At 71.4% G+C, this 56,306-nt stretch carries 51 protein-coding genes (1 of these 51 running past the window's edge); 28 read left to right on the top strand and 23 right to left on the bottom strand.

The window, feature by feature from the left end:
• On the top strand, window positions 1-80 hold the final stretch of the coding sequence (locus ACF1GV_RS04300) for a DUF4191 domain-containing protein (protein WP_391677686.1). It extends 619 nt beyond the left edge of the window; only the last 80 of its 699 coding nucleotides appear in the window; its start codon lies off the left edge, out of view; it ends in the stop codon at window positions 78-80.
• 118 nt (window positions 81-198) lie between these two features.
• Here the strand turns inward: ACF1GV_RS04300 and ACF1GV_RS04295 are convergent, their stop codons facing one another.
• Window positions 199-666 (bottom strand): RDD family protein, encoded by a 468-nt coding sequence (locus ACF1GV_RS04295; RefSeq protein WP_391677684.1) that lies wholly within the window; start codon window positions 664-666, stop codon window positions 199-201.
• Between the two features lie 210 nt (window positions 667-876).
• Between ACF1GV_RS04295 and glnA the strand changes: the two genes are divergently transcribed.
• Window positions 877-2,286, top strand: a complete 1,410-nt coding sequence (glnA, locus tag ACF1GV_RS04290) for a type I glutamate--ammonia ligase (protein ID WP_363268350.1) — start codon at window positions 877-879, stop codon at window positions 2,284-2,286.
• Window positions 2,287-2,401: 115 nt separating this feature from the next.
• On the opposite strand, the gene ACF1GV_RS04285 is transcribed toward glnA, so the two are convergent.
• Window positions 2,402-2,764 (bottom strand): tyrosine-type recombinase/integrase, encoded by a 363-nt coding sequence (locus ACF1GV_RS04285; protein WP_391677681.1) that lies wholly within the window; start codon window positions 2,762-2,764, stop codon window positions 2,402-2,404.
• Window positions 2,731-3,276 carry a hypothetical protein gene (locus ACF1GV_RS04280; RefSeq protein WP_391677680.1) on the bottom strand — a complete coding sequence of 182 codons (546 nt, stop codon included), beginning with the start codon at window positions 3,274-3,276 and terminating at the stop codon, window positions 2,731-2,733. The genes ACF1GV_RS04285 and ACF1GV_RS04280 overlap by 34 nt, the downstream gene beginning before the upstream one ends.
• Before the next feature lie 57 nt (window positions 3,277-3,333).
• Between ACF1GV_RS04280 and ACF1GV_RS04275 the strand changes: the two genes are divergently transcribed.
• The 4 genes from ACF1GV_RS04275 to ACF1GV_RS04260 all read left to right on the top strand — a co-directional run bounded on the left by ACF1GV_RS04275 (window position 3,334) and on the right by ACF1GV_RS04260 (window position 6,114).
• A complete protein-coding gene (locus ACF1GV_RS04275; RefSeq protein WP_391677678.1) occupies window positions 3,334-3,810 on the top strand; it encodes a hypothetical protein in 477 nt (158 codons plus the stop codon).
• A gap of 377 nt (window positions 3,811-4,187) precedes the next feature.
• Complete coding sequence (locus ACF1GV_RS04270) at window positions 4,188-4,445, top strand: hypothetical protein (protein ID WP_391677675.1); 258 nt, start codon at window positions 4,188-4,190, stop codon at window positions 4,443-4,445.
• 161 nt (window positions 4,446-4,606) lie between these two features.
• Entirely contained in the window at window positions 4,607-5,527 is a 921-nt protein-coding gene (htpX, locus tag ACF1GV_RS04265) for a zinc metalloprotease HtpX (protein ID WP_391677673.1), read from the top strand.
• A gap of 2 nt (window positions 5,528-5,529) precedes the next feature.
• Window positions 5,530-6,114 (top strand): hypothetical protein, encoded by a 585-nt coding sequence (locus tag ACF1GV_RS04260; protein WP_391677671.1) that lies wholly within the window; start codon window positions 5,530-5,532, stop codon window positions 6,112-6,114.
• Window positions 6,115-6,169: 55 nt separating this feature from the next.
• On the opposite strand, the gene ACF1GV_RS04255 is transcribed toward ACF1GV_RS04260, so the two are convergent.
• Entirely contained in the window at window positions 6,170-6,445 is a 276-nt protein-coding gene (locus ACF1GV_RS04255) for a hypothetical protein (protein WP_391677669.1), read from the bottom strand.
• Between the two features lie 83 nt (window positions 6,446-6,528).
• Here ACF1GV_RS04255 and ACF1GV_RS04250 point away from each other — a divergent pair, with 83 nt between their 5' ends.
• The gene (locus tag ACF1GV_RS04250) at window positions 6,529-8,166 is read left to right on the top strand and encodes an alpha/beta fold hydrolase (protein ID WP_391677666.1); all 1,638 of its coding nucleotides are present in this window, start codon (window positions 6,529-6,531) and stop codon (window positions 8,164-8,166) included.
• 105 nt (window positions 8,167-8,271) lie between these two features.
• Window positions 8,272-9,459 (top strand): winged helix DNA-binding domain-containing protein, encoded by a 1,188-nt coding sequence (locus tag ACF1GV_RS04245; protein WP_391677665.1) that lies wholly within the window; start codon window positions 8,272-8,274, stop codon window positions 9,457-9,459.
• A gap of 137 nt (window positions 9,460-9,596) precedes the next feature.
• Here ACF1GV_RS04245 and ACF1GV_RS04240 read toward each other — a convergent pair whose 3' ends face one another.
• The gene (locus ACF1GV_RS04240) at window positions 9,597-9,923 is read right to left on the bottom strand and encodes a hypothetical protein (protein WP_391677664.1); all 327 of its coding nucleotides are present in this window, start codon (window positions 9,921-9,923) and stop codon (window positions 9,597-9,599) included.
• Window positions 9,924-10,166: 243 nt separating this feature from the next.
• Here ACF1GV_RS04240 and ACF1GV_RS04235 point away from each other — a divergent pair, with 243 nt between their 5' ends.
• Together ACF1GV_RS04235 and ACF1GV_RS04230 are read left to right on the top strand one after the other, a co-directional pair.
• Complete coding sequence (locus ACF1GV_RS04235) at window positions 10,167-10,526, top strand: arsenate reductase family protein (RefSeq protein WP_391677661.1); 360 nt, start codon at window positions 10,167-10,169, stop codon at window positions 10,524-10,526.
• A 121-nt stretch (window positions 10,527-10,647) separates the two neighbouring features.
• Complete coding sequence (locus ACF1GV_RS04230) at window positions 10,648-11,358, top strand: hypothetical protein (protein ID WP_391677660.1); 711 nt, start codon at window positions 10,648-10,650, stop codon at window positions 11,356-11,358.
• Window positions 11,359-11,382: 24 nt separating this feature from the next.
• On the opposite strand, the gene ACF1GV_RS04225 is transcribed toward ACF1GV_RS04230, so the two are convergent.
• Complete coding sequence (locus ACF1GV_RS04225) at window positions 11,383-12,243, bottom strand: alpha/beta fold hydrolase (protein ID WP_391677658.1); 861 nt, start codon at window positions 12,241-12,243, stop codon at window positions 11,383-11,385.
• Window positions 12,244-12,312: 69 nt separating this feature from the next.
• Between ACF1GV_RS04225 and ACF1GV_RS04220 the strand changes: the two genes are divergently transcribed.
• From ACF1GV_RS04220 to ACF1GV_RS04190, 7 genes are all read left to right on the top strand, one after another.
• Window positions 12,313-12,759 carry a MarR family winged helix-turn-helix transcriptional regulator gene (locus ACF1GV_RS04220; RefSeq protein WP_391677655.1) on the top strand — a complete coding sequence of 149 codons (447 nt, stop codon included), beginning with the start codon at window positions 12,313-12,315 and terminating at the stop codon, window positions 12,757-12,759.
• Between the two features lie 306 nt (window positions 12,760-13,065).
• Complete coding sequence (gene glnII / locus ACF1GV_RS04215; protein WP_391677653.1) at window positions 13,066-14,097, top strand: glutamine synthetase; 1,032 nt, start codon at window positions 13,066-13,068, stop codon at window positions 14,095-14,097.
• A gap of 129 nt (window positions 14,098-14,226) precedes the next feature.
• Window positions 14,227-14,349, top strand: coding sequence for a hypothetical protein (locus ACF1GV_RS04210; RefSeq protein WP_391677651.1), 123 nt, complete (start codon window positions 14,227-14,229; stop codon window positions 14,347-14,349).
• Window positions 14,350-14,475: 126 nt separating this feature from the next.
• The gene (locus tag ACF1GV_RS04205; protein WP_391677649.1) at window positions 14,476-15,054 is read left to right on the top strand and encodes a winged helix-turn-helix domain-containing protein; all 579 of its coding nucleotides are present in this window, start codon (window positions 14,476-14,478) and stop codon (window positions 15,052-15,054) included.
• Window positions 15,055-15,115: 61 nt separating this feature from the next.
• Complete coding sequence (locus ACF1GV_RS04200; RefSeq protein ID WP_391677648.1) at window positions 15,116-16,141, top strand: NAD-dependent epimerase/dehydratase family protein; 1,026 nt, start codon at window positions 15,116-15,118, stop codon at window positions 16,139-16,141.
• A gap of 42 nt (window positions 16,142-16,183) precedes the next feature.
• Window positions 16,184-16,783 (top strand): LuxR C-terminal-related transcriptional regulator, encoded by a 600-nt coding sequence (locus ACF1GV_RS04195; protein ID WP_391678484.1) that lies wholly within the window; start codon window positions 16,184-16,186, stop codon window positions 16,781-16,783.
• A gap of 130 nt (window positions 16,784-16,913) precedes the next feature.
• Window positions 16,914-18,452: a DUF1996 domain-containing protein gene (locus ACF1GV_RS04190; RefSeq protein ID WP_391677646.1), complete on the top strand. Its 1,539-nt coding sequence runs from the start codon at window positions 16,914-16,916 to the stop codon at window positions 18,450-18,452.
• A gap of 75 nt (window positions 18,453-18,527) precedes the next feature.
• Here the strand turns inward: ACF1GV_RS04190 and ACF1GV_RS04185 are convergent, their stop codons facing one another.
• Window positions 18,528-18,935: a hypothetical protein gene (locus ACF1GV_RS04185; protein WP_391677644.1), complete on the bottom strand. Its 408-nt coding sequence runs from the start codon at window positions 18,933-18,935 to the stop codon at window positions 18,528-18,530.
• Window positions 18,936-19,044: 109 nt separating this feature from the next.
• Between ACF1GV_RS04185 and ACF1GV_RS04180 the strand changes: the two genes are divergently transcribed.
• The 5 genes from ACF1GV_RS04180 to ACF1GV_RS04160 all read left to right on the top strand — a co-directional run bounded on the left by ACF1GV_RS04180 (window position 19,045) and on the right by ACF1GV_RS04160 (window position 24,319).
• On the top strand, window positions 19,045-19,545 hold the full coding sequence (locus ACF1GV_RS04180) for a tetratricopeptide repeat protein (RefSeq protein ID WP_391677642.1): 501 nt from the start codon (window positions 19,045-19,047) through the stop codon (window positions 19,543-19,545).
• 50 nt (window positions 19,546-19,595) lie between these two features.
• On the top strand, window positions 19,596-21,515 hold the full coding sequence (locus tag ACF1GV_RS04175) for a hypothetical protein (protein WP_391677640.1): 1,920 nt from the start codon (window positions 19,596-19,598) through the stop codon (window positions 21,513-21,515).
• A 106-nt stretch (window positions 21,516-21,621) separates the two neighbouring features.
• Window positions 21,622-22,530: a metal-dependent hydrolase gene (locus ACF1GV_RS04170; protein WP_391677637.1), complete on the top strand. Its 909-nt coding sequence runs from the start codon at window positions 21,622-21,624 to the stop codon at window positions 22,528-22,530.
• Window positions 22,530-23,573 (top strand): PDR/VanB family oxidoreductase, encoded by a 1,044-nt coding sequence (locus tag ACF1GV_RS04165; RefSeq protein ID WP_391677634.1) that lies wholly within the window; start codon window positions 22,530-22,532, stop codon window positions 23,571-23,573. Before ACF1GV_RS04170 ends, ACF1GV_RS04165 begins: the two co-directional genes overlap by 1 nt.
• Before the next feature lie 56 nt (window positions 23,574-23,629).
• The gene (locus ACF1GV_RS04160; RefSeq protein WP_391677631.1) at window positions 23,630-24,319 is read left to right on the top strand and encodes a TetR/AcrR family transcriptional regulator; all 690 of its coding nucleotides are present in this window, start codon (window positions 23,630-23,632) and stop codon (window positions 24,317-24,319) included.
• Between the two features lie 30 nt (window positions 24,320-24,349).
• Here the strand turns inward: ACF1GV_RS04160 and ACF1GV_RS04155 are convergent, their stop codons facing one another.
• Both ACF1GV_RS04155 and pulA read right to left on the bottom strand, forming a co-directional pair.
• The gene (locus ACF1GV_RS04155) at window positions 24,350-24,706 is read right to left on the bottom strand and encodes a 5-carboxymethyl-2-hydroxymuconate Delta-isomerase (RefSeq protein ID WP_391677629.1); all 357 of its coding nucleotides are present in this window, start codon (window positions 24,704-24,706) and stop codon (window positions 24,350-24,352) included.
• A 62-nt stretch (window positions 24,707-24,768) separates the two neighbouring features.
• Window positions 24,769-30,171 (bottom strand): pullulanase-type alpha-1,6-glucosidase, encoded by a 5,403-nt coding sequence (gene pulA / locus ACF1GV_RS04150; protein ID WP_391677626.1) that lies wholly within the window; start codon window positions 30,169-30,171, stop codon window positions 24,769-24,771.
• Window positions 30,172-30,787: 616 nt separating this feature from the next.
• On the opposite strand from pulA, the gene ACF1GV_RS04145 reads away from it, so the two are divergent.
• Window positions 30,788-31,894 (top strand): hypothetical protein, encoded by a 1,107-nt coding sequence (locus ACF1GV_RS04145; protein ID WP_391677625.1) that lies wholly within the window; start codon window positions 30,788-30,790, stop codon window positions 31,892-31,894.
• On the opposite strand, the gene ACF1GV_RS04140 is transcribed toward ACF1GV_RS04145, so the two are convergent.
• The 6 genes from ACF1GV_RS04140 to ACF1GV_RS04115 form a co-directional block, all read right to left on the bottom strand.
• Entirely contained in the window at window positions 31,872-33,317 is a 1,446-nt protein-coding gene (locus ACF1GV_RS04140; protein WP_391677624.1) for a hypothetical protein, read from the bottom strand. The two genes, ACF1GV_RS04145 and ACF1GV_RS04140, sit on opposite strands and share 23 nt — an antisense overlap.
• Before the next feature lie 115 nt (window positions 33,318-33,432).
• Complete coding sequence (locus ACF1GV_RS04135; protein WP_391677622.1) at window positions 33,433-34,803, bottom strand: alpha-amylase family protein; 1,371 nt, start codon at window positions 34,801-34,803, stop codon at window positions 33,433-33,435.
• 177 nt (window positions 34,804-34,980) lie between these two features.
• Complete coding sequence (locus ACF1GV_RS04130; RefSeq protein WP_391677621.1) at window positions 34,981-36,678, bottom strand: glycoside hydrolase family 13 protein; 1,698 nt, start codon at window positions 36,676-36,678, stop codon at window positions 34,981-34,983.
• Between the two features lie 119 nt (window positions 36,679-36,797).
• Window positions 36,798-37,706: an ABC transporter permease subunit gene (locus ACF1GV_RS04125; protein WP_363268381.1), complete on the bottom strand. Its 909-nt coding sequence runs from the start codon at window positions 37,704-37,706 to the stop codon at window positions 36,798-36,800.
• 16 nt (window positions 37,707-37,722) lie between these two features.
• Complete coding sequence (locus tag ACF1GV_RS04120) at window positions 37,723-38,673, bottom strand: carbohydrate ABC transporter permease (protein WP_391677618.1); 951 nt, start codon at window positions 38,671-38,673, stop codon at window positions 37,723-37,725.
• A 104-nt stretch (window positions 38,674-38,777) separates the two neighbouring features.
• Window positions 38,778-40,049, bottom strand: a complete 1,272-nt coding sequence (locus ACF1GV_RS04115) for an extracellular solute-binding protein (RefSeq protein WP_391677615.1) — start codon at window positions 40,047-40,049, stop codon at window positions 38,778-38,780.
• Window positions 40,050-40,405: 356 nt separating this feature from the next.
• Between ACF1GV_RS04115 and ACF1GV_RS04110 the strand changes: the two genes are divergently transcribed.
• Entirely contained in the window at window positions 40,406-41,440 is a 1,035-nt protein-coding gene (locus ACF1GV_RS04110) for a LacI family DNA-binding transcriptional regulator (protein WP_391677612.1), read from the top strand.
• A gap of 103 nt (window positions 41,441-41,543) precedes the next feature.
• Window positions 41,544-42,401, top strand: coding sequence for a phosphatase PAP2 family protein (locus tag ACF1GV_RS04105; RefSeq protein ID WP_391677611.1), 858 nt, complete (start codon window positions 41,544-41,546; stop codon window positions 42,399-42,401).
• Window positions 42,402-42,408: 7 nt separating this feature from the next.
• On the opposite strand, the gene ACF1GV_RS04100 is transcribed toward ACF1GV_RS04105, so the two are convergent.
• The 8 genes from ACF1GV_RS04100 to ACF1GV_RS04065 form a co-directional block, all read right to left on the bottom strand.
• A complete protein-coding gene (locus ACF1GV_RS04100) occupies window positions 42,409-45,405 on the bottom strand; it encodes a bifunctional [glutamine synthetase] adenylyltransferase/[glutamine synthetase]-adenylyl-L-tyrosine phosphorylase (protein ID WP_391677609.1) in 2,997 nt (998 codons plus the stop codon).
• A gap of 335 nt (window positions 45,406-45,740) precedes the next feature.
• The gene (locus tag ACF1GV_RS04095; protein WP_391677607.1) at window positions 45,741-46,409 is read right to left on the bottom strand and encodes a GntR family transcriptional regulator; all 669 of its coding nucleotides are present in this window, start codon (window positions 46,407-46,409) and stop codon (window positions 45,741-45,743) included.
• Between the two features lie 76 nt (window positions 46,410-46,485).
• On the bottom strand, window positions 46,486-47,490 hold the full coding sequence (locus ACF1GV_RS04090) for a proline racemase family protein (RefSeq protein ID WP_391677605.1): 1,005 nt from the start codon (window positions 47,488-47,490) through the stop codon (window positions 46,486-46,488).
• A 32-nt stretch (window positions 47,491-47,522) separates the two neighbouring features.
• Entirely contained in the window at window positions 47,523-48,428 is a 906-nt protein-coding gene (locus ACF1GV_RS04085; RefSeq protein ID WP_391677602.1) for a dihydrodipicolinate synthase family protein, read from the bottom strand.
• The gene (locus ACF1GV_RS04080) at window positions 48,425-49,843 is read right to left on the bottom strand and encodes an NAD(P)/FAD-dependent oxidoreductase (RefSeq protein WP_391677599.1); all 1,419 of its coding nucleotides are present in this window, start codon (window positions 49,841-49,843) and stop codon (window positions 48,425-48,427) included. Before ACF1GV_RS04080 ends, ACF1GV_RS04085 begins: the two co-directional genes overlap by 4 nt.
• Window positions 49,827-50,147, bottom strand: coding sequence for a (2Fe-2S)-binding protein (locus tag ACF1GV_RS04075; protein WP_391677597.1), 321 nt, complete (start codon window positions 50,145-50,147; stop codon window positions 49,827-49,829). The genes ACF1GV_RS04080 and ACF1GV_RS04075 overlap by 17 nt, the downstream gene beginning before the upstream one ends.
• A complete protein-coding gene (locus ACF1GV_RS04070) occupies window positions 50,144-51,337 on the bottom strand; it encodes an NAD(P)/FAD-dependent oxidoreductase (protein ID WP_391677594.1) in 1,194 nt (397 codons plus the stop codon). Before ACF1GV_RS04070 ends, ACF1GV_RS04075 begins: the two co-directional genes overlap by 4 nt.
• Window positions 51,338-51,393: 56 nt before the next feature.
• Window positions 51,394-53,778 (bottom strand): collagenase, encoded by a 2,385-nt coding sequence (locus ACF1GV_RS04065; RefSeq protein WP_391677593.1) that lies wholly within the window; start codon window positions 53,776-53,778, stop codon window positions 51,394-51,396.
• Between the two features lie 220 nt (window positions 53,779-53,998).
• On the opposite strand from ACF1GV_RS04065, the gene ACF1GV_RS04060 reads away from it, so the two are divergent.
• The 3 genes from ACF1GV_RS04060 to ACF1GV_RS04050 all read left to right on the top strand — a co-directional run bounded on the left by ACF1GV_RS04060 (window position 53,999) and on the right by ACF1GV_RS04050 (window position 56,140).
• Complete coding sequence (locus ACF1GV_RS04060) at window positions 53,999-54,469, top strand: carboxymuconolactone decarboxylase family protein (protein WP_391677591.1); 471 nt, start codon at window positions 53,999-54,001, stop codon at window positions 54,467-54,469.
• A gap of 128 nt (window positions 54,470-54,597) precedes the next feature.
• Window positions 54,598-55,068, top strand: a complete 471-nt coding sequence (locus tag ACF1GV_RS04055) for a VOC family protein (protein ID WP_391677589.1) — start codon at window positions 54,598-54,600, stop codon at window positions 55,066-55,068.
• A 184-nt stretch (window positions 55,069-55,252) separates the two neighbouring features.
• Window positions 55,253-56,140: an alkaline phosphatase family protein gene (locus ACF1GV_RS04050; protein WP_391677587.1), complete on the top strand. Its 888-nt coding sequence runs from the start codon at window positions 55,253-55,255 to the stop codon at window positions 56,138-56,140.
• The last annotated feature ends 166 nt before the right edge of the window (window positions 56,141-56,306 follow it).

The following is a 56,306-nucleotide window of genomic DNA, read 5'->3' as shown; positions in this document are numbered from 1 at the left end:
ACCTGATGAGCAACATGCCGCTGCCCAAGGGCCCGATGCCGAAGGGCATGAAGCTCCCGAAGGGTGGCAAGGGCCGCTGAGCCCCTGGATACGACGGAAGGGGGCGCCCGGGATCACCGGGCGCCCCCTTCCGTCGTATCGCCTGAGTGGGCGTATCGCCTCTGGTCGTGTCGCCTGTGGTCGTATCGCCCCTGTGGGCTAGATCCGCACCTCGACCGTCTTGGCCAGCCGGTCGTGCAGGCCGCGGCCGTCGCGGTCCCAGACCAGGGCCGGGATCGCCAGGCACAGCAGCACCGACCGCACCAGGGCGCGCAGCGGGTTGACCGTGCCGGTCTCCAGCGCGACGACGCGGATGCCGAACAGGCGCTTGCCGGGGGTGAAGCCGATCGTGCCGACGGTCAGGACGCTCAGGGCGAAGAAGACCAGCAGAGCCCAGTTGCTGGTGGCCGGCGAGTAGCCGTCGGTGATGAGACCGTATGCGATCAGCACACTCAGGGCCCAGTCCACGGCGAGGGCGCCGAGCCGCCGGCCGGGCCGGGCGATCGAGTTCGGTCCGCTCTCCGGTAGACCGAGCTGTTCGCCCCGGTAACCGAAGTCGGCACCCGCGTCCTCCATGGCCGCGCGGGGCCCGGACAGCCACGATCCGATTGCTTGCCTGTTGTCCACCCGTACACGGTACTGCGCCCGTATATGACCGGAGCACGGCGGGGTGTGTCGGGGCTAGCCTGGTACCGGAGCCGGTTAACTTCGGCGAAACAAATGGGTCACGCCCGAGAAATCACCCATCCCTAGGGTCGAGTGCAGCGTGTGCCACCGCACTGGCCGCACGACCGATCAACCACCCCCGGCGAGGCGGTCGGGAGTAGGAGGAGCTGGATGTTCCAGAACGCCGACGAGGCCAAGAAGTTCATCGCGGACGAGGACGTCAAGTTCATCGACGTCCGCTTCTGCGACCTGCCGGGCGTCATGCAGCACTTCTCGCTGCCCGTCGAGGCGTTCGACCCCGACGAGGAGCTGGCGTTCGACGGGTCGTCGATCCGCGGCTTCCAGGCCATCCACGAGTCCGACATGGCGCTGCGCGCCGACCTGTCGACCGCGCGGGTGGACCCCTTCCGCCGCGACAAGACCCTCAACATCAACTTCTTCATCCACGACCCGATCACGGGCGAGCAGTACTCCCGTGACCCGCGCAACGTGGCGAAGAAGGCCGAGGCGTACCTGGCGTCGACCGGTATCGCCGACACGGCGTACTTCGGTCCCGAGGCCGAGTTCTACGTCTTCGACAGCGTGCGCTTCAAGACGTCGGAGAACGAGTCCTTCTACCACATCGACTCCGAGGCCGGCGCCTGGAACACCGGTGCGCTCGAGGACAACCGCGGCTACAAGGTCCGCTACAAGGGCGGTTACTTCCCGGTCCCGCCGGTCGACCACTTCGCCGACCTGCGCGCCGAGATCTCCCTGGAGCTGGCCAAGGCCGGCCTGCAGGTCGAGCGCCAGCACCACGAGGTGGGCACCGCCGGCCAGGCGGAGATCAACTACAAGTTCAACACGCTGCTCGCGGCCGCGGACGACCTGCAGCTGTTCAAGTACATCGTGAAGAACGTCGCCTGGCGCAACGGCAAGACGGCGACCTTCATGCCTAAGCCGATCTTCGGTGACAACGGCTCGGGCATGCACGTGCACCAGTCCCTGTGGAGCAACGGCGACCCGCTGTTCTACGACGAGGCCGGTTACGCGGGCCTGTCGGACACCGCCCGCTACTACATCGGCGGCATCCTCAAGCACGCCCCGTCGCTGCTGGCCTTCACCAACCCGACGGTGAACTCCTACCACCGCCTGGTGCCGGGCTTCGAGGCTCCGATCAACCTGGTGTACTCGCAGCGCAACCGCTCCGCGGCCATGCGCATCCCGATCACGGGCTCCAACCCGAAGGCCAAGCGCGTCGAGTTCCGTGCGCCCGACTCCTCCGGCAACCCGTACCTGGCCTTCTCGGCCCTGCTCCTCGCGGGTCTGGACGGCATCAAGAACAAGATCGAGCCGGCCGAGCCGATCGACAAGGACCTCTACGAGCTGGCTCCCGAGGAGCACGCGAACGTGGCCCAGGTCCCGACCTCCCTCCCGGCCGTCCTCGACTCGCTCGAGGCCGACCACGAGTTCCTCCTCCAGGGCGACGTGTTCACGCCGGACCTGATCGAGACGTGGATCGACTTCAAGCGCACGAGCGAGATCGCCCCGCTCCAGCTCCGCCCGCACCCGCACGAGTTCGAGCTCTACTTCGACGTGTGATATCGCCCCAGGTCAGAGCGGGTAACCGCTCCCCTGGGCCGTCTCTGGGCCGTCGGCCGTGCTCTTCCTGCGTGGAAGGGCACGGCCGACGGTCTGTTTGTGGGCCCGCCGTCGCTTAGGGCAGCACGTCGCCGTCACCGGGGCCGCCGACCGTGTCGGGTGCGCCGAATGCGGCGTCGATGGCCCTACGAGCCCGGTCCTGGCTGTTCGGCATGAGGTGCGTGTACGTGCGGAGCGTGAATCCCGGGTCGGAGTGACCGAGGTACTCGGCCAGGGCCTTGATGTTCTCTCCTGAGTCCAGCAGCACCGACGCGTAGTAATGCCGCAAGGCGTGCATGCCGTGCTCACGCGATGGCGTGAACCGCTCCCCCGGCACCCGTTCCCGGATGACCCCGGCAGTGATCAGGGCACGCTTCCACAGGTACATGTTGAAGTAGTTCCTGTTCAGCGCCTTGCGCTCCCCTGAGTAGAACAGCAATTTCGCCGTTGCGGGCGGGCCGTCCGGGTTTTCCACGGCAAAGTGACGTCGATCGGGGGCCGGCGGGTGATGTGAGCGGCGAGCGCTTCCGACACCACGTTGGGCAGGGGCACGTCTCGCAGCTTGCCGCCCTTGGGTGGGGCGAACACCATATGCGGGCCGACCAGCTTTACCTGCCGGACGACGTGCACCACTCCACCGATGAAGTCGACTTCGTCGACGGCAAGCCCGAAAATCTCGCCGTCGTCCACTGCGGCCCCGAACACAGTGGAGACGTTCGCGAAGACGGTCCGCTGATACGAGGCTGCGATGCCGGAGTCTGCGAGGGCCCGCGTCCAGGTGCGGATGGGGGCCGGTTGGAACGCACTCAGAGAGCGAGAGCCGATGTAGGGGAAGGCATGAAGTCGGAACCTCAGCTCCATGTTCACGATGGTGGAAGGATCTGCAGTCTGGGAAGCCAGCCACTGCGTAGCGAACTCCTTGAACGTCACCTTGCCGGCCGACGGATCCATGTACTGAACACGCCCGAGTCGGATTGCTTGATCAGCGCGGTGGTTACGGTCAACCTCATGATCAGTCAGATATTGACGATACTCGGCGTGGTCATCGGTGCTCTCACGTCGTACCTGTCGACATCGGCAGCCGAGCGGGCCCGTCACCGTCGCGCGCTGGCCACCCGCTGGGACGAGCGCAAGCTTGATACCTACATCGAGTACGCCACGTGCGTCAAAGAGATAGCCGACCTGGCGAAGCGTGCCTACCAAGCACCGGATGGCTCCGACGACCGAGAGCAGTTCCTCTCCGCAATGAACAAGGCCGAGCAGAAGCGTTCTGCTCTCTTCGAGGCGCTGACTCTGCTTGCGTCGCCAGCCACAACTGACGCGGCTACGGCGGTGAACCCAGTCGTGTGGAGGATGCTGGAAGCGGCGCGCCGCAGGGAGTCGGACCCCCGCGAGATCAACCTCGTACTCGTAGAGGAGCTGAACAACTACCACAGACAGGCACGTTTGGACCTGGACATATCGATAGACCATCGAGCGCCGTGATGAGCCACCGTGGGAGCCTCACGCTCGGGTTCTCCCTGTGTCTCCAAGCGGGAGGCTGTGCACGGAAAATCGCAGGCCGCGACCGGTGAACTGGGCCGCTGCAGTGTGCGGCCCCCCGGGCCGTCTCTGGGCCGTCCAAGGGTGGTCGACAACCACCGACAACGACCGACGACCACGGCGTTCCTGCTGCTCAGAGCGGCTCCGCGATCAGGACTCCAAGGGGCTCCGCACCATCACTTCTTCGACGTGTGATCGGCCCCCGCCGAGCGATCGGCGGGTGAGAGCGTCCCGCGCCCCCGTCTCCCCCTCCCGGGAGGCGGGGGCGCCGTTGTCTGTACGATGCGGACAAGGACATGACACACGGGGGGTGTTTTCCCATGCCCGAACTCGACGATTTCGACCGGGAGTTCGACCACCGCTGGGCGCGTGCGGCCGAGCACAAGGAGCCCTCGGCCCGCGCCCGCATGCTGGCCGCGCGCTGGAAGGACAACCCACCGGAGCCGGTCCCCTTCCGCGCCGACCCGGACCCGGTACGCCCCCGCCGCTCGTCATGGTCGTCGACGGCGATCGTCTTCACCTGCGTCGTCGCGGTGATCGTCCTCCTGGGGTGGGCACAGCTGAGAGGGACGTACTGAGGCGCGGTGCCGACGAGCGCCGCGGGCCGGGTCGGGGGGCCGCTCGCCTCCAGCCGGACCAGGGACCTTTTGCCTGCGCTGGAGCCGATCGGGATCCCTTCATGGGTGGGCGGGGTGCACACTGGCAGGGGGGCGAGTGCCTTACTGCGGGGTGATGCGAGATGCAGAGCCGCTTTGCCGGTGATCGGCGGCTGACCGTGCGGATGTCGGTCACGCTGTTCCTGCTCGGGCTGCTGTACGTGGGGTTCGTGGCGGCGCTGATCGTGCTGCTGAGGTCGTGGGTGCTGGTCGTCGTCCTGGTCGGGACGATGTTCGTGGCGCAGTTCTGGTTCTCCGACAAGATCGCCATGTTCGCGATGCGCGGGCGGGTGGTGGAGCGGGAGGAGTATCCCGAGCTGCACGCGGTCGTCGACCGGCTGTGCGCGATCGCCGACATGTCCAAGCCGGTGATCGCCGTGTCCGAGATGGACATGCCGAACGCGTTCGCCACCGGCCGCAATCCCGACCATGCCGTGGTCTGCGTGACCACGGGGCTGCTGCGGCGGCTGGAGCCGGCCGAGCTTGAAGGTGTGCTGGCCCACGAGCTGTCGCACGTGGCGCACAAGGACGTCGCCGTGATCACGATCGCGTCCTTCCTCGGCGTCCTGGCCGGTCTGATCGTGCGGTTCGCCTTCTACTCGCAGATCTTCAGCAGCGGCCGCCGGGACCAGAACACCGCCGCCGTCTTCGCCGCCGTGATCGGCGTCGCCGCGGCCGTGTACGCGATCAGCTTCCTGCTCATCCGGGCCCTGTCCCGCTACCGGGAGCTGGCCGCCGACCGCGCGGCCGCGCTGCTGACCGGCCGGCCCTCGGCGCTGGCGTCCGCGCTGACGAAGGTCTCCGGTGACATCGCCCGCATCCCGACGAAGGACCTGCGCACCGCCCAGGCCTTCAACGCCTTCTACTTCACCCCGGCGACCGGCTCCGAGCCCGGCATCGAGCGGTACTTCTCCACCCACCCCACGCTCCAGCAGCGGCTGGAGCTGCTGGGCCGGATCTCCGTCGAGCTGGGTGAGGCGCAGGCGCCCGGGAAGACGGGCTGAGCATGGGGCTGCTGGACATCCTGCTCGGCCGTACGAAACCGGTCGCGCCCGATCTGGACCAGCTCTTCGCGCTGCCGTCGGCGGCGGTGACGCTCGAGGCGGCGGCCGGTTTCAGGCCGACCGGCCGGGGCGCGGTGTGTTTCGCGACCGTCGAAGGCTCGGCGTTCGAGCAGACGCACCGGGAGGTGCAGGCGCTGCTGGACGCCGACGCCGACCGCAGCGGGCCGCCCGTGCGGCTGACGCAGGACGCGTACGGCTACTCCTGGCTGGTCTCCCACCGCTCCCCCGACGAGCTGCCCCAGCTCGTCAACGATCTGCACGCGGTGAACAGCTCCATGGAGGTCAACGGCTTCGGCCCGCAGCTGCTGTGCTCGCTGGCCGGCTTCCGCGACGACCGCGACCGCCGGCTGGCACTGGTCTACCTGTACAAGCGGGGCACCTTCTACCCCTTCGCGCCGCTGGCCGGTCCGGCCGAGCGGCGCGACAACGCGCTGGAGCTGCAGATCAAGGCGGCCCTCGCGAACGATCTGCGGATCGAGCAGGATCTGGGGCGCTGGTTCCCGGTGTGGGGCGCCCCCGGCCTGTGACACACGGGGGCGCCCCGGCACGGGACGTGGACGAATCGCTTACTCGGCGAATCGCTTACTTGGCGCGTTCCTGGCGGCGGGCCTCGAAGGGGCGTTCGCGGCGGTAGCGGCGCTCCCACTTGGCCTGCTGGTCCCGGCGGGCCCGGTACGCCCGGTAGGTGGCGGGCGCGGAGCCCGGGGACGCCGGGGGCGTCCCGTTCGACGCCGAGGTCGTGCCCCGCCCGTAGCGCGCGTACACGCAGAGCAGGGCGACGGCGGCGAGCCACCAGACAGGGTCGGTGAAGCCCAGGACCACCAGGACCGCGGTCGCGGCCATGACGATGGTGCCCATACGTGAAGGGTAGGGAGAGCGACGAAAGGGACGCATCCGCTTTTTGCGCGGGTGCAGTTGGGGGGTGTGAGTGAATGGGGCGCATGACCGAGTCCCTGTCTCCTTTCACACTCGACATCGACGGTGAACGCCTCAGCGGGGTGTACGGCGGAGCCGGCGACGGCCCGGCCGTGGTCCTGCTGCACGGCGCCGGCGCCGGCAGCAAGGAGCGGCTGCTGCCGCTGGCCGGTGAGTTCGCCGCGCGTGACTGCCGCGTGCTGGCCTTCGACTTCTCCGGGCACGGCGACAGCACCGGCCTGCTGCGGCGGTCGAGCCTGCGGCGCCGCTTCGAGCAGGCCGTCGCGGTGATCGACGCCTGCGCACCGGACGGGCCGCTGGTCCTGGTCGGGTTCAGCATGAGCGGGCAGACCGTGGCCGACCTGGTCGCGTACTACTCGCAGCGGGTCGCCGCGATCGGGCTGTGCGCACCCGCCGTGTACGCGCCCGAGGCGTGGGAGCTGCCCTTCGGCAACGGCGACGGACGCTTCAGCACGATCCTGCGTACGCCGGACAGCTGGCGTGCCTCCCGCGCGCTGGACGCGCTGCGCGTCTACGACGGCCGGGCGGTGCTCGCCGTGCCCGGCACGGACGCGGTGATCCCGCCGGCCGTGACGGAGGCCGTACAGGACGCGCTCACCGCCCGCGCCCAGTACACGCGCTTCGACCTGCCCGCGGCCGACCACCAGGTCGGGACGTGGCTGCGGGACAACGCCGAGGGCCGGCGGGCGTTCGTGAGCGCGGTCCTCACCGGGCCGGACGACCGCGGGTGGACGGCCACGCGCGCATGGGTCGCCAAGCAGCTGCCCCAGGGGCGCACGGTCACCGGTACGCGCGTGCTGCGGGGCGGGTGGAGTTCGCAGATGCGCCGCCTGACCCTGGACGACGGCGGCGCGCTGGTGCTGCGCAGCTTCGTCAAGCCTTTCTACCGGCGGCACGCCCGGGGCCTGCTGGCCCGCGAGGCGTCGGTGCTCGCGCTGCTCGCCGGTGAGGACGGCATCCCGGTGGCCGAGCCGGTCGCGGTGGACGCGGGCGCCGAGCACTGCGACCATCCGTCCCTGCTGATGACGTCGCTGCCGGGAAGGGCGCGCGTCGACGACAGCGGCGAGGAGGAACTGGACCGGCGCCTGGACCTGCTGGCGGCCCAGCTGGTGCGCATCCACCGGGTGGTGCCGGCGGAGCGGCCGCGCCGGTACGAGGCGTGGACCTCCGCCGAGCGGGTGCGCACCGCGCCGGGCGCGCTGTGGGAGCGGGCGGTGGACGTGCTGCGCCGTGAGCCGCCGCCGTACGACGGCTGCTTTCTGCACCGGGACTTCCATCCCGGGAACGTGCTGTTCAGCGGGTCGGGCGCGGACCTGCGGATCAGCGGGGTGGTCGACTGGGTGGAGACGTCGTGGGGCCCGGCCGATCTCGACGTCGCGCACTGCTCCACGGCCCTCGCCCTGCTGCACGGACCGGAACACGGGCTCGCCTTCCGGCAGCGGTACGCCGCCCACGGCGGGCGCCGGCTCGCCGACGGGCCGGACCACCTGTACTGGCGGCTGCTGGACGCCCTGGCCTACGCCCCGGACGCGGAGAGGCTCGCGGGCCCGTGGCGGGAACTGGGCCGCACGGATCTGACGCCCGAGGTGCTGGGCGAGCGGCTGGAGGCGTACGTCGAGGGGCTGCTCGAGCGCTACGGCTGACGGACGGTCGCGTCGGGGCGGGGTCGGGGGACCGCGTCCGGGGGCCGTTGTCAGTGGGGTCCTGGAAGATGGCGTCAGGCACCCGTGGGGACGGACGGAGGCGGCATGGGCGGGCAGGTACGGCACATCGGCGTGGTGGAGCGGCGGGCACGGCTGGCCGTACGGCACCGGCTGGCGCCCCAGGCGCGGGCGGCGACGCCGAAGGAGGTGGCGGACGCGCTGGTCGCGCTGCACGGCACGGACCCGGCGACGGTGTACCTGGCGGTGGGCGCGCGGCTGGCCGATCCGGCGGGGACGATCGCCCAGACCGAGCGGGCGCTGTACGAGGACCGTTCGCTGGTGCGGATGCACGGCATGCGGCACACCGTGTTCGTGTTCCCGACGGAGCTGACGGCCGTGGTGCACGCCTCGACCGGTCTGGCGGTGGCCGCGCGGGAGCGGGCCTCGCTGCTGAAGGACATGGCCGGGGCGGGCGCCCCGGACGCGGCCTGGCTGAAGGAGGTCGAGGACTCGGCCCTGGCGGCGCTGGCCCGTCGCGGGCAGGCCACGGCGGCCGAACTGGCCAAGGACGAACCGCGGCTGAGAGAGCAGTTCGTCTACGCGGCCGGCAAGAGCTACGAGGGCGTGCACACGGTCTCCTCGCGTCTGCTGCGCGTCCTCGGCGTGGAGGGCAAGGTGGTCCGCGGCCGCCCGCTCGGCTCCTGGACGTCGAGCCAGTTCCGCTGGGCCCTGGCCCCCGCGCATCCCGAGCTCGACACCGCCGGCGCCCAGGCGGAGCTGCTGCGCCGCTGGCTGGCGGCGTGCGGCCCGGCCACGGAGGCCGACCTGAAGTGGTGGACGGGCTGGCGGGTGACGGAGGTGCGGCGGGCGCTCGCCGCGATCGGGGCGCGGCAGGTCGCCGTCGACGAGGGCACGGGCTACGTCGTCGAGGGCGACGAGGAGCCGGGCGCCGAGGGCGCGACGCAGCCGTGGGCGGCCCTGCTGCCGGGGCTGGACCCGACGGCGATGGGCTGGCAGCAGCGGGACTGGTGCCTGGCTCCCGCGCTGCGCCCGGCGCTGTTCGACCGCAGCGGCAACGTCGGGCCGACGGTGTGGTGGGACGGCCGGGTGGTGGGCGGCTGGGCGCAGCGGCCGGACGGGGAGATCGTGTGGCGGCTGCTGGAGAAGGACGGCGTGGGCCGCGAGGCCGAGGCGGCGATCGCGGCGGAGGCGGAGCGGCTGCGGGGCTGGGTGGGGACGACCCGGGTGACGCCGAGGTTCCGCACGCCGCTGGAGCGTGAGTTGAGCGCCTGACCCCGACGCCCCCCGCCCCGCACTGCGCACCGCCACGCGCACGGTCCGGGCACCGCCACGCCCACGATCCGGCCGGGACCGGGCACCGCCACGGGGACGGCACCCGGCGTCGGTCACCGGCTCACCGGCTCACCGGCTCACCGGCAGTAGCGCATGAGCGCGCGCACCATGTGGCACGTCGTGTCGGACGGCGGGTGGATGCCGATCTCCTCCGCCGCGCTCCGTATCGTCTCGTTGCGCGCCTGGCCCGGCACATGGACGCCGGAGTCGAGCAGGGCGATGGCCAGGCGCATGGCCTTCAGGCGCCGGTTGTGCGTGATGTACCACTCGCGCGGACGGCCCGGCGGCAGCGGACGCTTCGCCGTCGGCGCGTACGGCGAGTCGAAGAGCACGGGGTGGCTCGCGGTGGACTGGGTCGGCAGCGGCTTGCGGGACGGCTTGGGGTGGAGTGCGGCAGCGGGCACAGGCATCCTCCTGTCGCGGTCAGGGAGTCTCCGGAGGCCCCGGCGTCTTCCCTCGAACACTACGTCAATTCTACTGCCCGGCACTGACAATCGGGGATCCGCGAGGACTGCCAAACACCCAGGTGGACAAGGGATTTGCCGCTGCGTCACGCACGCTTCGGAAGAGACTGATGAGCACCATGAATTCGAACACACCTCCCCCGGAACCGGAGCCTCCACCACCCGGCCGGTAGCGTGAGCGGCATGGAAATCTGGATCAACCCGGCCTGCTCCAAGTGCCGCAGCGCCATCAGCCTGCTCGACGCCGAGGGCGCCGACTACACCGTCCGCCGCTACCTCGAGGAGGTACCGAGCGAGGACGAGATCAGGGACGTGCTGGAGCGGCTGCAGCTGGAGCCGTGGGACATCACCCGCACCGGGGAGGCCGAGGCGAAGGAACTGGGCCTGAAGGACTGGCCGAAGGACGACTCCACCCGGGATCGCTGGATCACCGCCCTGGCCGAGCATCCGAAGCTCATCCAGCGTCCCATCATCACGGCCGACGACGGCACGGCGGTGGTGGGCCGCACGGAGGAGGCCGTACGGGACGCACTGTCCCGATGAGGCGGCGGCCGAAGTCGGGTGTGACGCAGGCCACTTCGGCGGCTGCCGTGACCGCTGAGTAACTCCGTTCGGTATCTCGTACATAGCGGCGTACGCTCCCCTACCTCTTCAGGAGGCGCGCATGTCGCGCAGGAGAACGCTCAGTACGAAGAAGAAGCTCGCGCTGCTGGTCACTGCCGCGGCGGTGGCCGGCGGCGGCGCCTTCGCCATGGCGAGCACCTCGAACGCCTCCCCGCCGCCGCGGACCCTGTCCGCCGACTCGGGGGTGTGCCAGGGGCTGGCCACCGCGCTCGGCAACAACCAGAAGTTCATCGACGGCCAGCGGGCCGCCCCCGACGCCCAGTCGGAGGCGCGGATCGCCAACCGCCAGGCGGTCATCGAGGAGATCAAGCGCAAGCAGGCGGCGTCCGGATGCGCGGCCGGGGAGTCGGCTCAGGACTCCCAAGCCGGGCAGAGCGGGCAGCAGTCGGGACAGCAGGGCCAGGCGGGTGAGCAGGGCCAGGGCGGCGGACAGCAGATGGGGCAGCAGTCCGCGCCGCCGTCGCAGGCCGCCGGGGCGGCAAACGAAGGTGCGGCCGCCTCCGGTCAGCAGGTGTGCAAGGGCTCGACGGTCACCCTCTCCGGCGAGGGCGGCGCCCCGGCCGCGTCCAGCAGCCAGTTCCCGGCCGGCACGAAGCTCAAGGTGACCAACCTGGACAACAACAAGACCACGACGGTCCAGGTCACCTCGGTCTCGGGCAGCTGTGTCCTGCTGAACAACGCGGCCTTCGAACAGGTCCGCGAGCCCGGCAAGTTCCTGATCCGCCGGGCGCTGATCGAGAAGGTGGGGTGAGGCCCGTAGACCTGGTCGGTCGCTTCAGTCGCTCAGAAAACCGCTGAGGCGGCGGCCCAGGTCCGGGGGCGCGGCGTGCGGCAGCGCGTGGTGGGAGACGTCCGGTACGACCTCCACGTCCGCCCGCGGCAGCAGCGCCCCCGCTCTGGCCGCCACCTCGTGCGGGTCGTGGGTCCTGCTGTTCGCGGCCACGAGCAGCAGGACCGGCACGTCCAGACCCCGCAGCGCCTGGGGCGTCGGGCGGGGGCCGGTGACCGGCTTGACGGAGGGGAAGCCGGTGGCGGCCTCCTGCAACCGCAGCCAGTCGTCGTCCAGCCGCGCCCCCGCCGTCTCCCACTCCAGGAAGGACCGGGTGCGGCGGGGAGCGGGGCGCAGCAGCATCGGCAGCGCGTGCAGCAGGTACGCCGCCTTGAACCCGGCGAAGCACTGGGTCGGGTCCAGGAGGAACAGGCGGCGCACCCTGCCGGGCGAGCGCAGCGCGAAGTGGACGGCGATCCAGGCGCCGTAGGAGTGCCCGCCGAGGTCGGTCACCGGGCCGGCGCCGAGGCCGTCCAGCAGCGCCTGGAGCCAGTCGCACAGGTCGGCGGCCGTGCGGGGACGGCGGTCGGCGGGCACCTCGCTGCGGCCCGGGGCGCCGGGCAGGTCGACGGCGTACACGCGCCGGGTACGGGCCAGTTCGGCGGCCTGGGCGTACCAGGAGGCCGAGGTCGCGCCCCCGCCGCCGGGCAGGAGCAGAAGCGGGGGCGCGTCGCGCGGCCCGCAGACGTTGACGTACGCCGTGCCGTACGGGGTGGGCACCAGGACCGTCTCCCGCTCGGCGGCCCACTTCCCCATGACCTTGTCGTACGCCGCCCGGAAACCGTCCGCATCGAACCGGCCGCTCATCGCCGCACCCCCTATTATCTCGTTGAGCAAGATTCTTGTTGAGCGAGACGATAGCGGAGGGCGGCCGTGATGTCCCAGGAACCCGAGATGGAGATCGTCCATCTGCTGCGCGCGGTGGCGGTCGAACTGGGGCTGCACAGCGCGCGCTTCGCCCAGCGCAACGGCATGCACCCGACCGATGTGCGGGCCCTGATCGCGCTGATGGACGCCCGGCGGGCGGGCGAGGAGATGACGGCCGGTCGCCTCGGCGCCGATCTGGGCCTGAACTCGGCCGGGACGACGGCCCTCATCGACCGGTTGGAGCGGGCCGGGCACGTACGGCGCACGCGGGGGCGGCTGGACCGGCGAACGGTGGTCGTCGAGGTGGACGAGCGGGCCGTACGGCTGGGCCAGGACTTCTTCGGCCCGCTCATCGGCCGGACGGTGGACCTGCTCGCACGCTACGACGACCGCGAACGGGCGGCGATCCGCGACTTCCTCGCCGGGGTACGGCACGCGGCGGCCGACGACTCCTGACCGGGCGGAGAGCGCCGCGGCCGACGGGGACCGGACGGACGGAGAGCGCGGCGGCCGCTGGGTATCGGGGGGCTCAACCGCATCGCATACGAATCCCGCGGGCCGGCACCGGGCGCTCCCCTCCTCACAGCCGCACGCACGGCGACGTGAGGCGTGCCACACCAGCCGCAGGTAACACGGGGTTCACATTCGAGCAATGGACGGGAAATCGCCTGTTGACAGTCTGCGGACATCCACCGCGGCGCCCAGTGCCGCAGCGCCGCAGCACCCGCAGTGCGCCAGACCCACGTTAAGGATGTGGCCCCGATGACCTTCAAGGCTGAGTACATCTGGATCGACGGCACCGAGCCGACGGCCAAGCTCCGTTCCAAGACGAAGATCATCACGGACGCCCCCGCCGGCCTCGAGGCGCTGCCGCTGTGGGGCTTCGACGGGTCCTCCACCAACCAGGCCGAGGGCCACTCCTCGGACTGTGTGCTGCGGCCGGTCTTCAGCTGCCCGGACCCGATCCGCGGCGGCGACGACATCCTGGTGCTGTGCGAGGTCCTGGACACGGACATGACGCCGCACCCGAGCAACACGCGTTCCCTGCTGGCCGAGATCGAGGAGCGGTTCGCGGCGCAGGAGCCGATCTTCGGCATCGAGCAGGAGTACACCTTCTTCAAGGACGGCTACCCGCTCGGCTTCCCCAAGGGCGGCTTCCCGGCCCCGCAGGGCGGCTACTACTGCGGTGTCGGCTCCGACGAGATCTTCGGCCGTGACGTCGTCGAGGCGCACCTGGACAACTGCCTGAAGGCGGGTCTCGGCATCTCCGGCATCAACGCCGAGGTCATGCCGGGCCAGTGGGAGTTCCAGGTCGGCCCGCTGGCCCCGCTGGAGGTCTCCGACCAGATGTGGGTGGCCCGCTGGCTGCTGTACCGCACCGCCGAGGACTTCGGCATCGCCGCCACCCTCGACCCCAAGCCGGTCAAGGGCGACTGGAACGGTGCGGGCGCGCACACCAACTTCTCCACCAAGGCGATGCGCGAGGGCTACGACGCGATCATCACCGCGTGCGAGGCGCTCGGCGAGGGCTCCAAGCCGCTCGACCACGTGAAGAACTACGGCGCCGGCATCGACGCCCGCCTGACCGGCCTGCACGAGACGGCCCCGTGGGACAAGTACTCCTACGGCGTCTCCGACCGCGGCGCCTCGGTCCGCATCCCGTGGCAGGTCGAGAAGGACCGCAAGGGCTACATCGAGGACCGCCGTCCCAACGCCAACGTCGACCCGTACGTCGTGACGCGTCTGCTCGTCGAGACCTGCTGCTCGGCGCTGGAGAAGGCCGGCCAGGTCTGATCCACCCCGTCTTCGCGCGAGGGGCGTCCACCGTCATGGTGGGCGCCCTTCGCGTTGCCGGGGCGGGCGGGTGTCCACACAGTGAGAGGAGGCCTCCTGTCAACGGCTCACGTCTGGTTCAATAAGTCCATGGCCAGCATCCAGAAGTACTCCGCGACAGGTCGCCAGGACCTCGAGCCCTTCTGGCCCTCCCGTCAGCACCACGACTTCGACCGGGTGTGTTGCCGCGCGACGAACGCGCCGGCCCTCTAAAGCCGTAACCCCCGGCCTTCGGCCGGCGCGACAAGCCGTACGTCCCCGACGGGCCGCGACCACGAATCGCCGCCGTCGATCCGTCCGACGAACGACGAACTTCTCGCGCGAAAGAGCTGACCTCTCATGGCGACCACTCGTTCCCTCAGCACCGCCACCCTGCCCGCCCCGGCCCCGGCCGTCCGTCACCGGTTGCGGGCCGTCGACCGGGACGAGGTGGTCGACGTGGCGGACTTCCTGCCGCCCGGTGCCACCTGGCTGCCGGCCCCGCCGCACGCCCTGCCCACGCTGCCCGGCCGGCCGCCGATGGTCGGCTACCTGGTGCTCGTCCCGGCCGACCAGCAGCCGCCGTTCCCGCCGGTGGCCGTGGCGAACCAGCCGGTGCCGGATGCGTCCGGCGCGGTCCTCGAAGAGCCGCTCGTGCGGATCGACTCCGTGCGGCGCACCGCCCGGGTCGGCGGGCGTGAACTCGACCTGACCTACCTGGAGTTCGAACTGCTCGCGCATCTGGTGGCCAACCCGCACCGGGTGCACACCCGCGAGCAGCTCGTCGCCACGGTGTGGGGCTACGGCCACGTGGGCGACGGCCGCACCGTCGACGTCCACGTCGCCCGCCTGCGCCGCAAGCTGGGCGCCGAGCACCGCGAGGCCATCCAGACGGTGCGCCGCGTCGGCTACAAGTACGCGCCGCCGGCCGGCCGCTGACACCTCTGCCGGGAGCAGAACCCGGTGCCGCCCCCCGCCCGGCTCCGGCACAGTCGTCGGCATGAGACTTCTGGTGCTGGGCGGTACGGAGTTCGTGGGGCGGGCCGTGGCCGAGGCCGCCCTCGACCGCGGCTGGGAGGTGACCGTCTTCCACCGGGGACGGCACGCGGCCCCGCCCGGGGTGCGGTCGCTGCACGGCGACCGCGCCGCCCCCGGCGGCCTCGCCGCCCTGGCCGGCTCGGACGGGCGCTGGGACGCCGTCGTCGACACCTGGTCGGCGGCGCCCCGCGCGGTACGGGACACGGCCCGCCTGCTGCGGGAGCGCGCCGGACGGTATGTGTACGTCTCCAGTTGCTCGGTGTACGCGTGGGCGCCGCCCGCCGGGTACGGCGAGGACGCGCCGCTCGTCGAGGGCGCCTCCCCCGACGCCGGCCACACCGACTACGGCCGCGACAAGCTCGGCGGTGAGCTGGCGGCCACCGCGGAGTTCGGCGCCGGCCGCTCGCTGCTGGTGCGGGCCGGGCTGATCCTCGGGCCGTACGAGAACGTCGGCCGGCTGCCCTGGTGGCTGAACCGCATCGCGCGCGGCGGCCCGGTGCTCGCGCCCGGCCCGAGGGAACTGCCGCTGCAGTTCATCGACGTCCGCGACCTCGCCGAGTGGACCCTCGGGGCCGTGGAGCGAGACCTGAGCGGGCCGTACAACGTGATCAGCCCCTCGGGGCACGCCACCATGGCCGCGTTGCTGGAGTCCTGTGCGCGGGCCACCTCGGGCCCGGCGGAGCTGCGCTGGACCGACCCGCGAACAATCCTCGACGCGGGCATCGAGCCGTGGGTGCAGCTGCCGGTGTGGGTGCCGCCGGGCAGTGACCTGCACGACGCGCTGCACCGCGCGGACGTCTCCCGGGCGCTGGCCACGGGTCTGCGCTGCCGGCCGGTCGAGGAGACCGTCGCCGACACCTGGCGGTGGCTGCGCGCACTCGGCGGCACGGCACCGATGCGCGCGGACCGCACGGCCAAGGGGCTCGATGAGGAGGTCGAGGCGAAGGTGCTGGGCATCGACGGGGGTGTACCCGGCACCACCCCCTGACGGGGTGCCCGGCCCCGTGCGGGCCCGGCGCCCGCTCGGCCGCTGCTTCAGGCGCATGGTTTCGAGGTGGTCGCGGCCGTCGAGTCCGGCTCCGAACTGACGACGTCGCTGCGGGAGCTGGAGCCGGACGTCGCCGTGGTCGACGTACGGCTGCCGCCGACGCACACCGACGAGGGCCTGCAGTGCGCGCTCGGCGCCCGGCGGCGCAGACCGGGACTGCCGGTGCTGGTGCTCTCGCAGCACGTGGAGCAGCTGTACGCGCGCGAGCTGCTCGCCGACGGCGCCGGCGGGGTCGGCTATCTGCTCAAGGACCGGGTGTTCGACGCGGAGCAGTTCGTGGACGCCGTACGGCGGGTCACGGCGTGGGGTACGGCGATGGATCCGCAGGTCATCCAGCAGTTGCCGGCGCGCGGGGCGGGTGCGGACCGGCCGCCGGCCCGGCTCACGCCGCGTGAGCTGGAGGTGCTGGAGCTGATGGCACAGGGGCGGACGAACACGGCGATCGCGGCCAGGCTCGTGGTGACGGAACGGGCGATCGCCAAGCACACCGCCAACATCCTCACGAAACTGGGCCTGGAGGTGTCGGACGACGACAACCGGCGCGTGCTGGCCGTTCTGGCGTTTCTCGATCACGGCCGCTGACCTGCAACTCCACTGAATCCTCACGGGCTTTGAACGCCACTGGAGCCGCTTGCGTATCCAAGGGCGCCGCTTCACCCCTCGGGCGCCTCGCTGCCGCCCCGGAAGCCCGCACGGAAGTCAGAGGAGTTCCATGGGACGCAACACAAGAAAACGCCGCTCGTCCATGGCCGGCAAGGCCGTAGCCGCATCGGCGGCCCTAGCGCTCGGCGGGGGCGGGCTTGTCTGGGCGAACTTCTACGCGTCGGCCCACGAGTCGCACGACCCCTGGGCCGGCAACCGCACCAAGGCGGCGGCCACCCAGGTGGCCACGATCTCCTGCCCCGACGTCGGTCAGCGGCTCACGGACGTGCCGGGCCAGGCACGCACCGAGGTGGACGGCGAACTGGCCAACCTGGACCGCCAGATCACCGACGCCTACCAGCGGCTGGCGACGACGCGCGACGCGCAGACCCGCGACGCGAGCTTCGTGCAGAACTCGATCCTCCAGCCGCTGAAGGACCGGCGGGCGGCGATCATCGACCGCATCCAGCTGGAGATCAACCGGGTCGGCGGCAACGCCCCCGACCGCCTCGACGGCCTCGCCGGCTGCACGGCCAGCCCCGCGGAGTGGCAGCAGACCAACGGAGGCCAGAACAACGGCGGCCAGATGGACGGCGGCCAGCAGCAAGGCGGCGGCCAGCAGCAGGGCGGCCAGAACAACGGCGGTCAGAACAACGGTCAGCAGGGTGGCCAGAACAGCGGTGGTCAGGCCGGCAACGGCCCCTCCGCCGCCGACTTCGTCGACATCACCAAGGTGCAGCCGAACGTCCCCGCCAAGCCCCGCAAGATGCGCAACGCCTCCGTCGGCACCTTCATCACCCGCTGCGGGGTGAACGCCAACGGCAGCCACAACACCGACAACGTGATCGTGGCCCCGGGCGTCAAGAACGGCGCGCACCACCTGCACGACTACGTCGGCAACCAGTCCAACGACGCCTTCGCCAACAACGACACCTTCGCCGCGGCCGAGACCACCTGCCAGAACCAGCAGGACAAGTCGTCGTACTACTGGCCGGTGCTGCGGGTGCAGGACGGCACGCAGGACTTCGACCAGAACAACGACGGCGGCGGCAAGGAGGGCAACGTCGGCAAGATCCTGCTCGCCAAGCAGGCCCAGATCAAGTTCGTCGGCAATGCCACCAGCAAGGTCGTCGCGATGCCGCAGTTCCTGCGCATCATCACCGGCGACGCCAAGGCCTTCACCAACGGCCCCGGCAACGCCAACGCGCACTGGAGCTGCACCGGCTTCGAGAACAAGGTGCAGCTGACCGACAAGTACCCGATCTGCCCGGCCGGCAGCAGCGTGGTGCGCTCGTTCGCCTTCCAGTCCTGCTGGGACGGCCAGAACATCGACAGCGCCAACCACCGCACCCACGTCGCCTTCGCCGACGCGAACGGCCGCTGCCAGAACGGCTTCAAGGCGATCCCGCAGCTGACCATGCGCCTGGTGTACGACGTGCCGGCGCCGGTGATCAGCAACGGCCAGGTGAAGAACGCGTACGCGGTCGACGGCTTCCCGGAGCAGCTGCACAAGGCGATCACGGACCACGACGACTTCATCAACGTGATGACCGGCAACCTCAACAGCAAGATCGCCAACTGCATCAACCGGGGACAGAAGTGCCAGTGACCCCCTGAGCCCCCCACATGCGAAAGCCGGCGGTGCCACTCCCCCACCGCCGGCTTTCGTATGCCTCCAACGGGCTCAGTGACCCGCGTGCGCTCCCCCGTGCTGGGTGCCCTGCTCCAGGGTGCCCCCCAGGGTGGAGCGCAGCGCGCCGACCACGCCGTCGTCGCCGACGGCGACCCACTTGCGGCCGACCAGGTAGTAACCGCCGTAGTCCTTCGCCTCGTTGATCCACTCGCGCTGCCCGCGGTCGGTGGCGAAGGTGGCCAGCACGAACTTCCCCTCGGTGGTCGTGCAGATGGCCTGCCTGATCTCGTCGGCGTCGGTCTGCATGTCCGGCCGGCACTTGGCCTCGGCGGCCAGGTGCTCCAGGCTGCCGGTCGCCGTCGGCGGTACGGCGTCGTCCTGGCCGCCGCCGGCGCAGCCCGCGACCGCCAGCGCGGCCAGGGCACCGGTCACGGCGAGCATCGGTCGGGTGCGTCTCATGTGTTTCCTCCGGGTCCGGGCGGGTGCGGGACGCCTGTCGATACGGCTGCCGCGCGCCCGGCGCTCAATCCGGTACCGCGTGCCCGTACCCCTGTGCGACAGTGTGCCGGTGAACCAGGACTGGGAAGACCGGGTGTCCACGGCGTGGGCCGCCTTCGACGACTACCCCGAGGACAGGGCCGCCGAGTTCCGCGCCCGGATCGACGCGCTCGTCGCCGAGTTGCCCGAGGACAGCCCGCTGGGCCCCTTCGAGCGGGCCTGCGCCTTCGACTCGACCGGCCACTCCGACCAGGCCGTCCCGCTGTACCGGGAGGCGCTGGCGCGCGGCCTGGACGGATACCGGGGCCGGCGGGCGAAGATCCAGCTGTCCAGTTCGCTGCGCAACGTCGGCCGGCCGGAGGAGGGCGTCACCCTGCTGACCCCCGAACTGGAGGCACCTTCAGACGAGTTGGACGACGCGGTACGCGCCACGCTCGCCCTGTGCCTGTCCAGCCTGGGCCGCGACCGCGAGGGCCTGTCCCTGGTGCTGGGCGCGCTGGCCGCCCATCTGCCGCGCTACCAGCGGTCGATGGCCAACTACGCCCGCGCACTGGTCGAGCCCGGGGCCTGACCCACCCGGACGGCGGGTGACCATCCACCGATTCGCTCGTTCTGCTGAACGTGCAGTCACAGGATGCCGCCCCGCGCCCCTCATCGTCCCCCGCCGGCCCGGATGTCGACGTCGAGCAGGCCGAGGCCGCGCTCGTCGAGCACTACCCGCGGCTCGTGCGGCTCGCCTATCTGGTGCTGCCGCCGGACCTCGGCCGCGGCCGGCGCGTCCTGACCGCCCACGCCCTCACCCAGCGCGCCCTGCCGCGCGGCAAGGCCGCCCCACCCGTCATCCCGGCCCAGTCCGCGGGCCGCGACGGCGACCCGGGGTACGCCTTCGTACGCCAGCAGGTGCTGCGCGCGGCACTGGAGGCCGGGCTGCCGCTGCGGCGCCGCGGCCGGCTCGGGCGGCCCCAACTGCCGCCGCTGCTGCCGCAGGTGTGGGGCCTGCGCCTGTTCCCGCGCTCGGGCGGCGCCGACGAACTCGCCCTGGACCAGCGGCTGTCGGAGCTGCCCGCCCCGGCGCGTGCCGCCTACGCGCTGCGCGGCCTGGAGCAGCTGCCCGACGACGAGGTACGCCGCATCCTGACGGCGGCCGGGGTCAGGAACGTGAACGCGGCGCTGCGGGAGGCCGACGACGTACCCGCGCGGTACGGACTGCTGGCCTCACCCGAGTTCGACCCGTGCTCGCTGCAGGCCCGGCCGACCGATCTGATGCGCCGGCGCCAGCACACCAGGGCCGCGCTCGCCGCAGCCGCGGCCCTCGCCGTGTGCGGCGCGCTGGTCGCGCTGCCCGGCGGCGGCTGGGGGCCGGACGGCGCCGCAGCCCCGGCCTACGCGCAGAACCCGGCCGCCGAGGCCGCCCTCGACCCGGGCCGGCTGGTGAGGGCCGTGCCCAGCGCGTGGAAGACGGCGTCGCGGACCGGCTTCTCGGTGTGGCCGGCGCGCGGCGACCTGACCGGTGACACGTCTTTGCTGCGCCGCGCCCTCGCCGTGTGGGCCCGCCCCGGCGAGACGGTCCGCCTCTCGGCGACCCCCGGCACGCCCTCCGGCGGCCCGGCCGGCCCGCCGCAGCTGCTGTACGCGGGGAACGTCGACAACGCACACGTGGTGCTCCTGTACGACGGGCTGCGCATCGCCCGCTACGCCGAGCCGAAGGACGGCACCGAGGGCGCGGCGCTGGACTTCGCGCGCGCGGACGGCGCGAACGGCACCGAGGCGGACGCGGTGGTGCTGGGCCGGGCCGACGGCAACGTGCGCTATCTGACCGCCCCCTGGGTGACGAAGACGGCCGAGCGTGACCTGATGAGACCGGCCGCCGGCGCGAGGGACCTGCCCCTGTCCGGCGGGGTCACCTCCCCCATGGCCAGCCCGGCGACGAAGACCGGCCCGTGCAGGTCCTGGAACGCCCTGCAGATCGGCGACGACACCGGCACTCATGTCCTGACCGACCTCGGCGAACTCATGCCCGCCCGCCTCACCGTGGGCCACCCCGGCAAGGAGCGCGAGGTGTCCGGCTCCGAGAGCCTGCACGCATGGGCGCCGTACGCCTGCTCGCTGGGCGCGGTGCGCTCGCAGGGCGTCCGGTCCGTGAACGCCTGGGCGTACGCCGAGCAGAAGCTGCCGGGCGCGGGCGGCACCGCGGACTGGGTGTGCACCCGGGCCGAGACCTGGCGCGGCGGCGGGGCGCGGGTGCTGGCGCAGTTCCACACCCCGGGCGGTACGTACGGGGCGGTCGCGGCGAAGGCCGAGGACGTGCCGGCGTGCGGGCCGCGCGATCCGCGGGTGCTCGCCGGTGTGCTGTGGAAGTCGCAGGGCGGCACCTGGTACCTGCTCGCCGCGGGCGGCAAGGACACGGCGTCGATCCGCACCACGGGCGGTCTGAGCGCGAGCGCGGACGGCCATGTTCTCGCCGCGCGTGCCAAGCAGGGGCTCCAGGCGGAGCTGAAGGGCACCCTGACGGACGGCCGGGAGATCGGCGGGCTGCACTAGGCGACGCGGCTCACGGCACCCGAGGTCCCGCCGTTGCTGACAGCGGCGTCAACAAGGTCGGGCGCGAGGGGTTCCCCCTCGGCCTACCCATCAGTACATTGACGCCATGTCTAACAAGCAGGCCGCTCGGGCGCCCCAGCCGGACGAGCCGGAGCGGATACCGCTCAAGGCCCGGAAGGTGTCCTTCTCCTGGGAACGCACGCCGCTGCACTGGGTGCCCGGGGATCCGTTCACCACGCACACCATCAACGTGCTGCATCTGCTGCTGCCGGCCGGGGAGCGGTGGTTCGTGCACGTCTACAAGCAGGTGCTGCCCTACATCCGGGACGAACGGCTGCGCGAGGACGTCATCGGGTTCATCGGGCAGGAGGCGATGCACTCCCAGGCCCATGACGAGGTCCTGCCGCACCTGCGCGAGCAGGGGCTCGACCCGACGCCGTACACCGCGCAGGTCGACTGGTTCTTCGAGAAGCTGCTCGGCGACCGCACGCTGCCGCCGGGCCGGGCGCGCCGCTGGTGGCTGATGGAGCGGGTCGCGCTGATCGCCGCGATCGAGCACTACACCGCCTTCCTCGGCGACTGGGTGCTCAACGCCGAGGAGCTGGACCGGCGCGGCGCCGACCCGACGATGCTGGACCTGCTGCGCTGGCACGGCGCCGAGGAGGTCGAGCACCGCTCGGTCGCCTTCGACCTGTTCCTGCACGTCGACGGCAGCTACCGGCGCCGGGCGCGGACCTGGGCGACCGCGTTCACGGCGCTGGTGTTCCTGTGGCAGCGCGGGGTGCGGTTCTTCATGGAGAACGATCCGACCGTGCTGGCCGGCAAGCCCACGTTCCGGGACTTCTACGTGCGCGGACGGCACGGGGTGCTGCCGTCGGCCGAGGACATGCTGAAGTCGATCCCGCGCTATCTGAGCCGGAGCTACCACCCCTCCCAGGAGGGCTCCACCGAGCAGGCCGTCACCTACCTCGCCTCCTCCCCCGCGGCCCTCGCCGCAGAAAAGAGGACCGCCTGATGCCGAAGCTGCGCACCGTCATGGTCGTCGCGGGCGCCGCGCTGCTCGCCCGGCGGGCGCTGCGCCGCCGGGTCCGGAGCTCTCCGCTGTGGCCGATGCCCGCACTGGAGACGCCGATCAGCGGGCAGCCGCGGTCCCGGGCGCTGACGCTGCTGGTGACCGGGCACGAGCACATCGCCGACGGGGTCGTCCAACTCCGGCTGGAGGGCCACGACCTGCCGCGCTGGGAGCCCGGCGCGCATCTGGACCTGGTGCTGCCGTCGGGCCTGGTGCGCCAGTACTCGCTGTGCGGCGACCCGGAGGACACCTCCTCCTACACCGTGGCCGCCCGGCTGGTGGAGTACGGGCGGGGCGGCTCGCGCGAGCTGCACGAGCAGGTGCGCGAGGGCATGGAGCTGGAGGTCCGCGGCCCGCGCAACCGTTTCCCGCTGACGAAGGCGCCGCGTCACGTCTTCGTCGCCGGTGGCATCGGGATCACGCCGATCCTGCCGATGCTGCGGGCCCTGACCGCCGAGGACGCGGACTGGCGGCTGCTGTACGGCGGCCGCACCCGGGCCTCGATGCCGTTCCTGGAGGAGATCGGGAAACTGGGCGGTGACCGGGTGACGGTCGTCGCCGAGGACGAGGCCGGGCTGCCGGACCTCGACGCCTGGCTCGGCGAACTGCCCGAGGACACGGCCGTGTACTGCTGCGGGCCCGAGGGGCTGATGGCGGCCGTGGAGGAGCGGGTGCCGCACGTCCACATGGAGCGGTTCACGCCGAAGTCGAAGTCGGCGACCGGCGGTTCTTTCGAGGTCGAACTGCGGCGCAGCAAACGGGTGGTGACCGTGTCCGAGGACTCCACCGTGCTGGCCGCCGTGCGCGCCGAACTCCCCGGCACCGCCTACTCCTGCGAGCAGGGTTTCTGCGGCACCTGCCAGCAGCGGGTGCTGGAGGGCGAGGTCGACCACCGCGACGAGCTGCTGACGGACGCGGAGCGCGACGACTCGATGCTGATCTGTGTCTCCCGCGCCCGCGGCGACCGGCTGGTGCTCGATATGTGAACATCCGTGGCCGATCGGGGCCGTGGGCGGCCGGATCCGATCGGTAAGGTGTTCGCATGATTACCGGGGTACGCCGCAGAATGGGCGTCGAGGAGCGACGGCAACAGCTGATCGGCGTCGCCCTCGAGCTGTTCAGCCGCCGCTCGCCCGACGAGGTCTCCATCGACGAGATAGCGTCGGCCGCGGGCATCTCACGCCCGCTCGTCTACCACTACTTCCCCGGCAAACTCAGCCTGTACGAGGCCGCGTTGCAGCGCGCCTCGGACGAACTGGCGGCCCGCTTCGTGGAGCCGCACGAGGGGCCGCTGGGCGCCCGGCTGCTGCGGGTGATGGCCCGCTTCTTCGACTTCGTCGACGACCACGGCCCCGGCTTCTCGGCCCTGATGCGCGGCGGCCCGGCCGTCGGCTCCTCCACCACGAACGCGCTCATCGACTCCGTACGGCAGGCCGCCTACGTCCAGATCCTGGCGCATCTGCGTGTCGAGGAGCCGCCCGCGCGGCTGGAGCTGGTGATCCGCTCCTGGATCTCGCTCGCCGAGTCCACCGCGCTGCTCTGGCTGGACGGCCGGCGCATCCCGCGCGCGGAGCTGCAGACGCAGCTCGTGCACGACTTCGCCGCGCTTCTCGCGGTGAGCGCGGCGTACGACGGGGAGATGGGCGCGCTGCTGCGCCAGGTGCTCAAGGACGAGCCGGGTGACGGGCCCTTCGCGGACCTGGTCACCCGGCTCGTCTCGCTCGCCGCCTAGACTTCCTCGCCGCCCGGGCTTCGGACCTCGCTAGGCGTCGTACTTCCGGTAGGAGGCGTCGAGGTCGCGGACCTCGGCGGAGGCGTGCAGCGCGAGGCCCTCGGTGGGCTTCACGTGCTGCCGCAGCAGCTGAAGCACCTGCTCGGTCAGCCGCGCCTTGGTCTCCTCGGTGCGGCCGGCCAGCAGGCCGATCGTGATGTGCACGATGGCGTGGCCCTCGCTGTCCGGGCCGACGACGGTGTCCTCGGTCCGGCGGAACTGCGTCTTGCACGCCGGCGGCTTGGCGGCCGCGATCTCGACCGTGGCCTCGTGCACGGCCCGGGCGAAACCGGGCCGGTCGAAGACGTCGGCGAGGCGCTCGGAGTAGTCGACGGTGATCTGCGGCATGGGCGCTCCTGTTCTTCGGCGGTCGCGGTCAGCCTAGGTGACGGAAGACCGCGACCGTCCGGTCAGTCCAGGTGCCGGAAGACCGCCACCGTCCGCGCCGGAACGGTGAATATGCCGGTCGCCGCCTGGTAGGACGCGCCCTTGACGACGGGGTCGGCCCCCGCCGCCTGCACCGGGTGCAGCCCGTACGCCGTCCCGGCGAGGCCGGTGATCCGCTGCTCCTGCCGCTCGGGCGTCGCGTTGAAGACGACGACCAGGTCACCGAGGCGCATGGTGATCACACCGGGCGTCTCGTCCTTCCCGGACAGCGGGAAGGAGAGCCGCGACTGCACCTGCGCGGCGGTCGCCAGGGAGAAGTCCGGCTCGGTCGTCCGGATCTTCAGCAGGTCCCGGTACGCCGCGGACGCGCCGTCGATCTGCGGGCAGCCCACCTTGACCGACGTCAGCAGCGGCTTGGCGTACGGCCACTTGGACGCGTTGTCGGCGGCCGGCGGCAGTCCGCGGCCGAAGCCGTTGCCGTCGGCGCAGTTCCAGTGGATCGCGTTGAACCAGTCGCCGCTGTCGAAGGAGTTGCGGTCCAGCGACTTCGAGCGCAGCAGGTCGGTGCCGGCCTGGGAGAGCGCCGGGCCCTGCGAGAGGGCGGCCGTGGCCATCGCCAGGACCTGCGTCCGGGCCCGGTCGGCGGCGCTCGTCGAGGCGGGCAGCTTGTAGGCGAGCGCGTCGAACAGCGCCTCGTTGTCGTGCGCGTCGACATAGGCGAGGGCGTCACCGGGGTCGGCGGCGTACCCGGCGGGAGCGCCGTTGTAGTCGATCTCGGCGCCGGTGACCTCCTTGCCGGTGGTGTCCGTGAAGTGGTACTTCGCCAGGTTTCCGGACAGGCCGACCTTGATCAGGTCCTGGTCGTGCAGCAGCCGCGCCTTCTGCTCCGCCGGGGTGCCGTTGGCGGTGGAGGAGTTGGGGTCGGTGTACAGCCCGCTCGCGAAGCCCTGGGCGCCGGGGGCGGCGTCGAAGGGGCTGCCGCCGCGCACGGCGTCACGGGCGCGGTCGGAGAAGGTGGCGATGCCGGTGCCGGCCATGTTGGCCTGCGTCGCCTGCACGAAGCGGGCGTCGTTCGCGACCTCGCCGAAGTTCCAGCCCTCGCCGTACAGGATGATCTTCTTGCCGTCGACGCCGTCCTTGGCGAGGGTCAGCGCGTCCAGCGCCTTCCGTACGGCCAGGATGTTGGCCTTCGGGTGGTGGCCCATGAGGTCGAAGCGGAATCCGTCGACCTTGTACTCCTTGGCCCAGGTGACGATCGAGTCGACGACCAGCTTGCCCATCATGGCGTTCTCGGGCGCGGTGTTCGCGCAGCACGTGCTGGTGGCCACCGAGCCGTCGGCCATGAGCCGCTGGTAGTAACCGGGCACGACCTTGTCCAGCACGGAGGTGTCCGCCTGGCCGGCGGCCGCCGTGTGGTTGTAGACGACGTCCATGACGACCCGCAGCCCGTCCCGGTTGAGCGACTGGACCATCTCACGGAACTGCACCGTGCGGGCCGTACCGTCCGGGTCGGTGGCGTAGGAGCCCTCGGGAACCGTGTAGTGGTAGGGGTCGTAGCCCCAGTTGTAGGCGTCCTTCGCGGCGCTCTTCGTCACGCACTCCTGCTGCCGGTCGGAGTCGGCCGGCAGGGAGGCCAGGTCGCAGTCGGGGGTGGCCTGGTCGGCCTTCTTCTCGGGGATCGTCGCGATGTCGAACGCGGGCAGCAGGTGCACGTAGGAGGTGCCGGCCCGCGCCAGCTCCCGCAGGTGCTTCGAGCCGTCGCTGCCGGTATCGGCGAAGGCCCGGTAGGTGCCCCGGTCCTCGGCGGGGACGGTCGGGTCCTCGACCGAGAAGTCCCGGATGTGCAGCTCCTGGATCTGCGCGTCCCGCAGCGGCACGGCCTTCGGCTTGGCCTGCGTGGACCAGCCCTTCGGTGCCAGGGACTTGTCGCCCAGGTCGACGACGAGACTGCGCGCGGAGTCGGCGGTCAGGGCGACGGAGTAGGGATCGGTGACCTGGTTGGCGACGACCTTGCGGATGCTGGGCGCCCACACCGTCACCACGTACCGGTACGGCTTGTTCTTCCAGGAGGCCGGGCCGGTGACGGACCAGACGCCGGTCGCGGCGTCGCGGTGCATGGCCTTGAGCGAGCCGTCCAGCTCCAGCGACACGCTCTGCGCCGTCGGCGCCCACACGGCGAGGGTCGGCTTCCCGTCGCGGAACGTCGGGCCCAGGTGGGCCTTGGTCGCACCCGGGTACAGGTCGTCCAGGACGCCGGCGATCTGCACGCCGGTCGCGGCCAGTACGGCTCCGTTCGCGGCGCGCTGGGAGGCGACGAGCTGGCCGCGCAGGGCCTCACGGACCCGGTCGCGGTCACGCGGGTCGACGGAGTAGGCGGTGTAGTCCTTCAGGTGCGGGAACCTCGCCTTCTGCGCGTCGGTCAGGGTGCTCCTGGACAGCCTGATCCAGCGTTCGTCGTCGCTGGTCAGCGCGCCACCCCGGACGGTGATCGAGCCGTCGCGGGAGTACAGCAGCTGGGTGGAGGCGGCGGACTCGGAGCCGTTGAAGGCGACGGTGTCCCGGTCGATCCAGACCGCCTTGGAGGTGGTCAGGTCGAGCGCGGCGGAGGAGCCCTGCGGCTGCGGCAGCAGGTACTTCTCCTGCCCGGCCAGCAGCCACACCTCGTGACCGCTGGTCCTGAGGTCGAGGGACTGGTCGGTGGGCAGGTCCTTGTCGTCGCCCTTGTGGAGGATGTAGCTGAGGCCGGTCGCACCGGCCGCGAGCGGCACCTCGTACACGGCGCCGTAGGCGTCGGTGCGCACCGGCTGCAGCGGCTTGGACCAGTCGGTGGGGTTCGCGGCGCCCGTCCAGACGTGCAGGCCCCAGCCGTCGTAGGCGCCGTCGGCGCGGTGGTAGTGGACGACCGCCTTGGTGGTGTCCTGGGCCGGGTAGGCGGGCCTGTCCGTCAGGACGTCGGTCTTCCCCTGCTCGATCCACACCTCGCCGGTCTTGGTGACGTCGATGCTCCGGTCGGCGGAGACGTCCTTGTTGCCGTCCTTGTCGATGACCAGGAAGCCGACGTTCGACGCGCCCGGCTTCAGCTTGACGTAGGCGAAGGCCCCGTAGGCGTCACGGCCGGCGAAGGGGTGGCTGGCCGGCCAGTTCGTCGCCTCGCCGTCGGCGAGGTCGCCCCAGGCGTACAGGCCCCAGTTCGCGTAGTCGCCGTCGGCCCGCTTGTAGTGCACGATCGCGTAGTCGCGGGAGGAGGCGGTGGGCACCTCGGGCGCGGGCGGGGTGCCGGTGGTGCTGTTCGCCGTGGCACTCGCGGTGCGCCCGGTGGAGTCGATCACGAGGGCCTTGTAGCGCAGCGCGGTGCCGGCCGGGACGTCCTTGCCGAGGGTCTGGGTGACCTTGTAGGGGGCGTGGTCGGCGGAACCGAGGATCTGCCACTTGGCGTTGCCGACCTGGGCGGCGAAGACGACGCGGTCGAGCGCGCCGCCGCCGGCGTCGGCGGTGACGTCCACCGTCCCCGTGGCACCGGGGGCGGGGGCCGTGAGGGTGAGGGTCGGCTCGGCGGCGGGGGCGGCGAGCTTGCCGGCCGCCTTGTAGACGACGGCGGAACCGGCCGGGACGGTGAGGGTGAGCTTGCGGTCGGCGTCCGTCCTGAGCGTGCCGTCGGCGCCGTAGATCCCCCGGTACGCCATGCCGGCGGAGCCGGTCGCGAAGGTCGCCGTCTGTTCGGAGCCGGCGTTGTTGAAGGCGACGACGTACTCCTGGCCGGTGCGGGCGTCCGTGCGGGAGACGGCGAAGATGCCGGGCCCGTCGGCGGCGTACCGCTCCTGCTGCACGCCGTCGGTCAGCGCCGGGTTGGCCCTGCGCAGCGCGGCCAGGGCGCTGATCTGCCGGTAGAGCGGGGCGGAGGTGTCGTAGGCGTCGCTGGCGTGGGTGCGGTCGGTGCCGATCTCGTCGTCGTCGAGGTAGTCGGCGACCTTCGAGGCGAACATCGTCTGGCGGGCGTCCTTGTCGCCGCCGGAACCGGTGAAGCCCTGCTCGTCGCCGTAGTAGACGACCGGGTTGCCGCGGCTGAGGAACATCAGCTCGTTGGCGAGCCTGTCCTTGGCGAGGAGTTCGGCGTCGGCGGCCTTGGGGTTGTCCTGCTTCAGGAACGACCCGATGCGGCCCATGTCGTGGTTGCCGAGGAAGGTGACCTGCTCGTAGGCGTTGGCCTTGTCGGTCGTGTACTTGTAGTCGTCGGCGAAGACCTTCGCCAGCTTCTGTGCGCTGCCGCCCTGCGAGGCGTAGGAGCGGGCCGCGTCCTGGAAGGGGAAGTCGAGGGTCGCGTCCAGCCGGCCCTGGGTGACGTACGGCGACGTGATGGACGTGTCGGCGGAGTAGACCTCGCCGAACATGAAGAAGTCCTTACGGCCGTGCCGGGCCGCGTACTTGTCCAGTGCCGTGGCCCACTGGGTCCAGAACTCCGTGTTCACGTGCTTGACGGTGTCGATGCGGAAGCCGTCGACGGCGAAGTCCTTCACCCACCGCTCGTAGATCTTCTCCATGCCGCTCACGACCTCGGGACGCTCGGTCCACAGGTCGTCCAGGCCGGAGAAGTCGCCATAGGTGGCGGACTCGCCGGCGTAGGTCGAGTCGCCGCGGTTGTGGTACATCGTCGGGTCGTTGAGCCAGGCCGGGACCTTGACGTTGCCGGTGACCTTCGGGGTGCGCGGGAAGGAGCCGGTGTCCACGGCCGGGAAGCCCTTGCCGCCGGCCGCGTAGTCGGCGTCGTCGAAGGGGCGGCCGTCCTTGGTGAGGTAGGGGAAGGCGCCCTTGGAGAGGTAGTCGTGGGACGCGGGCTCGTAGTCGACGACGTCGGCGGTGTGGTTGGTGATGACGTCGAAGAAGACCTTCATGCCCTTGGCGTGGGCCCGGGCGATGAGGGCCCTGAGGTCGTCGTTGGTCCCGAAGTGCGGGTCGACCTGGGTGAAGTCGGTGATCCAGTAACCGTGATAGCCGGCCGAGGCGTTGGAGCCGGTGCCCTGCACGGGCCGGTTCTTGAAGATGGGCGCCATCCAGATGGCGGTGGTGCCCAGGCCCTTGATGTAGTCGAGGCGCTCGGTCAGCCCCTTGAGGTCGCCGCCCTGGTAGAAGCCCTTGTCGGTGGGGTCGTAGCCGGTGGCCAGGCGCGAACCGGTCAGGCCGCCGCGGTCGTTGGCGGTGTCGCCGTTGGCGAAGCGGTCCGGCATGACGAAGTAGAACTGCTCGCGGGTGGCGTCGTGCCGGGCGGGCTGTGCGGCGAGTGCCGCGTCGGAGGGCGGCGGGGGCGGGGCATCGGCGTGGGCGGCGAGCGGCTGCACCAGCGCGGCCGCCAGGGCGGCGGCGGTCAGCGCGGCGACCCGCCTCCCGCTCAACGTACGGCGCGTCCCGGGCGCCGGCCATCTCGGTATCACAGGCGGAAACTCCTTGTGCTTGCGGCTCATTCGGGTCCGACCCCGGCGTCTCGGCGCGGGCTGCGCTGCGGGCGCCCGCGGGGGACCGTACCGCCGCCGAAAGACTTACAGCAAGAGGTCTGAAACACGCGGCAAGAATTTTCACCCGGTTCCGGCTCCCGGACCCCGCCGCGCCGAGAGGACGGCGCGCCGGGGGCGCTGCCGCTGACGTTGCGGACCGCCCCAGGTGGGGGAAGAGTGGCTGGTGTGGCGCAATTCGTGTGCGAGCCCCTCTGGATCCACCATGACCAGAACCACCCGGCGACACATCCTCCCTCTGACCGGCGCATCCGCCGTGGTCACAGCGCTGGCGCTGACCATGGGCCCGGTGCCCGCGGCGGCCGCGGCTCCCGGCGGGGCCGGGGACCTGCTCCCCTCCTCGGTGCGGGCCGACGACACGCCCCCTCCTCCGCCTGAGCCTCCGCCCGGCGACGAGAGCCCTGCACCGCCGTCCCCGCCGGCTCCGCCGTCCCCGCCGCCGGACACGCCGGACGACTCCCCACCACCGCCCCCGCCGCCTCCACCACCGCCGGACTCCCCGCCGGACTCCCCGGAACCGCACACCCCGTCGGGCCCTGTGACGCCGACCGGCCCGGACGACGGTGGCTCGGCGGCCATCACCGCGCTGAAGCAGCAGCAGACTGCGGCCGGCAGCGTGGCGGCGGACCTGGACGCGAAGAAGAACGACGTTCCCGAGGAGCTGGTGCCGAGCGTGCAGCAGCTGACCGACGTGCTGCAGGCGGTGAACGACACGCAGACCCCGCCGCAGCAGCGTGACGGAGCCGTCCGCAGCGCCCAGCAGGTGGCCTCCGCGCTGGAGGTGATCGACGACCCGGACACACCTGCCGCGGTGCGCGACCGGTTGACCGGGATGGTGCGGCAGGTGGCCGCCGCCCTGACCGCGGCGAACGCGTCGGAGACACCGCCCGAAAGCGGCACGCTCGCCGTCGTCGTGGCCAGGTCGGCGTCCGTATTGGGGGTCGTCGCCGGCCAGGACACGCCGCCGGACGTGGAGAACGACCTCGTCGGGGCCGCGAACAACGTGTTCTCGGCCGTGCAGGAGGGCACGGCGAACGGGGAGGGGAGGACCGGTGCCGCGGTCGGCGCTCAGCCGGCGTCGCAGATGGTGGTGGCGACCGGACTGGAGACCGCGAGCAACTCGAACACCTCCGAGGACAAGCGGAAGGGGATCGCGCAGAGCGCGCACGAGGCCAGTGCGTCAGAGCCCGGCGACCCCGGGGCGGCGGACAAGAAGCGCCGCCTGGAGAAGGCGCTGAAGGAGGCGATCTCCGACCAGGGCCTGCCGGACGAGCCGCTCGGCAAGGCGGCCGAGCTCTGCACCAACTCCGTCTTCCAGTCCGTCCCGGACACGACCCTCGCCGAGTATCTGCAGAACCTGACACCGGACACCTGGGACAGCGAGGGGGTCCAGGACTTCTGGAAGTCCCGGGAAGCGCGGAACGACTCCTTGGACGTGATCGCCCAGCTGCGGAACGACAAGGTCGACGACACCGCGCTGGCCATCAAGCAGATGATCCCCCAGCTTGCCCACTCGCTCCCGGCGAACGACATCTTCTCGTCCCTCGGCGTGCCCGCGCTCCACTGCCTCCAGGCAGCCATGCAGCTCGACCAGGAAGCGGGCGTCCGGGCCGGCAACTGGGTCAGCGCGGCGCAGAAGGTATGAATCTCAGCAGCTCGGCGACGGACACCTCGGCAGTGGCGTGCCGGGTCGAGATTCCGAATTTTTTCAGTTCTCTTTTCTGCGCGCCATAATCGATCGAGCCTCCCGCGAAATGGAAAGAGGAGACGGAATAGACGGGCCGTTTGGTCGGAGACCAGAACGCCGTCACATAGAGCGGAGCCCGCGTCACGTTGACGAGGTTGTTGTTGTGCCGGACCCTCGCGAAGTAGGTGAGCGTGTCCGTGCCCTTGCACTCGGCAGTCCGGCAGGCGTACCGGGGATGCCGCCACGACAGGTACGGTTCCCGGTAGTGGTCGACATCGATCCGGCCCCGGTCCTTCCTCATGTAGGTGATCTGCAGATCGACGTCGAGCAGGTCGTACGGCACGTCCCTGGGGATCTCGAAGACGTGCACCAAGGTGTCCTCCTGCCCGGCCTCGAGCACGTCTCCCGGGTCGTACATGCGTCCGCTGCTCAGCCGCTGGTAGGAGAGCGCGTCGATGTGCCGTTCCGCCTCCTCCGACGCGCGGAAGCTCTCCTTCCACGCCCTCGTGGACGGATCGCCCGACTCGGAGTACCTGGCGGTTCTGCCGTACACGCTGAAGTCGCTGACGATGACGTACACCGACACATCGCCGGTGTTCTTCACGGAGAGTTTCAGCGGAACATGGACGAACGGGAGAGAACGGTCCTGGCGCGCCCTCCCGAATTCCGCCGTGAGGGAGAAACGCAGGGGAGCCGTCGTGGGCTGGTACACGGTGGAGTACGCGAGGCTGACCGCGGACAGCAGAGCTGTCGCATAAAATCCCGCCACGAATTTGTTGGGGTGCGGCAACCCTTTCCAGGATTTCTCCCTGATGAGCAGAACGCATGCCCACATCGACCAGCACCACAGCGGTGCGAAGGCGAACAGATAGGGCGTGATCTCCTTCTCCTCCAGCCACAGCAGGAAAAGGAGACTGTTCACGGCCAGCGCGATGAAGGCGCCGAGCAGGACGATCGCGCCGGAGGCCCCGAACTCCCGCCGGCCCCAGTGGTCGGGCACCAGAACCGCCCCGGCTCCCTGGACCACGCCGGACAGCACCAGCACGGCCCCGGCGATGCGCTGGGCGAACGTCAGGGCGCTCGAGGCGTCCGGCCATCCGATCACCACGTTGAGGATGCCGGCGGCGATCAGCCCGGCCATCATGACGACCATGGTCGCGCGCCGCCTGACGGCCCGGTCGGGCCAGCTGCCGCTGTCCCCTCCGCGCCAGCACACCGAGGCGGAGTCCTCGACGTCGACGCCCGGGTAACCGAGACGGTCCAGCAGTTTCCGCAGCTCGCGCAGCGACCAGGCGCTGCCCGCGGGACTGCCTCCCACGGTGACCCGGCGAAGGCCGCGATCGTCTGGCGCCTCGACGACGACCCACGGACGGATGCTCATGACGCCAGCCTCCGACCTGGTCCGGACGCACGCACGCGTTGTTGCTCCGCTTGGCAGCGCCTCCCACCGGGCCCACGGCGGCGTGCAGGCGCCGTGGGCCCGGCCGGGAGGTGGGTCAGCAGCCGGTCTTGCCCGCGTAGACGGCGAGGGCGGTGTTGGCGCCGAGGGTGGCGGTGAGCTGGCCGGAGCCGTTCACCGTCACCGGTGTGTTGTTCTGGACGTTGCAGTACGTCCCGGCCGGCAGGGACGTCTGGTAGGTGCGGCTCAGGCTGTACGACTCGTGGTTGATGGCCACGAAGCCCTTGCTGCCGCGTCCGAAGGCGATCGCGTCGCCGCCGTTGTCCCACCAGTTCGTCACGGCCTCACCGCGGGTGGCGTTGCGGAAGCCGACCATGCCGATGATCTCCGGCCACTTGTGCTGGCACTTCCAGCCGTCCTGCCAGCAGGCGTTCACCGTGCCGCCGTTCGGCGGCCCCGCGTCCGCGTCCGACCACTCGTAGCCGGAGTTGATGTCGGGGGCGCCGTAGGGGTACGCCAGCATGAAGACGTTGGCGAGGGTGTAGGTGGCGCCGTCCTTGTAGTTCAGGGTGGAGCCGTTGCGCTCGGTGTCGTGGTTGTCGACGAAGACGCCCGCGACCGAGCTGTTCATGTATCCCCAAGCCTCGCCGTAGTTCTTCAGGTAGGCGAGGTTCTCGTTGTTGAAGACGCGCTTGAGGTCGTAGGCGTAGCGGAACTCCTGGACGTCGCCGTTGCCGGTGTACTCGGTCGGCTGGACGGCCTCGCCCGCGCCGTAGATGACCTCCTGCTTGAAGTAGGCGGACGGGTTGGTCAGCCGGGACTTGATGTTCGCGAGGTCGGCGGCGTCGATGTGCTTGGCCGCGTCGATGCGGAAGCCGTCCACGCCGAGCGAGAGCAGGTCGTTCATGTACCCGGCGATCGCGCCGCGGACGTAGGGCTCGCCGGTGTCCAGGTCGGCGAGGCCGACGAGCTCGCAGTGCTGGACGTTCCAGCGGTCCTGGTAGTTGCTGACCTGGCTGGTGCAGTCGTCGAAGTCGTACGACGAGTACAGGCCCGGGTAGTTGTACTTGCTGTACGACGAACCGCCGGTGCCGGTGCCGCTGCCGGCCGACATGTGATTGATGACCGTGTCGGCGACCACCTTCACCCCGGCCGCGTGGCAGGTGTTCACCATGTTCTGGAAGGCGGTCCGGTCACCGAGCCGCCCGGCGATCTTGTAGCTGACCGGCTGGTACGACGTCCACCACTGGGAGCCCTGTATGTGCTCGGCGGGCGGGGAGACCTGGACGTAGCCGTAGCCGGCGGGGCCGAGGGTGCTGGTGCACTCCTTGGCGACCGAGTCGTACTTCCACTCGAAGAGGACGGCCGTGACGTCCTTGGTGCCGGGCGGGGAGGCGTGTGCGGCGGCCGGAGTCATGACGAGCGCCGCGGCAAGTGCGGCGGCCCCGGCGAGGGTTCTGCGTGCCATTGTGGGGTTCCTTCGTCCTTGAAGGCGTGCGGGGAACCGCGTAAGAGTTTGCTGAAACCTTCAGCAAACTTGCGGTGACGCAGATGTTAAAGGCCCGCTGCCTGAAAAGGCAGCGGGCCGGAGGAAGTTGTTGAAGATTCTTGCGAAGGGCCGTCAGGCGGGTCTGCGGCCGGTCCGTCAGGCGGTCGTGAACCACACCGTCGTGTCGGCCGGCACCTTCGCCTCGCCGTCGGCCTCGGTCACCTCACCGCTGGTGAGCACCACGCGGCCGTACGCCGGAGTCGTCACGGACTCCGCCGTCGTGTTGGCGACGCAGACGAAGTCGCCGCGGCGGAAGGCGAGCACGCCCTCGGGGGCGCGCAGCCACTCCACGCCGTCACCGGCGCCGAGGTCCGGGTGCTCACGGCGGGCGGCGAGCGCGGAGCGGTACAGCTCCAGGGTCGAGTCCGGCACGCCGGTCTGCGCCTCGATGCTCAGCTCGCCCCAGTTCTCCGGCTGCGGCAGCCAGCTGCCGCCACTGCCGAAGCCGTACGACGACCCCGTGCGGGTCCACGGGATCGGCACCCGGCAGCCGTCGCGGAAGCCGTCCTGGCCCGCGCCGCGGAAGTACGCCGGGTCCTGGCGCACCTCGTCGGGCAGGTCGACGACGTCCGGCAGGCCCAGCTCCTCGCCCTGGTAGACGTAGGCCGAACCGGGCAGCGCCAGCATCAGCAGCGTGGCGGCGCGGGCCCGGCGCAGGCCCAGCGCCCGGTCGCCGGCGGTGCGGATCTGAGTGCCGAGGCCGGGCGGGTTGGCGAAGCGGGTGGCGTGCCGGGTCACGTCGTGGTTGGACAGCACCCAGGTGGCGGGGGCGCCGACCGGGCGCATGGCCTCCAGCGTGCGGTCGATGACCGTCCGCAGCTCCTTGGCGTCCCACTCGGTCGCCAGGTACTGGAAGTTGAACGCCTGGTGCAGCTCGTCCGGGCGGACGTAGTTCGCGGTGCGCTCGACGGTCGGGGTCCACGCCTCCGCGACGAAGATGCGTTCGCCCGCATACTCGTCGAGGATGGTGCGCCACTGCCGGTAGATGGCGTGCACGCCGTCCTGGTCGAAGAACGGCATGACATCGTTGCCCAGCAGTTTCAGCTGGTCGTGGCTGCCGAGGTCGGGCAGGCCGTCGGCCTTGACCAGGCCGTGGGCGACGTCGATGCGGAAGCCGTCGACGCCCATGTCGAGCCAGAAGCGCAGGATGGAGCGGAACTCGTCGCCGACGGCCGGGTGGTCCCAGTTGAAGTCGGGCTGCTCGGGCGCGAAGAGGTGCAGGTACCACTCACCGTCGGCCACCCGCGTCCAGGCCGGCCCGCCGAAGATGGACTCCCAGTCGTTGGGCGGCAGTTCGCCGTTCTCCCCCTTGCCGGGGCGGAAGTGGTAGCGCTCGCGCAGCGGGGAGCCGGCGCCCTCGGCGACGGCGCGCTTGAACCACTCGTGCTGGTCGGAGGAGTGGTTGGGCACCAGGTCGACAATGATGCGCAGGCCCAGCTGGTGGGCGTCGCGGATCAGCGCGTCGGCGTCCAGGAGGTTGCCGAACATGGGGTCGACGGCCCGGTAGTCGGCGACGTCGTAACCGGCGTCGGCCTGCGGGGAGGCGTAGAAGGGGCTGAGCCAGACGGCGTCCACGCCCAGGTCGCGCAGGTACGGCAGGCGGGAGCGTACGCCCTCCAGGTCGCCCATGCCGTCGCCGTTGCTGTCGGCGAAGCTGCGCGGATACACCTGGTAGATCACCGCCTCGCGCCACCAGTCGCGGCGCTGGGCGACCGTGGCGAGGGCGGAGTGCGGTGCCGGGTCGGCGGAGTGCTGGGTCATGGCGTCCTTGAAGCGTGAAGAAGGTGCGGTCATGGGCTTGCGGGTACGGCGGCCGGGAGTTGAGGCGGCCGCGGTGACAGCGGGGTCGGAGAGTCACCGCGGCCGCCTGCCCGCGCGACCGAACGCGCGGGAACCTGCGGGCTGACGGAGCGTCAGCCCTTGGTGCCGCCGGCGGTGAGGCCGGTCACGAGGTTCTTCTGCACGAGGTAGAAGAACACGGAGACGGGTATCGCGATCAGGACCGCGGTGGCGGCCATGAGGTTGCGCTGCGCGTCGTGCTCGCTGATGAAGCTCTGCAGGCCCACGGCGAGGGTGTACTTGCTGTCGTCGAGCATGAAGGTGGTGGCGAAGGCCACCTCGCCGAAGGCGGTGATGAAGCTGTAGAAGCCGGCCACCGCCAGGCCCGGCCGGGCGAGCGGCAGGATCAGCCGCGCGAACGTGCCGAACGGGGACAGGCCGTCGACGCGTCCGGCCTCGTCGATCTCGAACGGGATGGTGTCGAAGTAGCCCTTGAGCAGCCAGGCGCAGTACGGCACCGCGGTCGAGCAGTAGATCAGGATCAGACCGAGGTAGTTGTCGATCAGCTGCAGCTCGGACAGGATCTGGTACATCGGCACCATCAGCACGGCCACCGGGAACATCTGGGTGACCAGCAGGACCCACATGAACTTGCGGTAGCCCGGGAAGCGCATGCGGGAGACGGCGTAGCCGGTGGTGGCGGCGACGAGAACGCCGATCACCGTGGTGCCGAGGGAGACGATCAGGGAGCTCTTCAGCCAGTCGAAGAAGCTGGTGTGCTGGATGACGAACGAGTAGTTGTCCAGCGTCATCTTCCCCCAGATCCGGCCGGGGTGCAGATAGTCGTCCTTGTCCGGGCCGAGGGAGAGGAACACCAGCCAGGCCACCGGCAGGAGGGCGATCACGCTCGCGGCGATCAGCAGGCCGTGGGAGGCGAGGGTGGCGGCGAGTGAGCGCCTGCCGCGGCCGCGCACCGAGCGGGGCGCGCCCGTTGGGGTCTTCTCGGTCACCGCGGCGGAGGTCTCGACTGTGGTCGTGGTCATGAGGAGGGCTCCTGCCTCAGATCGCGAGCTGCTGGTCGTTGCGGTTCAGCCAGCGGCGGTAGAAGGAGGTGAAGACGATCAGGATGGCCAGCAGCAGCATGCCGTAGCTCGCGGACTGGGCGAAGTCACGCGGCTGCTGTCCGAAGCCGAGGTAGTAGGCCCAGGTGACGAGGATCTGGGCGTCCGGCGCGGAGGTCGCGCCGAACAGCAGGAAGATCACCGCGAACTGGTTGAAGGTCCAGATGATGCCGAGCAGGACCACGGTCGAGCTGACCGAGCGCAGGCCGGGCAGGGTGACGTAGCGGAACCGCTGCCAGGGGCTCGCGCCGTCCATCTCGGCGGCCTCGTACAGCGAGGCGTCGATGGACTGCAGGCCGCCGAGCAGGGAGACCATCATGAACGGCACACCGCACCAGGTGTTGACCATGATCGCGGCGAACCGCTGCCAGAAGGTGTCCTCCAGCCAGGCCGGCGAGGGCAGGTGCAGGGCGTCGAGGAAGGTGTTGACGACGCCGCCGTCGGAGAGCATGATCCGCCAGCCGAAGACGGTGACGAAGGTCGGCACGGCCCAGGGGACGATCAGCAGCAGCCGGTAGACGGTGCGTCCGCGCAGCTTCTGGTTGAGCAGCAGCGCCAGGCCGAGGCCGATGGAGTAGTGCAGGGCGACGCACAGCGCGGTCCAGGCGATCGTCCAGATGAAGTGCGACCAGAAGCGGTCGTACGCCGTCGGGCCGAAGAGGATGTCCTGGTAGTTGTCCAGCCCGATGAACTTGTAGGCGGCGTCGATGTGGTTGACGCCGATCGTCCGGGCGGTGTTGAGGCTGTTGGCGTCGGTGAGCGTGAGGTAGAGGCCGTACACCAGCGGATAGATCACGAGGACGCCGAGCACGACGGCCACGGGGGTGATCATCGCGTAGGCGTACCAGTGCTTCTGGTAGCCGTGCTTGAGACGTTGGGTGACTGTCATGGTTCTCGACACCTTCGAAGACGATCAGGGAGTACGGCGCGCAGACCGGTGGCCGCCGGATCCCTCCCCCCGCTCAAGACGGGGGATCCGGCGGCCACGCGGGGTCACTTGCTGAAGTCCGGGACCAGCTTGGCGATCGCGGTCTCCGCGTTGCTCAGGCCCTTGTCCAGGGACTCCTTGCCGGCGGCGATCTTGGGCAGCTCGGTGTCGAGCGGGCCCCACAGGGAGCTGTACTCCGGCAGCGCCGGGCGCGGCTGGGCGGCGGGCAGGACGGTCTGGTAGCCGGCGATGCCCGGGTCGGCCTTGACCTCGGCGGTGTAGGCGTCGTCGCGCGTCGGCAGCGTGGAGTTCTTCAGCGCGATCTGCGTCTGCGCCTTCGCGGAGGTCATGAAGTTGACGAACTTCAGCGCGGCCTTCTGGTGGGCGGCGTCGGAGCCCGCGTAGACGGACAGGTTGTGCCCGCCGGTCGGGGCGCCGGCCTTGCCGGCGGAGCCGGCCGGGACGGTGGCGATGCCCAGGTTGGCCTTGTCCTTGAAGGCCGAGCCCTTGTAGAAGTTGGTGATCTCCCACGGGCCCTGGATGATCGCGGCGACCTTGCCGTTGACGAACGCGTCCTGGATGTGGGCGTAGGCGTCGGCGGTGGTGTCGGCCTTGTGCAGGCCCTTGCCGTCGAACAGGCTCAGCCAGGTGCCGTAAGCCTTCTTGGCGGCGGCCGAGTTCACGGTGATCTTCTTGCCGGCGGCGTCGACCGTGTCGGTGCCCTCGCCGTAGAGGTAGGACTGGGCGTAGTAGGCCTGGGTGGAGCCCCAGTAGCCGTCGACGCCGGTCTTGTCCTTGACGGTGGCGGCGTCCTTCTTCAGGTCGTCCCAGGTCTTGGGCGCCGCGGTGATGCCGGCCTTGGCGAAGAGCTGCTTGTTGTAGACGAGCGCGAGGGTGTCGGTGACCAGCGGCACGCCGTAGGTCTTGCCCTCGTACTGGGCCTGCTGGATCAGGCTCGCCTGGAACTTGTCCTTCTCGGCGAGGGCCTCGGTGCCGTCCAGCGGCAGGAAGTAGCCCTTCTTGGCGAAGGCCGGGGTCCAGCCGACCTCCGAGCGCAGCACGTCGGGAGCACCCTTGGAGCCGGCGGCGGTGTCGAACTTGTTCTGGGCCTGGTCGAACTGGACGTTGACGTAGTTGACCTTGACGTCCTTGTTCGCCGCCTCGAACTGCTTGATGAGGGCCTGGTACGTGGGGGCCTCGTTGGTGGCGTTGGAGGTGTCCCACCAGGTGATGGTGACCGGCCCGTCGGCCTTGTCGCCGCTGTCGCTGCCGCCGCAGGCCGTCGCCGCCAGCGCGAGGGACGCCGCCAGCGCGGTGGCCGCTATGCCACGCCGCATGAGTTCTCCTTGAGGTGAAAGCCCGAGTGGTGCCGACTGCGCCGTTGCTCGCCGTCGGGCGACGTGAACGTAACAGCCATGTAAGCGTCACGAAAGACCTTGCAGCAAAATTGTGCAAGACATCTCCGAAGTTACCCGGGCGTGATCGGGCCTCGACCGACATGAGACCACTGTGAGACTGTTGTTTACGCGGGTTGCGCGGGGCGGGGCCGCCCTGTGAAAGACTCTGCAAGCTCTTGCCACCGATTGCACAAGGGAGCGCGATGACGCAGCAGCCCACCGCGGGACGTCCGACGGCCCGTCCCCGGCGCCCGGTCGGTGTGCAAGGCGGCATCCGGCCGGTACAGTCCGGTGCCGTGACCACACGGCTTGCGGACATCGCTGCGCAGGCGGGGGTGAGCGAAGCGACCGTCAGCCGCGTCCTCAACGGGAAGCCCGGCGTCGCCGCCACCACCCGCCAGTCCGTGCTGGCCGCGCTCGACGTACTGGGCTACGAACGCCCCGTGCGGCTGCGGCAGCGCAGCGCGGGCCTCGTCGGACTGATCACGCCCGAGCTGGAGAACCCCATATTCCCGGCCCTGGCCCAGGTCATCGGCCAGGCACTGACCCGCCAGGGCTACACCCCCGTGCTCGCCACCCAGACCCCGGGCGGCTCCACCGAGGACGAGCTGACCGAGATGCTCGTCGACCGCGGAGTGGCCGGCATCATCTACGTCTCCGGGCTGCACGCCGACACCACCGCCGACATGCAGCGCTACGAGCAGCTGCGCGCCCAGGGTGTGCCGTTCGTGCTCGTGGACGGCTTCTCGCCCAAGGTGCAGGCGCCGTTCATCTCCCCCGACGACCGCGCCGCGATGGCGCTCGCGGTGACGCACCTGGCCTCGCTCGGCCACACCCGGATCGGCCTGGCCCTCGGCCCCAAGCGGTTCGTGCCGGTCCAGCGCAAGATCGAGGGGTTCGTGCGGGCCATGCAGGATCAGCTGGGCCTCGCGCCGGACGTGATCGAGACGGAGCTGGTCCAGCACTCCCTGTACACGCTGGAGGGCGGTCAGGCGGCCGCGACCGCGCTCATCGACCGCGACTGCACGGCCGTGGTGTGCGCCAGCGACATGATGGCGCTCGGCGCCATACGCGCGGCCCGCCAGCGGGGCCTGGAGGTCCCGAAGGACATCTCCGTCGTGGGCTTCGACGACTCGCCGCTGATCGCCTTCACCGACCCGCCCCTGACGACGGTCCGCAAGCCTGTCCCGGCGATGGGCCAGGCGGCCGTGCGCACCCTGCTGGAGGAGGTCGGGGGAACCCCCGCTCCGCACAGCGAGTTCGTGTTCATGCCGGAACTGGTGGTGCGCGGCTCCACCGCCTCGGCGCCGGGCGACCGAAACCGCCCGTAGGGAGCTCCGGCGGCCAAATCGTCCGCAGGGTGGAGAAGGTGCGCTTTGGACCCGACCGGAGGATGATCGGTCGCACAAGGCTTTTCTGGCAGAATTCGTGCTCATGGGTGAGACGATCGTGACGACCCCGGAAGGCCGCGAAGAGGCGCTCCCGCAGGCCGTCACGGCCGCTTCGCGGACAGGCCCGCTCGGCCGGTTGCGCGCCCCGCGGGCTCCGCGGCTCTGGTTCGAGATCCTGCTGATCGCGGTGAGTTACTGGACGTACTCACTCATCCGCAACGCGGTCCCCGAGCAGCGCGGGCAGGCGCTGCGCAACGCCGACTGGATCTGGGCGCTGGAGCACCACCTCGGCATCGCCTTCGAGCAGTCCGTCAACCATGCCGTGAACTCGGTGACTTGGCTGATCATCGGCATGAACTACTACTACGCCACCCTGCACTTCATCGTGACCATCGGCGTGCTGGTCTGGCTGTACCGCAGCCATCCGGGGCGCTACGGCGCGGCCAGACTGGTCCTGTTCGCCACGACCGGTGTGGCCCTGGTCGGTTACTATCTGTATCCGCTCGCGCCACCGCGGTTGATGAACGGCAGCCACTTCATCGACACCGTCATGGTCCACCAGACGTGGGGCTCGATGGCCTCCGGCGACCTGAAGCACATGTCGAACCAGTACGCGGCGATGCCGTCGATGCACATCGGCTGGTCCCTGTGGTGCGGCCTGACGATCTTCGCCCTCGCCAGGACCCCCTGGGCGCGCGTCCTCGGCCTGCTCTACCCGGCGGCGACCCTGCTGGTCATCGTGGCCACGGCCAACCACTTCTGGCTGGACGCGGTGGGCGGCGTCCTGTGCCTGAGCTTCGGCTACACGGTGGCACGGCTGTGGTACGGCACGCTGCCGTACGCCCTGCCGAGGCAGGTGGCCGTCGAGGCAGCGCGGGAACCGGTACCGGCCGGCCGTTAGACAGGGCCTAAGCGCCGTAGAACAGCTCCTCGACGACGCCGCGCGCCCGGCGCGTCGTACGCCGGTAGGCATCGAGCATGTCCCCGACGTGCCCGGGGCCGTATCCGAGATAACGCCCGACGGCGGCCAGTTCGCGGCTCTCCGTGGGAAACGTGTCCCCGGCCCGCCCGCGCACCAGCATGACCGCGTTGCGCACCCGGGTGGCCAGCACCCACGCCTCGTCCAGGATCTCCGCGTCCTCCGCCGACAGCAGTCCGGCGTCCAGGGCCGCGGCGAGGGCCTGGCGGGTCCGGGTGGTGCGCAGCCCCGGAATCTCCCGGGCATGCCGCAGCTGCAGCACCTGCACCGTCCACTCCACGTCCGACAGCCCGCCCGGGCCGAGCTTGGTGTGCAGCTTCGGATCGGCGCCGCGCGGCAGCCGCTCGGACTCCATCCGCGCCTTGAGCCGCCGGATCTCCCGTACGGCGTCGTCGCCGAGCCCGCCCGCCGGGTACCGCAGCGGATCGATCAGCTCGACGAACCGGCGCCCCAGGTCCTCGTCCCCGGCGACCGGCTCGGCCCGCAGCAGCGCGTGCGACTCCCACGTCAGGGACCAGCGGCGGTAGTACGCCTCGTACGACTTCAGGGTGCGCACCAGCGGCCCGGACTTGCCCTCCGGGCGCAGATCGGTGTCGATCAGCAGCGGCGGGTCGGAGTGCGGGATCTGCAGCAGCCGCCGCATCTCGGCGACGACCTTGTTCGCCGCCGCGCCGGCCTCCCTCTCGTCGACGCCGTCCCGCGGCTCGTGCACGAACAGCACGTCGGCGTCGGAGCCGTAGCCCAGCTCGTGTCCGCCGAAGCGTCCCATGCCGATGACGGCGAACCGCGTGGGCAGCGTGTCGCCCCACCCCTCGCGCACGACGGCCCGCAGGGTGCCGGCGATGGTGGCGGCCGTCAGATCGGAGACGGCGCCGCCGACCCGGTCCACCAGGGCGCCCTGGTCGGCCTCGGCGGACTGCGTCTCGGTGCCGTAGGAACCGACGATGTCGGCGGCAGCGGTCCGGAACAGCTCCCGGCGGCGCACGCCACGGGCCGCGGTGACGCCCTGCTCGGCGTTCTCGGCGCGCCCCACCGCCGCGAGGATCTCCTGCTCCAGATGGGCCCGGGAGCGCGGCTCGAGCCCGCCACCGTCCCCGTCGCCGAGCAGCGCCACGGCCTCCGGAGCCCGCATCAGCAGGTCGGGGGCCAGGCGCCCGGCGGACAGCACCCGCGCCAGGTTCTCCGCGGCCGCGCCCTCGTCCCGCAGCAACCGCAGGTACCAGGGGGTTTTCCCCAGCGCGTCGGACACCTTGCGAAAGCCCAGCAGCCCCGCGTCCGGGTCGGCGGAGTCCGCGAACCACCCGAGCAGGACCGGCAGCAGCGTCCGCTGGATGGCTGCCTTGCGGGTGACGCCGGACGCCAGCGCCTCCAGATGCCGCAGCGCGGCGGCCGGATCGGCGTACCCCAGGGCGATCATCCGCTCCCGGGCCGCCGTGGCGCTCAGCCGTGCCTCCCCCGGCGCGAGCTGGGCGACCGCGTCGAGCAGCGGCCGGTAGAACAACTTCTCGTGCAGCCGTCGTACGACACCGGTGTGCCGCTTCCACTCACGGGTCAGCTCGGTCACCGGGTCGGTGCGCAGCCCCAGTGACCGCCCGATCCGCCGCAGATCGGCATCGTCCTCGGGAACCAGATGGGTGCGGCGCAACCGGAACAACTGGATCCGGTGCTCCATGGACCGCAGGAACCGGTAGGCCTCGTCGAGCTGCACGGCGTCCGCCCGCCCGACATAGCCGCCCGCCGCGAGCGCCTGCAACGCGTCCAGCGTCGTACCGCTGCGCAGGGAGGCGTCGGCGCGCCCGTGCACGAGCTGCAGGAGCTGCACGGCGAACTCGACGTCGCGCAGCCCGCCGGGCCCGAGCTTCAGCTCCCTCTCCACCTCGGCCACGGGAATGTTCTCGACGACCCGCCGCCGCATCTTCTGCACGTCGGCGACGAAGTTCTCCCGCTCGGCGGCCTGCCAGACCAGCGGCTCCAGCGCCTCGATGTACGCCCGGCCCAGCTCGTCGTCACCGGCGACCGGCCGGGCCTTCAGCAAAGCCTGGAACTCCCAGGTCTTGGCCCAGCGCTGGTAGTACGCGAGATGGCTGGCCAGGGTCCGCACCAGCGGCCCGTTGCGCCCCTCGGGCCGCAGATTGGCGTCGACGGGCCAGATGGACCCCTCGACGGTGGTCTCGGAACAGATCCGCATCAGATGCGAGGCGAGCCGGGCCGCGGCCTTCAGGGCCTTGCCCTCGTCGGTCCCCTCGCTCGCCTCCGCCACGAAGATGACATCGACGTCGGAGACGTAGTTCAGCTCGTTGCCGCCGCACTTGCCCATCGCGATCACCGCGAGCCGGCAGGCGGCGGCGTCCTCGGGGGCGGACGCCTTCGCGATGGCCAGGGCCGCGCGCAGCGTCGCGGTGGCCAGATCGGCCAGCTCGGCGGCGACCTCGGCGACGTCCGTGGTGCCGCACACGTCGCGGGCGGCGATGGACAGCAGACAGCGGCGGTAGGCGACGCGCAGCGAGACGGGATCGACGGCGTCCTCCAGACCGTGCTCGAACTCCACGAGCCCGGGGTGCAGGTCGGACGGCTCATAGGTGACCAGGGCCTGCCAGTCCCGCGGATACCGGGCGAGGTGATCGGCCAGCGCCGCCGACGCGCCCAGCACGCCCAGCAGCCGGTCCCGCAGCGGCTTGGCCGCTATCACCGTGTCGAGCAGCTCCCGGCGGCCCGTGGCATCGGGCTGCGCCTCCAGCAGACGGGCGAGGCCCTGCAGGGCGAGATCGGGATCGGCGGTGGCGCCGAGGGCTTCCAGTAGGACGGGGTCGGTGCGGACGAGGGCGAGGCCGGCGCCCTCCAGGAGGCGTTCGGCGGCGGACGGGTCGGTGAATCCGTGCCGCAGCAGCCGCGAAAAGGTACTGCTCCTGCGCCCGGGCGCCGTCATCTCCGGCCTCCTTCTTGTCGTACTGGCCCGAGCCTAACCGCACCCGCGGAGGAGTTCAGCGGGGTGGCTGCCGCCGGGCTCCGTCAAGGCGGGGGGTGTCCGTCCTCGGTCCGGCCGCCCGTCCCCGACGACGGCACCCTGTGCCGGTGCCGGCCGCCGCGGGCGGACACCCCGCCCCGGCTCACGGACAACACAAGGCGCTACACCAGCCACCCACCGGACAGCAACGGGCCGCCGCAGGCATATAAGGGGCGCGGGGCTGTATTCGACATGCGGCTCCGCCGCGTGGGCGCGACCCGCCACGACGCAACCCGCAGTCACAGGACGGGGGCCCGTCACACCCCCTCCGCCCACAGCGACCGCACATGCCCCAGATGCCGGCTCATCAGCGCCTCCGCCGCCCCCGCATCCCCCGCCAGCATCAGATCCAGCAACTCCACATGCTCCTCCGCCGAAGGCACCAGCATCCCCCGCGCATCAAGAGCCGTCAGCCCGTACAACCGGGACCGTTTGCGCAGGTCGCCCACCGTCTCGACCAGCCGCTCGTTGCCGTGCAGCCCCAGCAGCGACAGATGGAAGCGCCGGTCGGCGTCCAGATACCCGATCAGGTCGTGCTCGCGCGCGCTGGCCACGATCTCCTCGGCCACCGGCCGCAGCGCCTCCAGCTCCTCGCGCCGAGCGGACCGCGTCACCGCCCCCACCGTCGGCACCTCGATGAGCGCCCGCAGCTCGCTGAACTGGTCGAGATCCCGCGCACTGACCTCAGTCACCCGGAACCCCTTGTTCCGCACGGGTTCGACGAGCCCCTCACGGACCAGGTCGAGCATCGCCTCCCGCACCGGAGTCGCCGAGATCCCGAAGTCGGAGGCCAGCGCCGGCGCCGAGTACACCCGCCCCGGCTGCAGCTCACCGGAGATCAGCGCGGCGCGCAGCGCGTGGGCCACCTGGTCACGCAGGCGTTCCTGCGCGGTGATGAGGTTGGCTTGCTTCAGGTGGCCACCCATGGTCTGCCTCCACGGCTACGGGTACTGCGGGACTGCGGGACCGCGATCGGCTGCGATCAGTTCGCTTCGCGGCACCTCAGAGTAGGAAACCCGCCGGGAACGGATCGTCCGGGTCCAGAAAGTACTGCGCCGTGCCCGTGATCCAGGCCCGCCCGGTGACCGTGGGGACCACCGCCGGCAGCCCCCCGACGGTGGTCCGACCGACCAGCCGTCCCACGAACCGCGTCCCGATGAACGACTCGTTCACGAAGTCCGCGTTGAGCGCCAGCTCACCACGCGCGTGCAGCTGCGCCATCCGCGCCGAGGTTCCGGTGCCGCACGGCGAGCGGTCGAACCAGCCGGGGTGGATGGCCATCGCGTGCCGCGAGTGTCTCGCGTCGGAGCCGGACGCGATCAGATACACATGCTTGAGCCCGGCGATCTCCGGTTGCTCCGGATGCACCGGCCGGTCCGGGGACGCGTTCACCGCATCCATGATCGCGAGCCCGGCGGCCAGCAGCTCGTCCTTGCGCCCCCGGTCGAAGGGCAGCCCGAGCGCGTCCAGCGGGACGAAGGCGTAGAAGTTCCCGCCGTAGGCGAGGTCGTACCCGACGGCGCCGTACCCGGGCACGTCCACCACCCGCTCCAGGGCCACGCAGAACGCCGGCACGTTGGTGAGCGTCACCTCCTTCGCGACGCCGTCCGTCACCCGCACCTCGACCGTGACGAGCCCGGCGGGGGTGTCCAGCCGGACCGTGGTCACCGGCTCCACGGCCGGCACCAGCCCGGTCTCGACGAGCACCGTGGCGACCCCGATCGTGCCGTGCCCGCACATCGGCAGCGCGCCCGACACCTCGATGAACAGCACGCCGTGGTCGGCGTCCGGGCGGGTGGGCGGTTGCAGGATCGCGCCGCTCATCGCGGAGTGGCCGCGTGGCTCGTACATCAGCAGGGTGCGGACATGGTCGAGGTGATCCACCAGATGGCGGCGGCGCGCGGCCATGGTGTCACCGGGCAGCACCCCGATGCCGCCGGTGATCACCCGGGTGGACATGCCCTCGGTGTGCGAGTCGACGGCGTGGTAGACGTGTCGGGTGCGCATCGCGGGTCCTCCGGACGTCGGTCGGGCGGCGGTCAGTCGAGGCCCTCGGCGAGGGCCTTCTCGGTGGCGGCGCGGACGGCGGCGGCCTGTTCCCCGGCGAGCGGGGAGCGGGGCGGCCGGGTGGGGCCGCCGGGCCGGCCGGCGATGTCCATGGACGCCTTGATGGCCTGTACGAACTCGGTCCTGGAGTCCCAGCGCAGCAGCGGGTGCAGGGCGCGGTAGAGCGGCACCGCGAGGTCGAGGTCGCGGTCGACGGCGGCCCGGTGGAGGGTGAGGCAGGCGCCGGGCAGGGCGTTGGGGTAGCCGGCGATCCAGCCGACGGCGCCGGCCAGGACGAGTTCGAGCAGGACGTCGTCGGCGCCGACGAGCAGGTCCAGTCCCGGGGCCAGTTCGGCGATCTCGTAGGCGCGGCGGACGTCGCCGCTGAACTCCTTGACGGCGACGACGTGTCCGTCGGCGTGCAGGTGAGCGAGCAGGGCGGGAACGAGGTCGACCCGGGTGTCGTGGGGGTTGTTGTAGGCGACGACCGGCAGCCCGGCTCGTGCGACCTCGGCGTAGTGGGCGCGGACGGTGGCGTCGTCGGCGCGGTAGGCGTTGGGCGGCAGCAGCAGGACGGAGCCGCAGCCGGCCTCGGCGGCCTGCTCGGCCCAGCGGCGGGAGGCGGCGCTGCCGTACGCGGACACGCCGGGCATCACCCGGGCGCCGTCGCCGGCCGCCTCCACGGCGACGCGGACCACGCGGGCGCGTTCGTCGTCGGTGAGGGTCTGGTACTCGCCGAGGGAGCCGTTGGGGACCACGCCGTCGCAGCCGGCCGCGATCAGGTCGGCGACGTGCTGCGCGTAGGCGTCGTAGTCGACGGAGAGGTCGTCGCGCAGCGGCAGGGTGGTGGCGACCATGACGCCGTGCCAGGGGCGGGTACGGGTGTCGGGTGCGGTCATACTTCGGACTCCTCGCTGGGTGAAGGGGGGCTGACGGGCAGCGCGGCCAGGTGCCGCAGGGGCACCGGGCAGGACAGCGGGCGACGGTCCGCGGCCGGGGGTGCACCGGCGAGCCGTGCGACGGCCTGTCCGCACATCCGCCCCTGGCACCAGCCCATCCCGGCGCGGGTGAGCAGCTTGACGCTGCGGGCGTCGTGGGCGCCGTACTCGGTGACGGCCGTGCGGATCAGTCCGGCGGTGACCTCCTCGCACCGGCACACCTCGGTGGTGGGGTCGAGCCAGTCGGCCCAGCCGGGCCCGGGCCGGTGGGCGGCGGCCAGCGCGTCGGCGAAGGCGCGCAGCCGGGCCCGGCGCCGGGTGAGCGCGGCGGTGCGGCGGGCGTCGCGCGGGGTGCCGCGCAGGGCGTGGGCGACGGCGTCGGCGGCGATCTCGCCCTCGGTGAGCGCGAGATCGGCCCCGCCCACCCCGCACGACTCCCCCGCGGCCCACACACCGGGCACGGAGGTGGCCTGCCCGGCGTCCACGACCACGGCCGGGGTGTCGTCCGGGGTCAGGCCGGTGGCGCAGCCGAGGGCGGTGGCGAGGTCGAGCTGCGGGACGAGCCCGTGCCCGACGGCGAGCGCGTCGCAGGGGATGCGCCGCCCGGTGCCGGGCACGGGCCGCCAGTCGTGGTCGAGCCGGGTCACGGTGACGGCTTCGACGCGGGCCGTTCCGTGGGCGGCGGTGACGGCGTGCCGGGACAGCAGCCGGGTGGCGTGCCGCAGCAGACCGGCGCCGTACAGGGCGCCTTCGGCGAGCTTGGCGGGGTTGCGCAGCAGGGCGGGCAGGGTGCGGGTGTACGCGGTGTGGTCGGCGGCCTCGACGACGGCGGGGACGCGGACGCCCGCGGCGGCCAGTGACCCGGCGACGGCGAGCAGCAGGGGGCCGCTGCCGGCGACGACGATGCGCCGGCCGGGCAGCACCAGGTGGGACTTGAGCATGGCCTGCGCACCGCCCGCACCGACGACCCCCGGCAACGTCCAGCCAGGAAAGGGTAGTTGACGCTCATAAGCGCCCGTGGCGAGCAGGACGGCGCGCGCCTCGACGGTGGCGGGCGTCTCGTCGCCTCCGGCGACGGCGTGCAGCCGCCAGTGCGCGCCCGCGCGGACCACGGTCCACACGTGATGGCGGGGCAGGTAGGTCAGACGGTCGCCGTCCAGCCGCCGCAGCCGCCCGGCGAAGTCCCGCCCACCGCGCTGCAGGGCTTGGGGACGGGCGGCGCGCAGGCCCGGCGCGGGGTGCCGGTGGAACTGGCCGCCGGGCCGCTCCCCCGCGTCCAGCAGGGTGACGCTCAGTCCGAGATCGGCGGCCCGGACGGCGGCGGCGAGCCCGGCGGGCCCCGCGCCGACGACGGCGAGGTCAGCGGTCGGTGTCATGGCCGGTGCCCTCCTGGGTGGTGACCGTGTCCCCCGGGTGTACGGCGACCAGGCAGGCGCGCTGGTTGGGGCGGCCGTTGACGGTGGCGAGGCAGTCGTGGCAGACGCCGATCCCGCAGAACACTCCGCGCGGCGCCCCGGTGCCCCGGGTGGTGCGCCAGGACAGGATGCCGGCCGACCAGAGGGCGGCGGCCAGGCTCTGCCCGGGCAGGGCGGTGAGGGGGCGGCCGTCGAAGGTGAAGGTGTACGGCGGTTCGGGCTCGGCCCGCACCAGGCCGAGCGGGGTGCGCGGCACGCGGCTCATGAGGGGGCTCCTGGGGTGGCGTCCGGCGGGGGGAAGCGGTGGGGGCGGAACGGCTCGATCGGCACGGGCGGTTCGGCGCCGGTGAGCGCGGCGCTGACGAGCAGGCCGGTGGCCGGGGCGAGGCCGATGCCCGCTCCCTCGTGTCCGCAGGCGTGGTGGAGGCCGGGAACGCGGGGGTCGGGGCCGATCGCGGGCAGGTGGTCGGGCAGGTAGGGGCGGAAGCCGCAGTAGGCGCGCAGGGCGTGCACGTCGGCCAGGGCGGGGAAGAGGGCGGTGGCCTGGCTCGCCAGGCGGCGCAGGGCCTCGGTGGACAGGGTGCGGTCGAAGCCGACGCGCTCGCGGGTGGCGCCGATGAGGACGGTCCCGGCGGGGGTGCCCTCGACGACGGCGGAGGACTGCAGAGCGGCCGTGTCGCTGGCGACGTCGGCGATGTAGTCGGCGGCGTACACCTTGTGGCGGATCAGACCGGGCGGCAGCGGTTCGGTGACGAGGACGAAACCGCGGCGCGGCAGCACGGGCAGGTGGGTGCCGGCGAGTGCGGCGAGGTGGCCGCCCCAGGTGCCGGCGGCGTTGACGACGGCGGGTGCGTGCAGGTCGCCACGCGGCGTGCGGACGCCGCGTACGGCGCCGTGGGCGTCGGTGAGGACGGCGGTGACCTCCTCGCCGAGCCGGACGCGAGCGCCCTGGCGGCGGGCGGCGCGCAGCAGGGCGGCGGCGGCCTTGGCGGGCTGTACCTGCGCGTCCTGCGGGTAGTGGAAGCCACCGGCCGGACCTGGGGCCAACTCGGGTTCCAGTTCGGGCAGTTGCCGGAAGCCGATCTCGTACGCCTCGACGCCGGCCGCACGTTGACCGGCGGCGAAGGCGCGCAGTGCGGTGAGGGCGGTCTCGTCGGGTGCGACGACGAGACCGCCCTTGAGCTCGTGTTCGACGGCGTCCTCCGGTGGGAGGGCGGCGGCGAGTTCGCGCCACAACCGGATGGAGAGCAGGGCGAGTTCGAGCTCGGGTCCCGCCTCCTTGTCGGAGACGAGGAGATTTCCCTCGCCGGCTCCGGTGGTGCCGCCGGCGACGGGTCCGCGGTCGACGACCGCGACGGAGAGGCCGGCGCGGGTGGCGTAGTACGCGCACGCCGCCCCGACCGCTCCGGCGCCGACGATCACGGCGTCCAGAGGTGCGGGCTCTTTCGTGGGCACGTCAGTAATATTTCACATGGTACTGAGCGCCACAAGGGTCCGTGGCCCCGGTGCGATCAGCGGCGCAGCGGGCCTTCGCAGGCGAAGTCCGCGGTGCCGGCCGTGCGGTCGGCCCAGATCTCCACCTCGCCGAAGGTGCAGTTCATGTCGGCGAGGTTGGGCGAGGCGGACGCGGCCCGGTCGAGCAGGAAGCGGTCGACGGTGGCGGACATGTCCTGAAAGACCTGGTCGGCGCTGCCCGCGTCGGCGAGCCGGGCGGTGATGCGGCCGGTGCAGACGAACCGGGGCATCGCCGGGTCGCCGTTCGCCGTGCAGGCGGGGTCGGTGAAGGTGGCGGCGGCGAAGGCGGTGCGCACCGCCTCGGCCGTGGATTCGCGCAGCCCGCTGTCCGGTGTGTAGGTGGTGTCCGGCACGTACAGGCCGTCGACGTGCGCGATCTGCCGGTCCAGGAAGGCGTCGTAGCCCTGTTGGACCGCGTCGTCGCGCCCGGTGCGGGCACGCCAGGCGTCGAAGCCGGCCGGGTCGTCGGCCCGCAGGTACCGGTACATCTCGCGCAGCAGGGAGGGGTGTTCGCTCCACAGGTACTCGAAGAAGGTGCCGGCGTAGTCGTAGAAACGGAAGCCGTCGCCGTCGTAGGTGGCGTGCAGGAGCCGGTCGACGCTCATCCGCGGCGTGCCGTTCGCGGTGTCCGCGATGACGCCCTGCACCAGGGACTTGCGCACGGCGATGCCGCCGGCGCGGGTCGAGCCGTCGAAGAACTCCGCGGTGCCCTCGTCCATCGCCGTCGTACGGTCACCCTGGTACCAGGGGCCCTCACCGAAGTAACCGGGCACCGCCCAGCGGCCGTTGAGATAGTGCACGTACTCGTGGCGGAACAGCTCCTCCAGCGTGAGCCGCGAGTCCTGCGGGACGCGCCGCTGGTAGGTGTAGAAAGTCGCGCCCTGCTCGATGTAGATGCCGCCGTTGTTCGTGTCCATGCCGGTGAGCAACGGGTGGTAGTTCTCGTAGTCGGCGCGGGAGGCGTACAGCACGATCGTCAGAACGCTGTTGGTGTCCTCGCCCAGCGGCGCCTCGGTGCCGAGCACGCGCAGGAACTGCGTCTTGACCTGCTTGCTCGCGTAGTAGAGCTGGTCGACGGTGGCGCGGTCGAGGGCGGTGCGGACCTTCAGGGCGCCGTTGTCGTAGCTGTAGGTGTACGGGAACAGCTGCCGCTCGATGTCGTCCTTGCACACGGCGTACGGCTTGCAGGCGCCGTAAAAGCCGAGCCAGGACACGACCTTCGCCCAGGGGGCGCTGCCGCGGCCCCAGGTGTCGGTCACAGGGGTGAGCAGGGCGCCGAGGTCAGGCACGATCCTCTCGCGCAGGGAGGCGACGACGCCGAAGCGCCCGTACTCCGACAGGGCGTCCCGTACGGCCCACTCGTTGGGCGTGCCCTTGAGGTGGGTGTATCCGGCGAACCGGCGGAAGGCGTCCCGGTAGGCGTCGTTGCGGGCGACGACGGCCTGGAAGGCGGTGTCGTGGTTGCCCTCGTAAAGGCCGAGGTAGTTGACGCTGAGCGCGGCGAGCACGGCGCCGCCCCAGGAGGGATCGGCGTAGGTGTCCGTGTGGTACCGGTCGAGCGTGGCCAGCACCTTGCGGATCAGGCCGGGCTGGGACTGGCGCAGACCGGGGGCGCTGCCGGTGTAGAGGGCCTCGCGCAGGGTCTCGGCGTTGGTACGGGTGACGTCGAAGGTGTGCCGGGCGGTGCCGAAGTAGTACACCGCCCGCCGCATGGCCTCCTGGGTGGGCGCGTCGCCGACGTCTATCTCGTCGCGCGAGAAGTCGTGGTACACGACGGCGTGCAGGTAGGTGAACATCTCCAGCAGGTGGCTGGAGTCTCGGCCGTCGTGACCTGCGGCGAGAGTGGCGGCACGGCGGGCGACGGCCTGGACGTGGGCGTCGTCCATGACGGGCGCGAGCCGGGCGTCCCAGGCCCACAGGAGAGTGCGCAGACAGCCGTCGGCGGTGACGGCCGGTTCGGCGAGGAAGTCGGCGAAGCGCTCCGGATCGAGGCGGGTGACGTCGTCCAGGGTGCAGGCGGCGGCCGGCGACGGGGACTTCGTCACCGGGCCGGGGACACGGCCGTCGGCACGACGGCCGCCGGGGGCGGTCTCGGCGAAGGTGCGAGGCCTCGGAGCGGTGCCGAGGCGGGCCACGTCGTCGTGCGACGGAGCGGCGGGGGTGACCGCGTGAGGGGTGACCTCGGTGCGTTCGTGCGCCTGGGCGGTGGGGGCGTTGGCCGTGCCGAGCAGGGCGGTGGTGACGGCTGCCGCGAGCAAAGCGGCGCGCAGCGATCTGCGCCGAAGCGGGAACAGGCGTGACGTGTGGAACACCTGCGGCTCCTCGGTGTGGGGAGTGGCTACCTTGAGGCGTGCATGCCACTGCAATGTGAGCTGTAACATAGTAATGTGAAATTGCACTGACAACCCCTCAGGACAGCATTCCAAGTCGCCGCAACGTCAGGCGACTTGGCGGACCTCAGCCGCGCAGGGCTGGGGCAGCCCAGGCGCGGAGGCCACCCCAGGCCCTCGTGACGCAGGTCACATCGGCCGCCTGTCACACCGGTCACCCCGGGTCCGTCAGACCAGCGAAAGGCACTGACGAACCACGAGGGAGCACCCCATGAACGCCCGACTGAACCTCTTCGCCAACCCCGTCGCCGGCAAGTTCCTGCGTTCCATCAACGCCGCCGGCAAGGTGGTCGCCGACTCCCCTCTCCCCGCCACGACCCAGGAACTCGTCAAGATCCGTGCCAGTCAGATCAACGGCTGCGGCTTCTGCACCGACATGCACACCAAGGACGCCGCCCACGCCGGTGAGACCTCCGTCCGCCTCAACCTCATCGCCGCGTGGAGGGAGGCCACGGTGTTCAGCGACGCCGAGCGCGCCGCCCTCGAGCTCACCGAGCACGGCACCCGGATCGCCGACGGTCCCGGCGTCTCGGACGAGGTCTGGGAGAACGCCGCCAAGCACTACGACGAGGACCAGCTCTCCGCCCTCGTCTCCCTGATCGCCGTGATCAACGCCTACAACCGCATGAACGTCCTCGTCCGCCAGCCGGCCGGCGACTACCGGCCGGGCATGTTCGGCTGACGAACCCGCCGGCGAACCCATGTGCCCCCCGGCGAACCCGCCGGGACCGGCACACCCCGCCGGCGCATCCGGTGGCGCACCACACGCTTTTCCGCTTCCGTGGGGGGACCACCAGGAGGAGGAGAACGATGGACTTCACCCTCGAAGTGATCCCCCTGCCCGTGAGCGACATCGACCGGGCCCGTGACTTCTACCGGGACAAGGTCGGCTTCCACGTCGACATCGACACGGAGGTCATGCCGGGCATGCGCATCGTCCAGCTGACGCCCCCCGGCTCCGGCTGCTCCATCGCCCTCGGCGACAGCATCTGGGAGATGACGAAGGGGCCCCGCCCGGCCCCTGGCTCCTACCAGGGCCTCCAGCTCTGCGTGGCCGACATCGAAGCGGCCCACGCGGAACTGGTCGGGCGCGGCCTCGAGGTCTCCGAGCCGGTCCGGTACGCGCCGGACGACGGGGCGACGTTCATGTACTTCACGGACCCCGACGGCAACGGCTGGGCCGTCCAGGAATACCGCCGCCGCGCCGGGGAACCCCTGCACCAGGTGCTGGCCCGCCTGGCCAGGCCCGCACAAGACGCACAACCCACCCAGACCCCTTAGGCCCGCAGCCCGCGAAGGCCCCGCAGCCCTCCCCAGGCCCGCAAGGCCCTCCCCAGGGCCTCTCCAGGGCCGGTAATTCATCCGCTCTTCATCCCCCGGGTTGCCCCACGTGAGCCGCGGGCATATTGGCGTGTGCATGCTCTGTCCGCACCGCCAGCCCGCCCGTCCCCACCCGGAGGTTGATGTGTCCGGCAGTTCCGTGTACCGCCGCGCCCGTACCGCCCTGGCCTCGGCCACGGCCCTGGCCGCAGCCGCGGTCGGCCTGTGGACCGGGCTCGGCGGTGAGACCGCGCACGCCGCGGGCGCCGTGCCCACCCCCGACCACGTGGTCGTCGTGGTCTTCGAGAACCACGCCTACAGTCAGGTCATCGGCTCCTCCAGCGCCCCGTACATCAACTCGCTGAAGTCCGGCGGCGCCAACCTGACCCAGTCGTACGGCGAAACCCACCCCAGCCAGCCCAACTACTTCGCCCTGTTCTCCGGCTCCACCCAGGGCATCACCGACGACAGCTGCTACACCCCGGGCTTCTCCTCCGCCCCCAACCTCGCCTCCGAACTGCTCGGCGCCGGCAAGACCTGGGCCAGCTACAACGAGACGCTGCCGAGCCAGGGCTCGACCACGTGCAGCAGCGGCACCTACGCCCGCAAGCACAACCCGTGGTTCGGCTTCAGCAACGTGCCGACCTCGTCGGCCAAGACGTTCGCGCAGTTCCCCACCGACTACTCGACGCTGCCCGACGTCTCCTTCGTCGTGCCCAACCTGTGCAGCGACATGCACGACTGCTCGGTGTCCACCGGTGACACCTGGCTGAAGAACAACCTCGGCGCCTACGCCACCTGGGCCAAGACCCACAACAGCCTGCTGGTGGTCACCTTCGACGAGGACAACAAGCTGTCCGGCAACCGCATCCCGACCGTCCTGTACGGCCAGCCCGTCACCCCGGGCTCGTCCTCGACGACGACGTACAACCACTACAACCTGCTCCGCACGCTGGAGGACATGAAGGGCCTCACCGCCCACGCGGGCAACGCGGCCTCCGCCCAGGACATCACCGGCATCTGGGCGTCCTGAGGTGTACGTCGCGGACAGCCGCGCCGCAGCTTCGGCGCCGGCGTCCGCGGACGGCGCCGCCCCGCCCCCCCCCCGGCGGCGCCCCGCCCCCGGCGCCCCCACCCGGCTCCCCGCCCGCACCGGCCGCCAGATCACCCGCCGGTGGTCGGGGATGGGGTCGGCCGTG

Source organism: Streptomyces sp. NPDC014006, assembly GCF_043088925.1.
Lineage (GTDB): Bacteria > Actinomycetota > Actinomycetes > Streptomycetales > Streptomycetaceae > Streptomyces.
The sequence above is the reverse complement of the archived record's forward strand: the minus strand, read 5'-3'. Positions and strand labels throughout refer to the sequence as shown.

Coding starts and splice junctions, on each gene's coding strand:
- ACF1GV_RS04260 (WP_391677671.1), top strand. CDS start 5,530: ATGGGGCTGCTGGACATCCTGCTCGGCCGTACGAAACCGGTCGCGCCC.
- ACF1GV_RS04115 (WP_391677615.1), bottom strand. CDS start 40,049: ATGCGGCGTGGCATAGCGGCCACCGCGCTGGCGGCGTCCCTCGCGCTG.
- ACF1GV_RS04270 (WP_391677675.1), top strand. CDS start 4,188: ATGCCCGAACTCGACGATTTCGACCGGGAGTTCGACCACCGCTGGGCG.
- ACF1GV_RS04205 (WP_391677649.1), top strand. CDS start 14,476: ATGGCGACCACTCGTTCCCTCAGCACCGCCACCCTGCCCGCCCCGGCC.
- ACF1GV_RS04165 (WP_391677634.1), top strand. CDS start 22,530: ATGCCGAAGCTGCGCACCGTCATGGTCGTCGCGGGCGCCGCGCTGCTC.
- ACF1GV_RS04190 (WP_391677646.1), top strand. CDS start 16,914: ATGGGACGCAACACAAGAAAACGCCGCTCGTCCATGGCCGGCAAGGCC.
- glnA (WP_363268350.1), top strand. CDS start 877: ATGTTCCAGAACGCCGACGAGGCCAAGAAGTTCATCGCGGACGAGGAC.
- ACF1GV_RS04055 (WP_391677589.1), top strand. CDS start 54,598: ATGGACTTCACCCTCGAAGTGATCCCCCTGCCCGTGAGCGACATCGAC.
- ACF1GV_RS04185 (WP_391677644.1), bottom strand. CDS start 18,935: ATGAGACGCACCCGACCGATGCTCGCCGTGACCGGTGCCCTGGCCGCG.
- ACF1GV_RS04135 (WP_391677622.1), bottom strand. CDS start 34,803: ATGGCACGCAGAACCCTCGCCGGGGCCGCCGCACTTGCCGCGGCGCTC.
- ACF1GV_RS04210 (WP_391677651.1), top strand. CDS start 14,227: ATGGCCAGCATCCAGAAGTACTCCGCGACAGGTCGCCAGGACCTCGAG.
- ACF1GV_RS04120 (WP_391677618.1), bottom strand. CDS start 38,673: ATGACAGTCACCCAACGTCTCAAGCACGGCTACCAGAAGCACTGGTAC.
- ACF1GV_RS04230 (WP_391677660.1), top strand. CDS start 10,648: ATGTCGCGCAGGAGAACGCTCAGTACGAAGAAGAAGCTCGCGCTGCTG.
- ACF1GV_RS04095 (WP_391677607.1), bottom strand. CDS start 46,409: ATGGGTGGCCACCTGAAGCAAGCCAACCTCATCACCGCGCAGGAACGC.
- ACF1GV_RS04130 (WP_391677621.1), bottom strand. CDS start 36,678: ATGACCGCACCTTCTTCACGCTTCAAGGACGCCATGACCCAGCACTCC.
- ACF1GV_RS04235 (WP_391677661.1), top strand. CDS start 10,167: ATGGAAATCTGGATCAACCCGGCCTGCTCCAAGTGCCGCAGCGCCATC.
- ACF1GV_RS04250 (WP_391677666.1), top strand. CDS start 6,529: ATGACCGAGTCCCTGTCTCCTTTCACACTCGACATCGACGGTGAACGC.
- ACF1GV_RS04245 (WP_391677665.1), top strand. CDS start 8,272: ATGGGCGGGCAGGTACGGCACATCGGCGTGGTGGAGCGGCGGGCACGG.
- ACF1GV_RS04125 (WP_363268381.1), bottom strand. CDS start 37,706: ATGACCACGACCACAGTCGAGACCTCCGCCGCGGTGACCGAGAAGACC.
- ACF1GV_RS04255 (WP_391677669.1), bottom strand. CDS start 6,445: ATGGGCACCATCGTCATGGCCGCGACCGCGGTCCTGGTGGTCCTGGGC.
- ACF1GV_RS04225 (WP_391677658.1), bottom strand. CDS start 12,243: ATGAGCGGCCGGTTCGATGCGGACGGTTTCCGGGCGGCGTACGACAAG.
- ACF1GV_RS04100 (WP_391677609.1), bottom strand. CDS start 45,405: ATGACGGCGCCCGGGCGCAGGAGCAGTACCTTTTCGCGGCTGCTGCGG.
- glnII (WP_391677653.1), top strand. CDS start 13,066: ATGACCTTCAAGGCTGAGTACATCTGGATCGACGGCACCGAGCCGACG.
- ACF1GV_RS04170 (WP_391677637.1), top strand. CDS start 21,622: ATGTCTAACAAGCAGGCCGCTCGGGCGCCCCAGCCGGACGAGCCGGAG.
- ACF1GV_RS04085 (WP_391677602.1), bottom strand. CDS start 48,428: ATGACCGCACCCGACACCCGTACCCGCCCCTGGCACGGCGTCATGGTC.
- ACF1GV_RS04280 (WP_391677680.1), bottom strand. CDS start 3,276: ATGGATCCGTCGGCCGGCAAGGTGACGTTCAAGGAGTTCGCTACGCAG.
- ACF1GV_RS04090 (WP_391677605.1), bottom strand. CDS start 47,490: ATGCGCACCCGACACGTCTACCACGCCGTCGACTCGCACACCGAGGGC.
- ACF1GV_RS04065 (WP_391677593.1), bottom strand. CDS start 53,778: ATGTTACAGCTCACATTGCAGTGGCATGCACGCCTCAAGGTAGCCACT.
- ACF1GV_RS04220 (WP_391677655.1), top strand. CDS start 12,313: ATGTCCCAGGAACCCGAGATGGAGATCGTCCATCTGCTGCGCGCGGTG.
- ACF1GV_RS04105 (WP_391677611.1), top strand. CDS start 41,544: ATGGGTGAGACGATCGTGACGACCCCGGAAGGCCGCGAAGAGGCGCTC.
- ACF1GV_RS04140 (WP_391677624.1), bottom strand. CDS start 33,317: ATGAGCATCCGTCCGTGGGTCGTCGTCGAGGCGCCAGACGATCGCGGC.
- htpX (WP_391677673.1), top strand. CDS start 4,607: ATGCAGAGCCGCTTTGCCGGTGATCGGCGGCTGACCGTGCGGATGTCG.
- ACF1GV_RS04060 (WP_391677591.1), top strand. CDS start 53,999: ATGAACGCCCGACTGAACCTCTTCGCCAACCCCGTCGCCGGCAAGTTC.
- ACF1GV_RS04200 (WP_391677648.1), top strand. CDS start 15,116: ATGAGACTTCTGGTGCTGGGCGGTACGGAGTTCGTGGGGCGGGCCGTG.
- ACF1GV_RS04155 (WP_391677629.1), bottom strand. CDS start 24,706: ATGCCGCAGATCACCGTCGACTACTCCGAGCGCCTCGCCGACGTCTTC.
- ACF1GV_RS04080 (WP_391677599.1), bottom strand. CDS start 49,843: ATGACACCGACCGCTGACCTCGCCGTCGTCGGCGCGGGGCCCGCCGGG.
- ACF1GV_RS04075 (WP_391677597.1), bottom strand. CDS start 50,147: ATGAGCCGCGTGCCGCGCACCCCGCTCGGCCTGGTGCGGGCCGAGCCC.
- ACF1GV_RS04275 (WP_391677678.1), top strand. CDS start 3,334: ATGATCAGTCAGATATTGACGATACTCGGCGTGGTCATCGGTGCTCTC.
- ACF1GV_RS04160 (WP_391677631.1), top strand. CDS start 23,630: ATGATTACCGGGGTACGCCGCAGAATGGGCGTCGAGGAGCGACGGCAA.